Origin of the sequence: Bradyrhizobium sp. CCGB12, assembly GCF_024199845.1 — a bacterium.
Taxonomy (GTDB): domain Bacteria; phylum Pseudomonadota; class Alphaproteobacteria; order Rhizobiales; family Xanthobacteraceae; genus Bradyrhizobium.
Genome location: NZ_JANADO010000001.1, coordinates 3,168,075 through 3,223,589, shown reverse-complemented (window position 1 = coordinate 3,223,589; position 55,515 = coordinate 3,168,075). Strand labels below are relative to the sequence as shown.

At 64.7% G+C, this 55,515-nt stretch carries 59 protein-coding genes (2 of these 59 running past the window's edge); 28 read left to right on the top strand and 31 right to left on the bottom strand.

Annotated features, from left to right (window positions below; translation table 11 throughout):
- Positions 1-657, bottom strand: the beginning of a protein-coding gene (locus tag NLM27_RS15530) for a replicative DNA helicase (protein WP_254144132.1). Its footprint begins 855 nt before the window's first position; only the first 657 of its 1,512 coding nucleotides appear in the window; the start codon lies at positions 655-657; its stop codon lies beyond the left edge, outside the window.
- Positions 658-1,419: 762 nt separating this feature from the next.
- Positions 1,420-2,670 carry a cyclopropane-fatty-acyl-phospholipid synthase family protein gene (locus NLM27_RS15525; RefSeq protein ID WP_254144131.1) on the bottom strand — a complete coding sequence of 417 codons (1,251 nt, stop codon included), beginning with the start codon at positions 2,668-2,670 and terminating at the stop codon, positions 1,420-1,422.
- Positions 2,671-2,946: 276 nt separating this feature from the next.
- Between NLM27_RS15525 and NLM27_RS15520 the strand changes: the two genes are divergently transcribed.
- From NLM27_RS15520 to NLM27_RS15510, 3 genes are all read left to right on the top strand, one after another.
- Positions 2,947-3,921, top strand: coding sequence for a hypothetical protein (locus NLM27_RS15520; RefSeq protein ID WP_254144130.1), 975 nt, complete (start codon positions 2,947-2,949; stop codon positions 3,919-3,921).
- 124 nt (positions 3,922-4,045) lie between these two features.
- The gene (locus tag NLM27_RS15515; protein WP_254144129.1) at positions 4,046-4,642 is read left to right on the top strand and encodes a TetR/AcrR family transcriptional regulator; all 597 of its coding nucleotides are present in this window, start codon (positions 4,046-4,048) and stop codon (positions 4,640-4,642) included.
- An 11-nt stretch (positions 4,643-4,653) separates the two neighbouring features.
- Positions 4,654-5,121: a PaaI family thioesterase gene (locus NLM27_RS15510; RefSeq protein WP_254144128.1), complete on the top strand. Its 468-nt coding sequence runs from the start codon at positions 4,654-4,656 to the stop codon at positions 5,119-5,121.
- A gap of 37 nt (positions 5,122-5,158) precedes the next feature.
- Here NLM27_RS15510 and rplI read toward each other — a convergent pair whose 3' ends face one another.
- The 4 genes from rplI to rpsF form a co-directional block, all read right to left on the bottom strand.
- Positions 5,159-5,761, bottom strand: a complete 603-nt coding sequence (gene rplI / locus NLM27_RS15505) for a 50S ribosomal protein L9 (protein ID WP_254144127.1) — start codon at positions 5,759-5,761, stop codon at positions 5,159-5,161.
- Positions 5,762-5,808: 47 nt separating this feature from the next.
- Entirely contained in the window at positions 5,809-6,789 is a 981-nt protein-coding gene (locus NLM27_RS15500; protein ID WP_254144126.1) for a DUF2232 domain-containing protein, read from the bottom strand.
- Between the two features lie 134 nt (positions 6,790-6,923).
- Positions 6,924-7,163, bottom strand: coding sequence for a 30S ribosomal protein S18 (rpsR, locus tag NLM27_RS15495; protein ID WP_007592020.1), 240 nt, complete (start codon positions 7,161-7,163; stop codon positions 6,924-6,926).
- Positions 7,164-7,168: 5 nt separating this feature from the next.
- Complete coding sequence (gene rpsF, locus NLM27_RS15490; RefSeq protein WP_212027631.1) at positions 7,169-7,669, bottom strand: 30S ribosomal protein S6; 501 nt, start codon at positions 7,667-7,669, stop codon at positions 7,169-7,171.
- A 337-nt stretch (positions 7,670-8,006) separates the two neighbouring features.
- Here rpsF and NLM27_RS15485 point away from each other — a divergent pair, with 337 nt between their 5' ends.
- The 9 genes from NLM27_RS15485 to gmk all read left to right on the top strand — a co-directional run bounded on the left by NLM27_RS15485 (position 8,007) and on the right by gmk (position 16,612).
- Entirely contained in the window at positions 8,007-8,714 is a 708-nt protein-coding gene (locus NLM27_RS15485) for a TetR/AcrR family transcriptional regulator C-terminal domain-containing protein (protein WP_254144125.1), read from the top strand.
- A gap of 3 nt (positions 8,715-8,717) precedes the next feature.
- Positions 8,718-9,743, top strand: a complete 1,026-nt coding sequence (locus NLM27_RS15480) for a fatty acid desaturase family protein (RefSeq protein ID WP_254144124.1) — start codon at positions 8,718-8,720, stop codon at positions 9,741-9,743.
- Between the two features lie 172 nt (positions 9,744-9,915).
- Complete coding sequence (fabD, locus tag NLM27_RS15475) at positions 9,916-10,875, top strand: ACP S-malonyltransferase (protein WP_254144123.1); 960 nt, start codon at positions 9,916-9,918, stop codon at positions 10,873-10,875.
- 12 nt (positions 10,876-10,887) lie between these two features.
- Positions 10,888-11,625 (top strand): 3-oxoacyl-[acyl-carrier-protein] reductase, encoded by a 738-nt coding sequence (gene fabG / locus NLM27_RS15470; RefSeq protein WP_254144122.1) that lies wholly within the window; start codon positions 10,888-10,890, stop codon positions 11,623-11,625.
- A gap of 312 nt (positions 11,626-11,937) precedes the next feature.
- Positions 11,938-12,177 (top strand): acyl carrier protein, encoded by a 240-nt coding sequence (locus tag NLM27_RS15465; protein ID WP_008551805.1) that lies wholly within the window; start codon positions 11,938-11,940, stop codon positions 12,175-12,177.
- Positions 12,178-12,284: 107 nt separating this feature from the next.
- The gene (gene fabF, locus NLM27_RS15460; RefSeq protein WP_254144121.1) at positions 12,285-13,550 is read left to right on the top strand and encodes a beta-ketoacyl-ACP synthase II; all 1,266 of its coding nucleotides are present in this window, start codon (positions 12,285-12,287) and stop codon (positions 13,548-13,550) included.
- Between the two features lie 125 nt (positions 13,551-13,675).
- Positions 13,676-14,947, top strand: a complete 1,272-nt coding sequence (mltG, locus tag NLM27_RS15455) for an endolytic transglycosylase MltG (protein ID WP_254144120.1) — start codon at positions 13,676-13,678, stop codon at positions 14,945-14,947.
- Between the two features lie 114 nt (positions 14,948-15,061).
- On the top strand, positions 15,062-15,949 hold the full coding sequence (locus tag NLM27_RS15450; protein ID WP_254144119.1) for a YicC/YloC family endoribonuclease: 888 nt from the start codon (positions 15,062-15,064) through the stop codon (positions 15,947-15,949).
- A 3-nt stretch (positions 15,950-15,952) separates the two neighbouring features.
- Positions 15,953-16,612 (top strand): guanylate kinase, encoded by a 660-nt coding sequence (gene gmk / locus NLM27_RS15445; RefSeq protein WP_254144118.1) that lies wholly within the window; start codon positions 15,953-15,955, stop codon positions 16,610-16,612.
- On the opposite strand, the gene NLM27_RS15440 is transcribed toward gmk, so the two are convergent.
- From NLM27_RS15440 to NLM27_RS15430, 3 genes are all read right to left on the bottom strand, one after another.
- On the bottom strand, positions 16,545-17,807 hold the full coding sequence (locus NLM27_RS15440) for a hypothetical protein (RefSeq protein WP_254144117.1): 1,263 nt from the start codon (positions 17,805-17,807) through the stop codon (positions 16,545-16,547). The genes gmk and NLM27_RS15440 overlap by 68 nt on opposite strands.
- Before the next feature lie 150 nt (positions 17,808-17,957).
- Positions 17,958-18,464, bottom strand: a complete 507-nt coding sequence (locus NLM27_RS15435) for a hypothetical protein (RefSeq protein WP_254144116.1) — start codon at positions 18,462-18,464, stop codon at positions 17,958-17,960.
- Positions 18,465-18,495: 31 nt separating this feature from the next.
- Positions 18,496-19,842, bottom strand: coding sequence for a caspase family protein (locus NLM27_RS15430; protein ID WP_254144115.1), 1,347 nt, complete (start codon positions 19,840-19,842; stop codon positions 18,496-18,498).
- Positions 19,843-20,656: 814 nt separating this feature from the next.
- Here NLM27_RS15430 and NLM27_RS15425 point away from each other — a divergent pair.
- Positions 20,657-21,043 (top strand): VOC family protein, encoded by a 387-nt coding sequence (locus tag NLM27_RS15425; protein WP_254144114.1) that lies wholly within the window; start codon positions 20,657-20,659, stop codon positions 21,041-21,043.
- Between the two features lie 320 nt (positions 21,044-21,363).
- The gene (locus NLM27_RS15420; protein ID WP_254144113.1) at positions 21,364-21,738 is read left to right on the top strand and encodes a VOC family protein; all 375 of its coding nucleotides are present in this window, start codon (positions 21,364-21,366) and stop codon (positions 21,736-21,738) included.
- Between the two features lie 339 nt (positions 21,739-22,077).
- Here NLM27_RS15420 and NLM27_RS15415 read toward each other — a convergent pair whose 3' ends face one another.
- Positions 22,078-22,416: an H-NS family nucleoid-associated regulatory protein gene (locus NLM27_RS15415; protein WP_254144112.1), complete on the bottom strand. Its 339-nt coding sequence runs from the start codon at positions 22,414-22,416 to the stop codon at positions 22,078-22,080.
- Positions 22,417-22,940: 524 nt separating this feature from the next.
- On the opposite strand from NLM27_RS15415, the gene NLM27_RS15410 reads away from it, so the two are divergent.
- Both NLM27_RS15410 and NLM27_RS15405 read left to right on the top strand, forming a co-directional pair.
- Positions 22,941-23,663 (top strand): hypothetical protein, encoded by a 723-nt coding sequence (locus NLM27_RS15410; protein WP_254144111.1) that lies wholly within the window; start codon positions 22,941-22,943, stop codon positions 23,661-23,663.
- Positions 23,664-24,977: 1,314 nt separating this feature from the next.
- The gene (locus NLM27_RS15405) at positions 24,978-25,298 is read left to right on the top strand and encodes a low affinity iron permease family protein (protein WP_254144110.1); all 321 of its coding nucleotides are present in this window, start codon (positions 24,978-24,980) and stop codon (positions 25,296-25,298) included.
- Positions 25,299-25,341: 43 nt separating this feature from the next.
- Here the strand turns inward: NLM27_RS15405 and NLM27_RS15400 are convergent, their stop codons facing one another.
- Together NLM27_RS15400 and NLM27_RS15395 are read right to left on the bottom strand one after the other, a co-directional pair.
- Complete coding sequence (locus NLM27_RS15400; protein WP_254144109.1) at positions 25,342-26,043, bottom strand: Crp/Fnr family transcriptional regulator; 702 nt, start codon at positions 26,041-26,043, stop codon at positions 25,342-25,344.
- Between the two features lie 18 nt (positions 26,044-26,061).
- On the bottom strand, positions 26,062-26,343 hold the full coding sequence (locus NLM27_RS15395; protein ID WP_375142249.1) for a hypothetical protein: 282 nt from the start codon (positions 26,341-26,343) through the stop codon (positions 26,062-26,064).
- A 105-nt stretch (positions 26,344-26,448) separates the two neighbouring features.
- Here NLM27_RS15395 and NLM27_RS15390 point away from each other — a divergent pair, with 105 nt between their 5' ends.
- Both NLM27_RS15390 and NLM27_RS15385 read left to right on the top strand, forming a co-directional pair.
- Positions 26,449-27,180: a Crp/Fnr family transcriptional regulator gene (locus NLM27_RS15390; RefSeq protein WP_254144108.1), complete on the top strand. Its 732-nt coding sequence runs from the start codon at positions 26,449-26,451 to the stop codon at positions 27,178-27,180.
- A gap of 88 nt (positions 27,181-27,268) precedes the next feature.
- Entirely contained in the window at positions 27,269-27,496 is a 228-nt protein-coding gene (locus NLM27_RS15385) for a hypothetical protein (protein ID WP_254144107.1), read from the top strand.
- A 61-nt stretch (positions 27,497-27,557) separates the two neighbouring features.
- Here the strand turns inward: NLM27_RS15385 and NLM27_RS15380 are convergent, their stop codons facing one another.
- From NLM27_RS15380 to lptF, 10 genes are all read right to left on the bottom strand, one after another.
- A complete protein-coding gene (locus tag NLM27_RS15380) occupies positions 27,558-27,731 on the bottom strand; it encodes a hypothetical protein (protein WP_254149063.1) in 174 nt (57 codons plus the stop codon).
- Between the two features lie 20 nt (positions 27,732-27,751).
- On the bottom strand, positions 27,752-27,943 hold the full coding sequence (locus NLM27_RS15375) for a hypothetical protein (protein ID WP_254144106.1): 192 nt from the start codon (positions 27,941-27,943) through the stop codon (positions 27,752-27,754).
- Between the two features lie 213 nt (positions 27,944-28,156).
- The gene (locus tag NLM27_RS15370) at positions 28,157-28,393 is read right to left on the bottom strand and encodes a hypothetical protein (protein ID WP_254144105.1); all 237 of its coding nucleotides are present in this window, start codon (positions 28,391-28,393) and stop codon (positions 28,157-28,159) included.
- Positions 28,394-28,467: 74 nt separating this feature from the next.
- Positions 28,468-29,526 (bottom strand): alcohol dehydrogenase, encoded by a 1,059-nt coding sequence (locus tag NLM27_RS15365; RefSeq protein WP_254144104.1) that lies wholly within the window; start codon positions 29,524-29,526, stop codon positions 28,468-28,470.
- A gap of 98 nt (positions 29,527-29,624) precedes the next feature.
- Positions 29,625-30,482: a 16S rRNA (adenine(1518)-N(6)/adenine(1519)-N(6))-dimethyltransferase RsmA gene (gene rsmA, locus NLM27_RS15360; protein ID WP_254144103.1), complete on the bottom strand. Its 858-nt coding sequence runs from the start codon at positions 30,480-30,482 to the stop codon at positions 29,625-29,627.
- Positions 30,482-31,507, bottom strand: coding sequence for a 4-hydroxythreonine-4-phosphate dehydrogenase PdxA (pdxA, locus tag NLM27_RS15355; protein ID WP_254144102.1), 1,026 nt, complete (start codon positions 31,505-31,507; stop codon positions 30,482-30,484). The genes rsmA and pdxA overlap by 1 nt, the downstream gene beginning before the upstream one ends.
- Entirely contained in the window at positions 31,507-32,442 is a 936-nt protein-coding gene (locus NLM27_RS15350; protein ID WP_254144101.1) for a SurA N-terminal domain-containing protein, read from the bottom strand. The genes pdxA and NLM27_RS15350 overlap by 1 nt, the downstream gene beginning before the upstream one ends.
- Before the next feature lie 68 nt (positions 32,443-32,510).
- Entirely contained in the window at positions 32,511-35,000 is a 2,490-nt protein-coding gene (locus NLM27_RS15345; RefSeq protein ID WP_254144100.1) for an LPS-assembly protein LptD, read from the bottom strand.
- A complete protein-coding gene (lptG, locus tag NLM27_RS15340) occupies positions 35,000-36,097 on the bottom strand; it encodes an LPS export ABC transporter permease LptG (RefSeq protein WP_254144099.1) in 1,098 nt (365 codons plus the stop codon). The genes NLM27_RS15345 and lptG overlap by 1 nt, the downstream gene beginning before the upstream one ends.
- Positions 36,094-37,263 (bottom strand): LPS export ABC transporter permease LptF, encoded by a 1,170-nt coding sequence (gene lptF, locus NLM27_RS15335; RefSeq protein ID WP_254144098.1) that lies wholly within the window; start codon positions 37,261-37,263, stop codon positions 36,094-36,096. Before lptF ends, lptG begins: the two co-directional genes overlap by 4 nt.
- A 338-nt stretch (positions 37,264-37,601) precedes the next feature.
- Between lptF and NLM27_RS15330 the strand changes: the two genes are divergently transcribed.
- From NLM27_RS15330 to NLM27_RS15310, 5 genes are all read left to right on the top strand, one after another.
- The gene (locus tag NLM27_RS15330; protein WP_254144097.1) at positions 37,602-39,101 is read left to right on the top strand and encodes a leucyl aminopeptidase; all 1,500 of its coding nucleotides are present in this window, start codon (positions 37,602-37,604) and stop codon (positions 39,099-39,101) included.
- Between the two features lie 6 nt (positions 39,102-39,107).
- The gene (locus tag NLM27_RS15325; protein ID WP_254144096.1) at positions 39,108-39,560 is read left to right on the top strand and encodes a DNA polymerase III subunit chi; all 453 of its coding nucleotides are present in this window, start codon (positions 39,108-39,110) and stop codon (positions 39,558-39,560) included.
- Positions 39,561-39,726: 166 nt separating this feature from the next.
- A complete protein-coding gene (locus NLM27_RS15320; RefSeq protein WP_254148832.1) occupies positions 39,727-40,221 on the top strand; it encodes a hypothetical protein in 495 nt (164 codons plus the stop codon).
- Between the two features lie 131 nt (positions 40,222-40,352).
- The gene (locus tag NLM27_RS15315) at positions 40,353-40,754 is read left to right on the top strand and encodes a GNAT family N-acetyltransferase (protein ID WP_254144095.1); all 402 of its coding nucleotides are present in this window, start codon (positions 40,353-40,355) and stop codon (positions 40,752-40,754) included.
- Between the two features lie 245 nt (positions 40,755-40,999).
- On the top strand, positions 41,000-41,965 hold the full coding sequence (locus NLM27_RS15310) for a tripartite tricarboxylate transporter substrate-binding protein (protein ID WP_254144094.1): 966 nt from the start codon (positions 41,000-41,002) through the stop codon (positions 41,963-41,965).
- A 155-nt stretch (positions 41,966-42,120) separates the two neighbouring features.
- On the opposite strand, the gene NLM27_RS15305 is transcribed toward NLM27_RS15310, so the two are convergent.
- From NLM27_RS15305 to NLM27_RS15295, 3 genes are all read right to left on the bottom strand, one after another.
- Entirely contained in the window at positions 42,121-43,983 is a 1,863-nt protein-coding gene (locus NLM27_RS15305; protein WP_254144093.1) for an ABC-F family ATP-binding cassette domain-containing protein, read from the bottom strand.
- 67 nt (positions 43,984-44,050) lie between these two features.
- Positions 44,051-44,224, bottom strand: a complete 174-nt coding sequence (locus tag NLM27_RS15300) for a hypothetical protein (RefSeq protein WP_254144092.1) — start codon at positions 44,222-44,224, stop codon at positions 44,051-44,053.
- A gap of 224 nt (positions 44,225-44,448) precedes the next feature.
- Positions 44,449-44,706 (bottom strand): sulfur globule protein precursor, encoded by a 258-nt coding sequence (locus NLM27_RS15295; protein WP_254144091.1) that lies wholly within the window; start codon positions 44,704-44,706, stop codon positions 44,449-44,451.
- A 315-nt stretch (positions 44,707-45,021) separates the two neighbouring features.
- Here NLM27_RS15295 and ndk point away from each other — a divergent pair, with 315 nt between their 5' ends.
- Together ndk and NLM27_RS15285 are read left to right on the top strand one after the other, a co-directional pair.
- Positions 45,022-45,444, top strand: a complete 423-nt coding sequence (gene ndk, locus NLM27_RS15290) for a nucleoside-diphosphate kinase (protein WP_027535388.1) — start codon at positions 45,022-45,024, stop codon at positions 45,442-45,444.
- Between the two features lie 43 nt (positions 45,445-45,487).
- Positions 45,488-46,348 carry a TerC family protein gene (locus NLM27_RS15285; RefSeq protein WP_254144090.1) on the top strand — a complete coding sequence of 287 codons (861 nt, stop codon included), beginning with the start codon at positions 45,488-45,490 and terminating at the stop codon, positions 46,346-46,348.
- 4 nt (positions 46,349-46,352) lie between these two features.
- On the opposite strand, the gene ppx is transcribed toward NLM27_RS15285, so the two are convergent.
- The 4 genes from ppx to NLM27_RS15265 form a co-directional block, all read right to left on the bottom strand.
- Positions 46,353-47,855, bottom strand: a complete 1,503-nt coding sequence (gene ppx, locus NLM27_RS15280; protein WP_254144089.1) for an exopolyphosphatase — start codon at positions 47,853-47,855, stop codon at positions 46,353-46,355.
- Positions 47,856-47,870: 15 nt separating this feature from the next.
- Entirely contained in the window at positions 47,871-50,063 is a 2,193-nt protein-coding gene (locus NLM27_RS15275) for an RNA degradosome polyphosphate kinase (protein WP_254144088.1), read from the bottom strand.
- A gap of 232 nt (positions 50,064-50,295) precedes the next feature.
- Complete coding sequence (locus NLM27_RS15270; RefSeq protein ID WP_254144087.1) at positions 50,296-50,973, bottom strand: DnaA ATPase domain-containing protein; 678 nt, start codon at positions 50,971-50,973, stop codon at positions 50,296-50,298.
- Between the two features lie 92 nt (positions 50,974-51,065).
- Positions 51,066-51,608, bottom strand: a complete 543-nt coding sequence (locus NLM27_RS15265) for a CDP-alcohol phosphatidyltransferase family protein (RefSeq protein WP_254144086.1) — start codon at positions 51,606-51,608, stop codon at positions 51,066-51,068.
- Positions 51,609-51,764: 156 nt separating this feature from the next.
- Here NLM27_RS15265 and purM point away from each other — a divergent pair, with 156 nt between their 5' ends.
- On the top strand, positions 51,765-52,838 hold the full coding sequence (purM, locus tag NLM27_RS15260) for a phosphoribosylformylglycinamidine cyclo-ligase (protein ID WP_254144085.1): 1,074 nt from the start codon (positions 51,765-51,767) through the stop codon (positions 52,836-52,838).
- Between the two features lie 14 nt (positions 52,839-52,852).
- A complete protein-coding gene (purN, locus tag NLM27_RS15255; RefSeq protein WP_254148831.1) occupies positions 52,853-53,506 on the top strand; it encodes a phosphoribosylglycinamide formyltransferase in 654 nt (217 codons plus the stop codon).
- Positions 53,507-53,590: 84 nt separating this feature from the next.
- On the opposite strand, the gene NLM27_RS15250 is transcribed toward purN, so the two are convergent.
- Positions 53,591-53,797 (bottom strand): cold-shock protein, encoded by a 207-nt coding sequence (locus NLM27_RS15250; protein ID WP_007591938.1) that lies wholly within the window; start codon positions 53,795-53,797, stop codon positions 53,591-53,593.
- A 370-nt stretch (positions 53,798-54,167) separates the two neighbouring features.
- Between NLM27_RS15250 and NLM27_RS15245 the strand changes: the two genes are divergently transcribed.
- Entirely contained in the window at positions 54,168-55,301 is a 1,134-nt protein-coding gene (locus NLM27_RS15245; RefSeq protein ID WP_254144084.1) for an autotransporter outer membrane beta-barrel domain-containing protein, read from the top strand.
- A gap of 1 nt (position 55,302) precedes the next feature.
- Here the strand turns inward: NLM27_RS15245 and NLM27_RS15240 are convergent, their stop codons facing one another.
- On the bottom strand, positions 55,303-55,515 hold the 3' end of the coding sequence (locus tag NLM27_RS15240; protein ID WP_254144083.1) for a LysR family transcriptional regulator. 828 nt of this gene lie beyond the right edge of the window; the window shows 213 of its 1,041 coding nt (coding positions 829-1,041); its start codon lies off the right edge, out of view; the stop codon is at positions 55,303-55,305.

Here is a 55,515-nt window from a genome sequence, read left to right as displayed (position 1 = left end):
GGAGTGCTGTAAGCCGCCCATCTTGGTGTCGAGGTCGCGCATGCCCGTGGAGATGCCGGACAGCTTTCCGTCGCGCTGGAACGCCTTGGCCGCGAGATCGACCGCGACCGCCAACGCCTGCGAGAATTTCTGGAAGCCGCCGTCATAGCGGCCGGATTCGGCGAGCTCGTAGAGACGACGCTCGGCATCCTCGATCTGCGCCCGCGGCTGGAAATCGACCGGTGCATCGTAGGCGACGTTGACCATGTCCTCGCCGATGCCGATCAGGTCGCGCCTGAGCGACAGGTCGTAGATGGTACGGCCGTAGTCCTGGGCGTTGATGATGGTGGTCGCTTCGGCCGCGAGTCGCGCCAGATATTGCCCGATGGTCATGCCGCCGACATCGGTATCGGCGGGCAGGAACGTCTTCAGCGTGACGGGCGTCGCGATCTTGCCCATCCGGATCAGGCTGCTGGCGGTCTCGAAGATGGTCTGGTGCAGCGGCTCGAAGAAATGCTTCGCCTCCAGGAAGTCCGAGACGCGATAGAAGGCGTCGTTGTTGACCAGGATCGCGCCCAGAAGGCTCTGTTCCGCCTCGATATTGTGCGGCGCGCTCCGATAGGCGGGAGTTCCGGCTTCGGGCGCGAGTTTGAGGACGTTCGAATCAGTCAGGGCCATGGTCGGACGTGCTTAGCAATTTTCTTGGGCAGATGCGGGGCCGGGATAAAGCGCCGCCTCGGCCCAAAGCGGAAGCAAAAGCTGACCGCTATCAACCGTTCAGTAAAAATGGTGGATGATTGGCAGCCGCGGCACGCGCCGCGCTTGACGGATTTTCGCGGAACCCGACGCGGGCTGGAAGCGGCCGCGACCGTGCCGTGGAAAAATCCTGAACCCCGTGAACCTAATGGATTGGCGCGCAGACGTACCGGAGAGAGAGCGCGAATTGACGCACGCTGGGAGCTTTCGGCTCGGATTCAGACCAGCAGGAGGTAGATCAGCGCAACAAGGGCCGCCCCAACGCCGGTAACGATCAAGGCGTAATCGGTGCGGAGGTCGTCCTGCACGTCGAATGAGGTTTGGGTCTCTTTGCTCATGGCGACGATCTAAGCCAGCTCCGACCAGACTTATGTGAAGCAGATCACATCTTCCCGGATTCTTTCGGGGCAGAGCCGGAACTGGCCGGAGGGCACGGAGTTGTCCCCGTCCGCCGGCAGGGAGACGAGGCAGGCAATGCGGCCAGAACGGCAGCACCAAATGTGGAGAAGTGAGGCAGGCAGCCGGCGCTGGCTAGCAGGCCTCATTGCGGCCATGGAGCACGCCGAGCGACCCGAGGTGCGGCGTCAGCCGGTCGCCCCCGAACTCCTCGTGGAACTGCGGGCGCAACTGGCGCTCACCGCCTCTTTCCGGCTCTCCCAGATTTCGACCCTGCGTCACTAGGACCTACTCACCTGCGAGCTTCAGTCTGGGCTTGGCGCCGCGTTCGAGGGCCCGCAGCCGGGCTTCGTCGCTCATGATGTAGTCGCGCGTCATCGGCACTACGCCCTGATGCCGGGCGAGCTGGATCTGGAAGTTCATCATGTCCTGCTTGCGGAACGTCATCTCGCAGGCCGCCAGATAAAATTCCCACATCAACGCGAAGCGCTCGTCGTAGAGCTGCACGGCCTCCTCTCGCCGCGCCATGAAGCGCTCCCGCCAGGCCTTCAGCGTTTCGGCGTAGTGCAGGCGCAGGATCTCGATGTCGCAGACCAACAGGCCCGCCCGCTCGATCGCCGGCAGCACCTCCGACAGCGCGGGGATGTAGCCGCCGGGGAAGATGTACTTGGCGATCCAGGGATTGGTCGAGTCAGGACCCTGCGAACGGCCGATCGAATGCAGCAGCATGACACCGTCCTCGCTCAGCAGCTCGGCACAGCGCTGGAAGTAGGTGTCGTAGAACCGGGCGCCGACATGCTCGAACATGCCGACCGAGACGATACGGTCGAATGGGCCGGCGATGTCGCGGTAGTCCTCGAGCAGGAATTTGGCCGAGCCCGTCAGACCCTTTTCGGCAGCGCGGGTATTGGCGATCTGCAACTGTTCGGTCGAGAGCGTGATTCCGGTGACGTCGGCGCCGGCGATCTCCGCGAGATAGAGCCCGAGCCCGCCCCAGCCCGAGCCGATGTCGAGTACGCGCAGACCGCTCCTGACGAGCAGCTTAGCGGCGATGTGCCGCTTCTTGGCGAGCTGCGCATCGTCGAGCGTCGTCTCCGGCGTCTCGAAATAGGCGCAGCTATATTGCTTGTCGGCGTCGAGGAAGAGCGAATAGAGCCGGGCATCGAGGTCGTAGTGGTGCGCCACATTGCTGCGGGAGCGCGAGCGCGGATTGAACTGTTTCAGGTGCCGCGTCAGGTAGCGCAGGTGCCACCAGGGTTTTGCCCACTGCGGCAATAGGTCGGGTTGATCGAGCAGGACCGCGAGGGCATCAGCTATGGTGCCGTGCTCGACCACGAACTCGCCGTCCATATAGGCTTCGCCGAGCCCGAGCTCGGGATTGACGAGGACCTTCCGCTCGGCTTCCGCGGTCACGAAGCGCACCGCGACCGGTTCGCCAGAGCCGTCGCCAACGGTGAACTTCACCCCGCTTGCGCCGGTCACCGTCAGCGACCCGCGGCGGATGAATTGAGACAGGAATTTACGCAACAAGCGGTCCATCAGCACCTTCCTCCCGAGCGAACCCGAAGAGATGCGACCAACGGCCTTCATATCTGACGCTCAGGTTCCGCTCCGGTTCCTATGCGTTTGCATCCAAATCTAGGGAGCGGGGTCTGGCCCCGCTAGTGTGCTGTGTTCACAGCCGATATTCGAAAATCGCTTAATCACATCCTTGCGCGTGGAGCCTGCTTCCATTCGCGGCTCAATCGGCTAAAAGGTGACCGCCGCCGCGCCGGGTGCCGACTGCAATCACGGAATTCAATGGAGATGATGGGAATGTCGAGCCGAGCGCTCAGCCTCGCGACGGTATTGCTTCTGATTGGCTTCGGCGCGGTCGATACCGTTCTTGCGCAGGCGACGAACCTCGAGGCCGGCAAGACCCCGTCCCAGCTTTTCACTCAGACCTGCAACGCCTGCCACAAGAGCCCGCGTGGACTTCTGAAGTCCGTGGCGCCGGGTTCGCTGCCGGGCTTCTTGCGCCAACACTACACCACAAGCTCGGACATGGCGGGCGTCCTCGCCTCCTATCTCGTCTCCAATGGTGCCACCGACACCCGCTACCAGGCCAAGGACGGCAAGGACAAGAAGGACGGCGCCAAGGAGAAGGAAGCCAACACCGCTCCGGGCCAGTCGTCTGAACATCAGGGCCGCCGCCAGCGCTCGCAGGAGGCCGCGAAGCCGGAGGGCGAGGGTGCGGCTCCGGCCGCCGAGGGCGCGCGCCAGAAGCGTGCTGCGCGGCCGGCCGAGGAGGGCGCGAAGCCCGAGGGCCAGGCAGCCCCCGAGGGGCGTAAGGCCAAGCGCCGCAGCAAGCCTGGAACCGAGGAAGCACCGAAGGTCGACGCCGGCGCACCGGCAACTGAAGACAAGAAGAGCGAGCCGAAGCCCGAGTCAAAGCCTGAGACCGCCAAACCCGAGACCAAGCCTGACAGCGCCAGGGGCGAGCCCGAGGCCAAGCCCGAAGCCAAGCCTGATAGCGCGAAGGTCGAGCCGCGCGGCAGTGAAGCGCCGGCGTCGCGCCCCGATCCGGTCCCGCAGGTCGCGCCGACTACTCCAAGTGCCGCGAAGCCGGCCGAGCCGGCCGCGCCCAAGCCGGCGGAAGAGGCCGCCCCCAAGCCAGCCGCGCCTGCCGCCAGTTCCGAACCGGCGCCCGCGGCCAAACCGCAGGAATCGGCGCCGGCTGCGACCGCTGCGGCCCCGCCCGCGGCGCCAGCCGAGTCCTCCGGACCGCCCGCGCCGCCGATCTCGCGCTAGACCACCCAAATTTTCTCCAGAGGTAGCGGAGGTCGCGTTCGTCGCGGCCTCCGCATTGTCTTGACGACAAGTAGAGTGTAGCTCTAGAGTTATGCTCTAGACCAATGACTCTAGGAAGGCGTCGATGGCGGCGAGCGTGCGTGACGATCTGTTGGCGGCGGGGCTTGTCGTGTTCGACCGCGTCGGCTTCGAGGCCGCGACGGTGGCGGCGATCCGCGCCCGCGCGCGTGCGTCCAATGGCAGCTTCTTTCATGCCTTCGGCTCAAAGAAGGAGCTCGCCGGCGCGCTGTTCCTGGAGGTGCTCAGGCACTATCACGCCGCGGTGCTGACGGCGCTCGATCCCATGCCCGATGCGGAGCTGGGCATCGATCGCCTGATCCGGGCGCATCTCGACTGGGTCGTCACCAGCCGGCGCGAGGCGCGCTATCTCTTCGAGATCTCCCGCAGCGAATGGGGCGAGGACGTGCGGGATGCCCAGCGCGCGCAGAATGCGCGCCTTGCCGAAGGCATCGAGCGCTGGCGCGCGCCGCTGGTTGCAAGCGGCGAGTTCTTGCCGATGACCCCGGTGATGTTCGTCAGCCAGCTGATCGGTCCGGCGCAGATTTTCTGCCGCGCCTTCCTGTCGGGGCGCGACCGCACTGATCCGCGCATCGAGGCCGACACACTGATCGCCTGCGCCATCCGTGCGCTACGGCCACTCGATCGTATCAACAAGCAATAGGAGGAGATCGCATGCGAGCCGAAGCCGATCCGGAATTCGCAGCCGTTGCCGAGCGCATTCACGCCAATGTCGGCCGGCAGGGTTTCATGAACCTGGTCGGTGCCGAGCTGTCCGAACTGTCGCGCGGCACCTGCACCATCGCCGTGGAGCGCCGGCCGGAGCTGCTTCAGCAGCACGGCTTCTTCCACGGCGGCGTCACCGCCTTCCTGGTCGACAACGCCACGACGATCGCTGCCGCCACCTCGCGCGGCCAGCCGGCGCTGACGGCGGAATACAAGCTCAATTTGTTGTCGCCCGCGGTCGGCGAGAAGCTGATCTGCCGGGCAAAGGTGATCAAGCCCGGCCGCCAGGTCGCGGTGGTGGCGGCCGACGTATTCTGCGTCAGCGACGGCGTCGAGAAGCACACGGCAACGGCACTCGCCTCGATCGCGATGCTGAGCGAGGACGTCGCCGCCAAAACGAAAAGCCCGGCCGCCTGAGGCGACCGGGCTTCGCAGCTCGTGCGAACGTGAGGCTTTACTTCTCGGTCGCTTCCGCAGCCGGCGCCGGCTCGTCGTCGTGCTGGGCTTCCGGATCGAAGAACTCGCCGGCGGCAGCGATGGCCTCGGCGGCCGCGTCGCGGTCCTCGTTGCGGGTCGAGATGTCCTCGCCGCGGTTGATGCGCTCGGCTTCGTCCTGGCTGCGCGCGACCGTGACGGTGATCTCGACCTCGACCTCGGGGTGAACGGCAACGGTGACCGTGTGCTTGCCGATGGTCTTGATCGGCGCGTCGAGCTGCACCTGCGGACGGTCGAGATGGACGCCGTCGGCCTCGAAGGCCATGACGATGTCGCGCACGGTGACCGAGCCGAACAGCTGGCCGGCTTCGGAGGCCTGACGGATCACGATGATGTTCTTGCCCTGGATCTTCTCGGCGACCTTGGATGCCTCGCCCTTGGCCTGGAGGTTGCGCGCTTCGAGGTCGGCCTTCATGCCGTCATACTTGGCACGGTTGTCGGCGGTGGCGCGCAGCGCCTTGCCGCGCTTGAGCAGGAAATTGCGGGCATAGCCGTCGCGAACCTTCACGACTTCGCCCATCTGGCCGAGCTTGTTGACGCGTTCCAGCAAAATGACTTCCATATTCGTTCTCCTTTGAAGTGATCTGAGTTGCAGATTTCGGGTTGGACTTAAGGGGTTGGCAGCGGCGGCGGCTGCCGGCTGCGCAGGAAGCGCTCGCGGAAGCCGAACACGGAATCCGCAAGGCCAAGGATCACCATCGCGATCACGGGCCATCCGAACACAACGACGACGGCGTAGGTCGAGCCGAGCCAGAACGTGCGGCTCTTCAGCGCGAGCGTCAGCGTATGCAGCACGGCGAAGCCGGTCAGCGCATAGGCCATCATCAGCGCCGCCGTGGTGATCTGCGCGACGATGGCGAGCAGCCCGCCGGTGAAACAGAAGGCGAGGGCGATGCAGAGCACCACCAGCGTCATCGGCGGCAGTTCGGCGCTCATCAGATCCGGCCAGGGACGGCGCAGCCGGCCCGACGTCGCAGTCACCTTGGCGCTGAGCCAGAGGTTGAGGGTCAACGTCATCATCGCGACGATGGTGGCGGCGGCCGGTGCGATGCGCACGAGTGCGTCAACGAACTGGCTGGCTTCGCCGGAGGTTTGCGGGTCGGCGGCGCGGAGCAGCCGAATCATGCCTCGCCGCAGCGTGCCGGTGATGGTCTCGGCGTCGGTGCCGAGCGTGAGCAGGGCGGCCATCGTGGTCAGCGTGGCGAAGCCTGCGATCCAGAGCAGGATGCGGCCGACCGGATACCACTCGATCACGGGCTCGGCCGGCGGTTCGGCGGCGGAGGCATCCGGCGCGACACCTCCCACCTGCCTTCCGAGCAGGACGAGATGGCCGAGCCACCAGGCTGGCAACGCGACGGTGACGGCGAAGGCGATGCAGTAGGGCAGGCCGAACAGGGCGCCGAGGCCGACCGCGGCGGCGATGCCGCCCAGGCTCGCGCAAAGCGGTCCCCAGCCGATCGCTGCGACCATCAGCGGCAGCGGTGCGAGATAGAACAGGACGAGCGAGATCAGCGCGCCCGAAATGATCGAGGCGAACATCAGGGCCGACGCAGCGCCGGCGATCAGGGCTATCAGTCCAAAGGCCATCATCAGCTGTCCCGCTCCCTTCGAGCGGTTAGAGGCATCGTTTGCCCCAACCATCGGCGACCGGACGACCCGGAAGCCTTATGAGTTCAAGAAAGCAGCGACCGGCGGCTCGAGGGCCGCCGGTCGGATTGGTCGTATCAGCGAATAACGTAGGGCAACAGGCCCAGGAAGCGCGCGCGCTTGATGGCGCGGGCGAGCTCACGCTGCTTCTTCGCGGACACCGCGGTGATGCGGCTCGGCACGATCTTGCCGCGCTCGGAGACGTAACGCATCAGCAGCTTGGAGTCCTTGTAGTCGATCTTCGGAGCATTGGCGCCCGTGAACGGGCAGCTCTTGCGACGACGGAAAAACGGACGGCGTGCACCAGCTTCAGCCATTGATCTTACTCCCCATCCGTCGTGGTTTCAGCTTCTTCGCGCGGACGGCGCGGGCCGCGGTCACCGCGGAAGCCACCACCGTCACGATCGCCGCCACGGAAACCACCCTCGCGGTCGCCACGGAAGCCGCCGCCTTCGCGGTCGCGGAAGCCGCCGCCACGATCGTCACGCTCGCGGTCGCGATCCGCCTTGCGCATCATCGCGGACGGGCCTTCCTCGAGCTCTTCGACGCGGACGCTGAGATAGCGGATCACGTCTTCGCTGATGCGCTCCTGGCGCTCGATCTCGGCGATCGCCGCAGCGGGCGCGTCGATGTTGAGCAGCACGAAGTGCGCCTTGCGGTTCTTGTTCATGCGATAGGTGAGGGAGCGAACGCCCCAATTCTCGGTCTTGGTGACCTTGCCGCCGAGACCCTCGACGATACCGGTCATCTGCGCAGTCAGCTCCTCGACCTGCTGCGGGCTCGCGTCCTGACGCGCGAGAAAAACATGCTCATAAAGAGCCATGGTGGTCCTTTCCTCATGTTGGCGCATCGCCCGGCGTCAAGCCCTTAAGAGACCTTCGGAAAGGACTCTGGGATTAAGCTCAGAAGGCGGAAACACGGGACGACGGGCCGACTGGCCCTGCCACACCAAAATCACGAATGATTTGTTGAGACCGTCCGTTCAGCTCCCGGCCGGAGTCTGCGGATGCGCGCCTTATACGGATTTTGGCCGGCTTTGCAAGGATTGGAGGTCGAGTTTCGGCTCGGACGGACCTTGGGGCCCGTACATGGCCCGCAAATCTTACCCCGCTTGATTTCTTTGTTTGTATGGCATACAAATAAGTCAACGGGAGGATCCGATGGCAGACAATTCTGCCCATGTGCCGCTCGAAACGGGCGTCAGCGACCCCAAGCACGCGGCACGCGCCACCCGGTCGGCTGGCCGCAAGATGCGCTCGCTGCTGTTGGATGCGGCAAGCCCGCTGTTCCGCGAGCGGGGACTTTCGGGCACGGCAATCACGGACATCGCGGCCGCGGCGGACGCGTTCCCGAGCCAGATCACCTATTACTTCCGCACCAAGGAGGCGCTGTTCGTCGAATGCGCCTGCCGCGATCTCTTGTACCTCGCGCGTGCGACCGAGCAGGCGGCGCTGAAGGCGCGGACGCCGCAGGATTACACGCACGCGCTGGCCGCGACCGTGACCGCGAGCGATTCGATCGCCTTCTTCGCCGAGGCGTTGACGCTGACGCGGCGGCGCCAAGATCTCGCGCCCTTGGTCGAGCGCACCATCGAGCGGCTGCACAGCGAAGGCGCACGCGCCTATGCGGGGCAGGTGGCGCGGCACGGCTGGCGTTCCCTGCGCGCGCCCGATGAAAGCTCGCGGCGGTTCTGGGCCGTCGCCATCGGCGTCATCCTCGAAGGCTACGCCATGGGCCGCTCGCCCGAGGCGCTCTGCGCCGAGATGCTGCGCGTGCTCGGCGAGCAGGCGAAATCCACAGGAGATTCTGCGCGCTTGCGTCTCGTCGACGAGCGCGACGCGTCAACCACTTCGGATGAGGAGGGTTAGGCCATGACTGCGCTTCGCATGCGTGCCCGCGATTTCCTGACCGACGATCAACTGGCCGACGTGCGCCAGCGCGTGACGTGGAAGGGCGTCGCGATGATTGCGCACGCCTGGGGGCTCATCATCGGCGCGATCGCGCTGGTCGCGTGGTGGCCCAATCCGCTCACCTATGTTCTCGCTGTCGCCATCATCGGCTCGCGCCAGCTGGGCCTGTCGATTCTGATGCATGATGGCGCGCACGGCTGCCTGTCCGCGAACGAGAAGACCAATCTGACGCTGAGCCAGTGGTTTTGCGCCTATCCGCTGTTTGCGGAGACCCGCAGCTACCGGCGCTATCACTTGCAGCATCATGCGCGCACCCAGCAGGAAGACGATCCCGATCTCGTGTTGTCGGCGCCGTTTCCGATCACCAGGCTGAGCTATCGCCGCAAGTTCATTCGCGACATCACCGGACAGACCGGCTACCAGCAGCGCAAGTCGCAATTGCTCAACGCGCTCGGGCCAAAGGACTGGTCATGGCGGCAGCGTGCGACGCATTTCTGGGAGCAGCTCGGCCCGCAATGTGCGGTCAATGGGATCATGTTTGCAGCGCTCGCTGCGGCTGGCGTGTGGTGGGCCTATCCGCTGCTCTGGCTGGTGCCGCTGCTGACCTGGATGATGGTCATCACCCGCATCCGCAACATCGCCGAGCATGCCGTCGTCCCTGACAGCAATGACCCCTTGCGCAACACCCGCACCACGCATGCCAGTTTTCTCGAGCGCCTGTTCATCGCGCCGTACTACGTGAACTATCATCTCGAGCATCACCTCTTGTTCTACGTGCCATGCTACAATCTGCCGAAGGTGCATCGCCTGCTGAGCGCCAGCCGGCACGCCGGCCGCATGGAGGTGCAGCCGGGCTACGCCGCGGTGCTGCGGCTCGCCACCGCGAAGCCGAACCAGGACGATCGGCCGGGGCAACTGGTCAACAGCGCTCGCCGCGCACGGGCGGGGGCAGAGGTTGACGCCAACCAGACGGCCGGCGGATTCTAGCAAGCCACATCCCCGGTTGAACGCCGCCGGGTTTCCCATCTTGGCTTGACAGTCCGACCCCGGACAGTGTCTACGGCCCCCTTTGGAGCGTGATCCGGAACCTTGGCCCAAGGCCGCGCGTAATCGGCTGCCGGTCCCCGTGAGGATCACGCCCGACAAGCAGGGAGCGCCGATGACGGCAGCATTCACATTTCCGGGGCAGGGGTCCCAGGCCGCGGGCATGGGCAAGGCTCTGGCCGACGCCTTTCCGGTGGCGCGCGCCGTGTTCGACGAGATCGACGCCGCGCTGGGGGAGAAGTTGACGGCGACCATCTGGGATGGTCCGGCCGAAACCCTTCAGCTCACCGAAAACGCCCAGCCGGCACTGATGGCAGTCTCGATGGCCACCCTGCGCGTGCTTGAGTCCGAGGCTGGTTTTTCCGTGGCGCGGGACGCCGCCTTCGTCGCCGGCCACTCGCTCGGTGAATATTCAGCTTTGGCCGCTTCCGGCAGCCTGACGATCTCCGACACCGCGCGGCTGCTTCGCACCCGCGGTCTCGCAATGCAAAAGGCTGTCCCGGTCGGCGCCGGCGCGATGGCCGCGCTGCTCGGCCTCGATTACGAGGCGGCCATGGCGGTCGCTGGCGAGGCGGCGCAGGGGCAGGTCTGCCAGGCCGCCAACGACAATGGCGGAGGGCAAGTCGTGGTCTCCGGCGACAAGGCCGCGGTCGATCGCGCCGTCGAAATCGCCAAGGGCAAGGGCGCCAAGCGGGCGATGTTGCTGCCGGTGTCCGCGCCGTTCCATTGCAAGCTGATGCAGCCGGCTGCCGACGCCATGGCGGAAGCGCTTGCCAAGGTCACGATCAAGGCGCCGGCGGCGCCGCTGGTGTCGAACGTGCTGGCGAGCGCCATCACCGATCCCGACGAGATCCGCCGCCGCCTGGTCGAGCAGGTCACCGGCACGGTGCGTTGGCGCGAGTCGGTTGCCTATATGGCAGGGCAGGGCGTCACCCGTTTCTTCGAGATCGGCGCCGGCAAGGTGCTGACTGGCCTCGTCAAGCGCATCGCTGACGGCGCCGTCGGTGTTGCGGTCGGTGGTCCTAACGACATTGCCGCTGCCAAGGATGCATTGGCCGCTGCGAAGCAGGCCTGAAGGAGTTTATCGATGTTCGATCTGACTGGCCGAAAGGCGCTCGTCACCGGCGCGACCGGCGGCATCGGCGGCGCGATCGCGCAGGCGCTGCACGCGCAGGGCGCTACCGTCGCGATTTCCGGAACGCGCAAGGAGGTGCTGGATGAGCTTGCCGGCAAGCTCGGCGAGCGCACCCATGTGCTGCCCTGCAATCTCTCCAAGGCCGATGAGGTCGAGGCATTGGTGCCCGCTGCGGAAGCCGCGATGGGCCAGGTCGACATTCTCATCGCCAATGCCGGCATCACCCGGGACAATCTCTTCGTGCAGCTGCGCGACGAGGATTGGGAGGAGGTTATCAACGTCAATCTGACCGCGACCTTCCGCCTGGCTCGCGCCGCGACCAAATTGATGATGCGCAAGCGCTTCGGCCGCATCATCGCCATCACCTCCGTGGTGGGCGTCACCGGTAATCCGGGGCAGGGCAACTACACGGCGTCGAAGGCCGGCCTGATCGGCATGATCAAGACGCTAGGCGCCGAATACGCCAAGCGCGGCGTCACCGCGAACTGCATCGCGCCCGGCTTCATCAAGACGCCGATGACGGATGCGCTCAACGACAAGCAGCGCGAAACGATTCTGACCAAGGTTCCGGCGGCCCGCCTGGGGACACCCGAAGACATTGCGGCGGCCGCGGTCTACCTGAGCTCGAACGAAGCGGCTTACGTCACCGGGCAAACCATCCACGTCAACGGCGGCATGGCCATGATCTGACGTTCATTCCGCACTGCCCACAGAAGCCGGCGCCGGATGCGGCAAACGGCCGTTTCCGGTGCGAAATGAGGCTTGTAGTCAAGGCAATTGAAGTATGATAACCGGACCTTCAACGGATGGGCAAAGAACGCCATTGCAGGTTTTTGAAACCCTGTATATTGGCGATGGGGAGCCTTGGCCGTCGTTCGCCGGGCCTTGCATCGGTTAGGATGGGGCCAAATCAAAGTTCGTAAGCGAAGGCAGTCAAACGACCACGACGGCTCGTATCGTCCCGGGGGGTCGGGTCTACAGGGAACAACACGAGGTTAAGCAATGAGTGACATTGGCGAGCGGGTTAAGAAGATCGTGGTCGAACACCTTGGTGTTGAACCCGAGAAGGTTGTCGACAACGCGAGCTTCATCGACGACCTCGGCGCCGACAGTCTGGACACCGTCGAGCTGGTGATGGCGTTCGAAGAGGAATTCGGTTGCGAGATTCCGGACGACGCCGCGGAAACGATTCTCACCGTCGGCGACGCCACGAAGTTTCTCGAGAAGAACGCGAAGAGCTAAGGCTCTTCATTTCGCGGGGACAACATTGAAACCGGACGGGCCGCTTCCCAGCGGTCAGCCGGTTTCTTGTTATTGGCCGTGAGGCTTTCGATACGGAGTTTTCGGATATGAGGCGGGTTGTCGTCACGGGTCTTGGCATGGTGTCGCCACTCGGCTGCGGCGTCGAACCGACCTGGAAACGCATCCTCAACGGCGAAAGCGGTGCGCGACTGATCGAGAGCTTCGATGTCTCCGATCTTCAGACCAAATACGCATGCACCGTCGTGCGCGGGGACGGCACCAACGACACCTTCAATCCCGACAAGTGGATGGAGCCGAAGGACCAGCGCAAGGTTGACGACTTCATCATCTTCGGCATGGCCGCAGCCGGCCAGGCGCTCGACGATGCCAACTGGCATCCCGAGACCGAGGAGGACAAGTGCGCGACCGGAACCATGATCGGATCCGGCATCGGCGGCCTCAACGGTATCGCCGACACCGCGATCCTGTTGAAGGAGCGCGGGCCGCGCCGGGTATCCCCGTTTTTCATTCCGGGCCGTCTGATCAATCTCGCCTCCGGCTATGTCTCGATCGCGCACGGGCTGAAGGGACCGAACCATTCGGTGGTCACGGCCTGCTCGACCGGCGCGCATGCGGTCGGCGATGCCGCCCGCCTGATCGCGCTCGGCGATGCCGATGTCATGGTGGCCGGCGGCGCGGAATCGCCGATCAGCCGCATCGGCATTGCCGGCTTCAATGCCGCGCGGGCGCTGTCGACCGGTTTCAACGAGACGCCCGAGAAGGCCTCGCGGCCCTATGACAAGGACCGTGACGGCTTCGTGATGGGCGAGGGCGCCGGCGTCCTGGTGCTTGAGGAGCTCGAGCACGCCAGGCGCCGTGGTGCGAAGATCTACGCCGAGGTGATCGGCTACGGCCTTTCAGGCGATGCCTACCACATCACCTCGCCGTCGCCCGACGGCGATGGCGGCTTCCGCAGCATGTCGGCAGCGCTCAAACGCGCCGGCCTGACGGCAGCCGATCTCGACTACATCAATGCGCACGGCACCTCGACACCGCTCGGCGACGAGATCGAGCTCGGAGCGGTGGAGCGTCTGCTCGGTAATGCCGCCTCAAAGGTTGCGATGTCCTCGACCAAGTCGTCGACCGGTCATCTCCTCGGCGCGGCCGGCGCGATCGAAGCGATCTTCGCCATTCTCGCGATTCGCGATAATGTCGTGCCGCCGACCATCAACCTCGACAATCCGTCGGTCGAGACCGCGATCGATCTCGTGCCGCACACGGCGAAGAAGCGTGAGGTCAACGTCGCATTGTCGAACTCTTTCGGTTTTGGCGGCACCAATGCCTCGGTGATCGTCCGGCGTTTGGCCAGTTAATTTAACTTTGAGACGAATCCACCGTTTTGCCGTATTCGGCGATAGTCATAGAAGTGGGCGCGTGCATTTGGCTCGGCAAGTGATTGTCAGGCCGCGATTGAACCGGCAGGATTCAGGTTGCTTCGATGAGTGAAAGGCCGCCCATTTCGCCCCGGAGTCCGCGGGCTGCGCTGGAGCCCGAGCAGGTCCCGCCGCCGCCGAAGCGATCGGACCGCGCGCGCAATCCTTTCGTGGTGGTCGGCAACGCCATCATCACGCTGCTGCTGATCGCCATGCTCGGCGCCGGCGGCGTCTATTATTACGGCCGGCAGGTGTTAGAAGCACCCGGGCCGCTGAGGGAAGACAAGATCGTCAACATCCCGCAGCGCGCGGGCAAGCGCGATATCGCCGAGACACTCAACCGGGAAGGCGTCACCGACATCAATCCCTGGGTGTTCATTGCCAGCGTCGCCGCGTTGAAGGCGAGTTCGGATCTCAAGCCCGGTGAATATTCGTTCCAGAAGAACGCGTCCTTGCGCGACGTCATCGCCACCATCGTCGAGGGCAAGGTGGTGCAGCACGCCGTCACGATCCCGGAAGGCCTGACCTCCGAGCAGATCGTGGCGCGGCTGTCCGACAACGACATCTTCACCGGCAGCGTGCGTGAGCTGCCGCGCGAAGGCACGCTGTTACCGGAGACCTACAAGTTCCCGCGCGGCACCACGCGCGAGCAGGTGATCCAGCGCATGCAGCAGGCGCACAAGCGCGTGCTGGCCGAGATCTGGGAGCGCCGCAACCAGGACATTCCGGTGAAGACGCCGGAGCAGCTGGTGACGCTGGCGTCCATCGTCGAGAAGGAAACCGGCAAGCCGGACGAGCGCAGCCGTGTCGCCGCCGTGTTCACCAATCGCCTGAAGCAGCGGATCAAGCTGCAGTCCGATCCGACCATCATCTACGGCCTCGTCGGCGGCAAGGGTACGCTGGGCCGCCCGATCAAGCGCAGCGAGATCACGCAGCCCTCGCCCTACAACACCTATGTGATCGAGGGCCTGCCGCCGGGCCCGATCTCCAATCCGGGCCGCGCCTCGCTGGAAGCTGCCGCCAACCCGGCGCGCACCCGCGATCTCTATTTCGTCGCCGACGGCACCGGCGGGCATGCCTTCACCGAGACCTACGACGCGCACCAGAAGAATGTCGCGAAACTCCGCGCGATGGAGAAGCAGATCCAGAACGACACGGTCGAGCCGGCCGAGGACGCGCAGCCGCCGGCCGCTGCTGCTCCGGCCGCCACCGACCCGCCGACGGCGACCACGCCGGCGCGGCCCAATCAGCAGAAAAAGCAGCCGTCGCGGCCTGCCAATCCCGCACCGGCCCGGCAGGGCGCGGTGCAGCCGTCGCCGCCGGTGGTCCAGCGCTAGGCTGGCGCAGACCTGCCCGCGGACATTGCGGATTCCACTTTCCGGCAAAATAGTCTTAAGATTCGCGTGGCTTGATGGCCTCGCGAATCCCCTGCTCCTGGAGAATCTCAACCGATGGCGCTGTCGTCCATGACCGGCTTTGCCCGAAGCCACGGCGCAAGCGGGCCGTACACGTTCGAATGGGAGTTGAAGTCGGTCAATGCCAAGGGCTTTGACCTCAGGGTGCGGTTGCCGCAGGGGTTCGACGAGGTCGAGGCCCACGCCAAGAAACGCGCCGGCGAGCTGCTGTCGCGCGGTACCGTCTACGCCAATCTCAACGTCAAGCGCGCCAACGCCGCCGCCACCGTCCGCGTCAACGAGGACGTGCTCAACGCCGTCCTGAAGGCCGCCGCCGTGATTTCCGGCAAGATCGACGCTGTCGCGCCGAGCATCGACGGCCTGCTCGCCATCAAGGGCGTCGTCGAGGTCGCCGAGCCCGAGGGCGACGAGGAGGAGGACCAGGCCGCGCGCACGGCCGCAGCGGAGGCCTTCGACCGGGCGCTCGCCGATCTCGTCGCGATGCGCAAGCGCGAGGGCACCTCGCTCGGGCAGATCCTGACCCAGCGCGTCGACGAGATCGAGCAGCTGGCGAACAAGGCGGAAGGATCGCCCGGCCGCAAGCCCGAGGCGATCAAGGCGAAGCTGGCCGAGCAGATCGCGGCGCTGCTCGACACCTCCGACCGTTTCGATGCCGATCGCCTGATGCAGGAGGCGATCCTGATCGCGACCAAGGCCGACATCCGCGAGGAGCTCGACCGCATTGCCTCGCACGTCGCGCAGGCGCGCGAGCTGATCGGCAAGGGCGGCCCGATCGGCCGCAAGCTCGATTTCCTGGCGCAGGAGTTTCACCGCGAGGTCAACACCTGCTGCTCGAAGTCGAACGACATCGAGCTCACCAATACGGGGCTCGCCATGAAGAACGTGGTCGAGCAATTCCGCGAGCAGGTCCAGAATCTGGAGTGATCGATGACGACGGGCGGTCACGGAACTGACGGTGTCGAGCGGCGCGGACTGATGTTCGTGCTGTCCTCGCCCTCGGGCGCGGGCAAGACGACGCTGTCGCGTCTCCTGATCGAGCGAATGCCCGGCTTGAAAATGTCGGTCTCGGCGACCACGCGCGCGATGCGGCCGGGCGAGGTCAACGGCAAGGATTATTCGTTCGTCGACAAGGCGACGTTCGAGGCGATGGTGAAGGCGGGCGAGCTGCTGGAATGGGCGACGGTGTTCGACAACAGCTACGGCACGCCGCGCGGGCCGGTCGAGGCGGCCCTGTCAGCCGGGCAGGACGTGCTGTTCGACATCGACTGGCAGGGCACGCAGCAGCTGCGCGAGAAGGCGCGCGCCGACGTCGTCAGCGTCTTCATCCTGCCGCCCTCGGCCGACGATCTCGAGAAGCGCCTGCACTCGCGCGCGCAGGATTCCGACGACGTGATCCGCAAGCGCATGAGCCGGGCCAGCCACGAGATGAGCCACTGGGCCGAGTACGACTACATCGTGATCAATCACGACGTCGACGAGGCCTTCGCCGAGGTGCAGTCGATCCTGAAGGCCGAGCGGCTCAAGCGCGAGCGGCGGATCGGCCTCGTAGGCTTCGTTCGAAGTTTGCAAGGTCAGCTTCAAGGTTAGCCCGCGACAGCCGCGGCCCTTCCTTGGCCAGCCGTTCCAGCATCGTCGTGACCACGTCGACGTCGACCGCATCCTGGTCGTGACCTGCCGGCGCGTCATTGCGCTCCTCGCCGATCTCCTTCGCGACGAGCTGGGGCGTAGCAGCCTGGATCTCGAATTCCCGGTCGAACATCTTGATCTCGACCTCGTCGCTTCTGATCTCGTCGTGTTCTGGGGCAGGGACCGCGGCGCGCTGTTTGCGCGCGTCGATCAGATCGAGCTCGCGGCCGATCGCGGCAAGTTTGGTCACCTGTCTTGACGCTTGCGGACGTGCGGCATCGAAGTCGATGGGGCGCGGCGGCTGCGCGTCGGTCAACCCTGCAGCGAGCCAGGGGGCGTGGCTTGCGTCCTGATCCTGCGTCGCATGATTGTCCCAATAGGCGTGCCGGTCGGTCAACTTGACGCGGCGGGCGCGCGCGCCGGCGAAACGATAGATGAGGCTGCCGAGGAGGCCGGCGAGCGCGAGCGCGCCGCCAATCACGAGCAGCAGTGTCGGGAGCGAGCCGGTCGGCTTGTCGGTGCTGCTGTCTGCTGCGCCGAGGGGCGCCGGGGCAGGGGACTTTGCCGGCTTCGCGCTCGGCGGCGGCGCGGCCGCGACGGGCGCCTGCGCCGGCTGCGGTGCAGCCGCGACGGGAACTTGCGCCGGTTGCGGTGCGGGCGCAGGGGACGCAGTGGTCGGATCAGGCCAGCGCGTGGCGACGGCAGGCTGAGGCGCGGTGTCGGTGGCCGGCGGCTGTTGCGCGACCGTCGGCGCGCTAGCTGCGGCCGGCACGGGCGCGGTCACGTTCGCAGTGCCCGGCGCGGCACCGGTCTGCTGCTTAACGTACTCGGCGCGCGCGTTCTGCACCGTCTGCGGTGCCGGTGAAGCGGTATCTGTATCTTGCGCAACCTTTGCGTCGGGCGCCGTCCGCGCGCTCCGGGTGGCCTTGCTGCCTTCGGCGCGCAGATACCAGCATTTCTGCTTGGTCGAGCGCTCCAGACGATAGTACCAGTGCTGCCCATCCGGGGCGACGCCCCTCGGCGAGGCGAGGCAGTCGGCGGCCGTATCGACTGTGCTCGTCGCCGTAGGCGCGTTCTGCGACATGGCGGCCAGTGGCGCGCCGGCAATGATGCTGCCGACAAGCGCGGATATGAACTTTGCGGTGCGGTTGCCCATCCTGGTCTCCCGGTTACGCGACGCAACTCTTTACTGGCCCCTTGTCATCAAAGACTTGGGTGGCAATGAGCCGCAAATCCGGAGAGGATGTGGCTTGAATCGGGCCTGCGGAGCGTTCGTTCCGCAGCGAAATCGGGCATTTCTCTGACGTTATTGCTTGGCGGAGGTCCAGGTTCCGCCGCAGCCGTCGGAGCGGCGCCAGGTCCCGGACCCGCTGCGGCCGGAGAGGCGGCCCGCGCTGGTGAAGGTTACGCCCTCGCCCTGGCCGCGCGTGCTGACCGAGCCGCTCGAGCTGACGGTTCCGCTGACGCCTTGGCCGATGATCCTGCCCGAGGAGACCACGACTGCGCCGCTCGTCGAGCCGCCGCAGCCGACGCTCGTGACGTGCCAGGCTCCGTCAAAGCCTCCACCGCCGCCACCCCCGCCGCTTCGTCGCGATGACGCGCGCGGTTCTTCGGCCGGCTTGCTTCGGCGCGCGGACGGGGCGGGCTCGGCCGAGCGCTCTGAAGCACCATCCTGGCGCGAGCCGGACAGCGACTTCTCGTCGTTGCCGATCGTGCCGCCGGCGCTGCCGGACTGCGCGAAGGCAGACATTGATCCGAGGGCGACGGTGAGGAGAAAGGAGAGGGCAGTCGTACGATTGACAGAAGGGGGCATGAGCAAACAATCCAGAAATGAAAAAATGCGATCAGCGGCCCGAGCCGTCGGCGCAGACGGACCCGATAATGCGGCAAGCTTTGCCAGCCTTGCCGCAATCGTCAAGCGCGGCGTCTTTCGCGCGCTGCACGCTCTCGCGCTGGACCAGCGACCAGGACTTGTCGGAAATGGCGAACGCGCCGCACCGGTTGCCGTAAAACGAGAGCTCGATCGGGCATTTGGCGCCGCCGCAATTGCCGCGCGCGTCCGCCACCGCCGCGCGCCGCGAGGCGTGGTTCCACGAGATCCCCCATTTGCTGTCATCGGGCCCATAGACGATCGAGCCCCAGGGCCTGAGATCCTCCATCTTGCGCATCCGCAGCAGCAGGCCTTCGGTCGCCTCGCCGGTCGGCGCGATGGCGATCCGCTGCTGGAGTTTCGTGATGGCGCGCGTCAGGCCATCGGGCGTATCGGGGTCGAAATTGAGCTCGTACAGCCGCTCGCTGAGTTCGCTGAGCAACGCGGCATCACGCAGCGGCACGCGATCTGGATCGGCGCGCAGGCGTTCCGCCGCCAGCGGATCGGGCTGCAGCGCCGCCACCTGCGGCGGGGCGGTTTGCGTCGGCGGCACGAAATAGAAGGTGCCATCGATCGGCGAGGAGGAGACCCAGGGCTGCTGCGCGCCCGCGGTGGCGCGCTTCACGGCGAGGCCGACCTGGTTGAAGGTCTGGAACACGTCGAGGCCCGCGGTCCGGATCGTCGCGGCGAGCGCCTTCGTGTAGGGGCTGTGGCCGTCGCTGCCGTCCTGGGCAACGTTGCCAGGCTGCGTCGCGTAGGAGATCAGCGTGCCCTCGGGCGCACGCATTTGAGCAAGGCCGCCGTCGGATGATCGCAAGCCGCGTGAGCCGAACGGGTTGTTGCGGCAGGCATCGAGGATCACGAGGTTGAGGCGCGTGCCGGAGCCCTGCATCTGGCGCAGCACGAGATTGACATCGGTCATCTGGAAGTCGACGTCGGCCTCGCGCGTCGGATTGGCGCCGACAGGCACGAGATAGTTTGAGCCCGAGACCTGCACGCCGTGACCGGCGTAGTAGAACAGCGCAACGTCGGCGCCCTGGACCTGCCGGCCAAAATTCTGCACCGCGACGTCCATCGCGCCCTTGTCGAGATCGAGCTGGGCGCGGCCGCCGACCAGCGCGAAGCCGAGCGCGGAGAGCGTCTGCGCCATCAGGCTGGCATCCTTCGAGGGATTGTCGAGCGGCGTGATGTTCTTGTAGGCGGAGTTGCCGACCACGAGCGCGATGCGCTTCTCGGCCGATGCCGGGTGCGCTACGGCGGCGAGCGTTGCCGCAACCAGCGCCGCCAGCCCGACAACGCGATTGAAAATCCTCGCGCGCATCAAAAATTCCTCAAGGCAATGGCACCAAGCTAACATCCCGGGGCGCGCGCGAAAAGCGGTTCGACAGTCGGTATGATCACGGGCCGGCGCGCACCGAAATGGCAGGGCATGGCTGCGCGCTCCCGCGGCGCGTTTCGCCCCGATCCGCGCCGACGCGTCCACCGCCACCCGGCCCGCATCTCGTGACGGTCGCGAACGCCCCTTTGGCAGGGCCGGGATGCCGCGATATATGCCATAAATCCGAAATTCGGAAAAGTAAAATATCTTCGCGCCGCGGGCTTGACGGGGTGTGTTGCCCGACGCCTCACGGGGTGTCCTAAATTGCCATGAGCGGTGTCCCAAGTTCGCTATTGAACCAAAAGCGACATGGGCTAGTCTACCTGCACATGAAAGAGATGCTGGCCCATCTAGAACTGCTCCGCGTGGAAATCGCTGACTACGAGCGCCTTCAAGAGGCAGCAACGAGCCAGCTCAAGCGCGACGTTTGCGCGCGGACGCTCTCTCGTTACAGGGCCATCGCAGCAGAGTTGGAGCAAGCGATAGCGCGGCTGCCACCCGCTCTCGGATCCGTCGTTCCCAGCAAGAACCGATATGAAGAAAAGTAAGGCCGTCCAGTTGGCGTCTCCTCCATTTGTCGTGTCGAGCAATTCCACTTGCAGCGAGAAATGGCGAAACCCGTTACTGGCGTCCACCTGGTTGCCCAGAGCGGACTAGATTATTTCAGTCGGGTTCTTCGCCTTATGACCAGTCGATTCCGGGGAACTTACCGGCCTTCTGACTCACAAAGGAGAGACAGGTGCTAGGGAACGCGAGGGTGGCAACAAGGCTTCCGGCGAAGGACCTAGATCGGGCGCGCGCGTTCTATTCGGAAAAGCTTGGCCTGGAGCCGGTCGAGCAGCGTGACGGAGGGCTCCGCTACGTCTGTGGAACTGGCGAGTTTGCGATATTTGTTTCATCCGGGGTGCAACTCGGTACGTCCACGCAGATGGGCTGGGAAGTTGAGGATATCGAGGCGACCGTGCGTGAGCTTCGCGCCCGAGGCGTCGCGTTCGAAGACTACGACCTGCCCGGCCTGAAGACCGTTAACGGCATTGCGGAAATTGAGGGGAATTATCCGAGCAAAGGTATTGGCGAACGTGGCGCGTGGTTCCGCGACAGCGAAGGTAACCTGCTTGGAATCGGGCAGCCCATTCGAACCTAAGAAGCTGCCGGGTCGCTGGGGCAGGCCACACGTCCGGATTTGGCCGGAAGCCGCCCATCTGCGAAGAAATGGCTGAGTCAACTCGTTCGGAGAAGCGGACGAGAGTTCGCACTTCCGAGTCTGACCAATAGCCGACTTTGAGCGTCTCTAACTAGCTAGGGCGCGGACTCATGACGCCCGGCCAGCCAGCCGGATAGATGCGAGTTGGACGAAGGCAAGGATCTGGCTGTCCCAACCGCAATTCCCACCCTAAAGGTGACAAATTCTCAGACATTGAGAACAGCGGGCGAAAATTGTTTGCATGACGTCGGAGTGTACGAATGAGCCCTTCGGGAGCTTTGATCGCGATCCTGCCGTGTAATGACCTTGATGCGTCGGAGCGGTTCTACAATCGGTTGGGCTTTGCGCGTCCGGACAGCGACAGGCCTGCTCCAGGAGAGCCCGACACCTATCGCATGCTGTCGAACGGGAAGGGTGGATATCTACATCTGACGGACGCGGTCGAGGGATGGCTAACGCCGGGCAGAAACCCATTCGGGCTTTATCTTTACCTCGAGAGTGTTGATGCTGCGGCGCGCGAATTTCAGCAATCACCCGAAGACAAGCCGTGGGGGATGTACGAATTTGCGATCTCTGACCCAGATGAAACGTTGGTCCGTGTCGGTTGGCCAACCGCTCTCCGCGCCGGAGCCTAATAATTCATGTGCAACAGGCCCATCGTAACATTTTGCGCTACCGCACGAACTTGGGCGCTATAGGAGCAAAGCGGATGAGTCACCGGTCAAATGATGTTGCCGGGTTATAGGTACACGGCCTGGCGTTCAGCAATATCCGGACGAAGTCGCAGTCCCAATCAGCGCAACCCGTAAGGAGGGTTGAGCCCTTGCGAATCCCATCACTCCTATTTTGATGAAGCCGTGGGTATCGCCTCGCTTACCCTCGTGCTCTTTCACTCGATCGAGAAGCCGAGCGAACGACAGATAAGACAGGATGTGCGTTGGCCTGTCTTCCCAACGCGCTCGCGACCGCGTCGCTCAACTTGTCTGCCGCTTTTGAACCGAAGCCTGCTCGATCAGGAAATCGTCCAACTTCCGACCGCCTCGAAGCTGCGGCCGCAACCACCGCGGCAGCCTGCCGCGACCGGACCATGTCTCCGCCGGGTTCTTCGGATTGCGATATTTGGGACGAACGGGCGGGTAGGGGCGGCGCTTGCGATCGAACCGTGGGACCTCGTCGGCCGATCCGATCATGTGGAGCCGTTCCTCCAATCGTGCTTTTTGCACCAAGATTTTCTGAGTCAGGCTGGCGGTGACCTGCTGATGAATGATCCAGAGCTCGTCAAGGGAGAGCGAGTGGAGATGCTCGGTGTTCATGGCTCGATCCTCTTGGGCGAAAGCCCAGGCAGACAAGTCAGTTATGAATGAGCAGACAAGCCGACACTTAAATGTTACCCGCGCTATCCACATTTAAATGTGTTAGGTGGAAGGGAGAAAGGCACGACAGCGGTATTACAGAGGTAATATCGTGGCGGGAGCATTTAATCTGGTATGGGGGTAGCGCTTGCCGCATACCCGGGGCATGACACCCCCATAAGCTTCCCCCGGACCAGCTCCGCTTTCGGATCGCCATTGTCAGCAGACGAGTGCAGTGTTTCCGCTGCCACGGCGATCAATCGGGCGGTCGCAGGCTGCGGCCGGGAGCCACGCCCGGCCGAGGGCAGACGGTTCGGTTGGTTGGGTGTGTTACCACGCTTTGCAACCCAGAAATGCCGGGCGGGCCTATTAAATGATGGCCTGGAGCATATTTAATCCATCGCGCCGCCAGATTTAAGCCGCATGGTGGCCAATGTCGTCGCGAAGGCTCGTGTCGGGTGGGGGCGCAACACCGGGAGTCTTCGATGTCCGGTTATTTGCGAATTTACTCGGCCAGTTTGGTCCTTGTTGGAGGTCTTTCGACGACACCTGCGTTCTCCAACACGTTTACTGACTTCTTCAGTATTGCTCCTCGCGAGCCCGCTGCGACGGCTCCGGCGCAGCCGGAATGCTTGGCGCGGCCCGGCAACGCGCCCGGCGCCGGCCAGCGCTGGATGTATCGGCTGGACGGCCACCGCAGATGCTGGTTCTTGGCCGAGGGCGCCGCGACGGTGCGAAAACCGATTCCTAGTCGCCCCGCCAACCGTGCCGCCAGGCCCGACGAGAACGAGACCGCGCGGCAAAGGCGGAGCCCGGTGATCGATGCGCGCGCGGAGTTATCACGCTCTGCACCGGCCGAGGGGGCTCCGCCGACACCGCCGGCGCGTGAACTCAAGGTAGCTGATGCCGCTTCCGAACTCGGTACGGGCCCCGTCCTGACGTCGGCGGCCCGCATTGCTGAGCTTCACAGTCGCCGGGCCATGCCCGAACATTCCGTGCCTAGCCAGGTTGATGTTGAGCAGCTTCTCGCGGCCGCCGATGCGGGGCCTTCGCCCGATCCGCCGGCTATGGTGATCGGCGTGCAGATTGCGGACGAGGCGCGGAGCTGGACTTCAATGTGGTTAGGCGTGCTGCTGATGACGCTGGGGATCCTCTCCGTATTAAGCTCGAGCCGCACGCTTCGGCTCGCGGTGAGATTACACCACTGAGGTCGCGCGATTCATGACGCGCCGCCACGCGATCGATGAGTTCTAGCGCGCAGTGCAGCTGAATTGTCACACGCACAATGGTTTCGCGCGCCTGCACTTAGTTTGCCCACTGCCTTAGACTGACATTCGATTACGATGACAGTCCCCCTTTTGGATGGGACTGCGATCATGCGGTTCAGAGTTTTCGTGGTGGACAGCAGCCGGCGAGTTATCTGCGCCGCAAAGCTTGACTGCATTGACGAGCAGGCGGCGCGACGTCGAGCTGAGCAAATGATTGTCGAGCACGACGTGGAGCTTTGGGACGGTGATCGGCTCGTTGCTGTATTTCGAGGCGCAACGTCGAACGGAAATCGGTGCGACGGCTCTGTCCTGAACAGACGGCCGGTCTCGCCTCCCGGTTAGTTCACGGCTCTTGCTCTGCTGCCCGGTTTGGCGCGGCGTCTTCTGCCGATCGCTCTCGCTTCCAAGTGTCGGAGCTTGCTTCGAAGCATCTTCACTTCTCTGAGCTCCGCTACAAGCGCTTGGAGCCGTTCACTCAGAACAGCACAGGAATACGTCTCACGAAGACTGGACACGGCCCGCCTCAAAATATGACTTGAACTAAGACGTCGAAGGAGAAAGAACGAAAAAATCGCTGGGCCGACGCTCAGTCAGCCAAAGCCGTAGCCGCCAGATGCTCCCAGTACTCTGCCTCAGCGAGCAATTTCCAACTTCTCTCAGGTTGGCGCGCGGCAGCCTGTCGACAAAGCAGCGCCATTGCTCGAAAGCGGCGGGCAACTTCCATTTCCAACCTCCCATCGTTTTCCCCAACATATTTTTTAATCTTGTGATGGAGTCATCATGATTATCAATCATAATGAAATTTATCATTTAATGGCGGTCGATTCGGTTCCTTCGAGAAGCTGATCGGAACTGCTTTCGGTTTAAATTTCACATTCGTTTCGAATGCTATTTGCCAGGATCTCCTTGCGCGTTAAAGCGCGTCTCCGCTCTAACGCGCGTGTCGAAGAGGTGCGGAGCAGCAACACGATTATGCGAAGCTCCTGGGCAAGCATCGCAATGTCGGAATCCGAACGGACTGGACGTGGGGACTCTACTCTAATTCTTCCGTTGCCGAGAACCGAAGCATATTGACGATCAGCCCGGCGCAAATGCCGGGCTCATTCGTCACGGTTATCTCCCCGCTCAGCGCTGGGGCCGGCGGACCGCTGCTCAAATCGTGGCGGAGGCAGGCATCGCGATCGTGAGGCGATCGGCATCGCGTGCTCGTGGCTCCGCCGTTGGAACACCGGCGCATTGCGCGAGTTGCCGCGCATGGCCTCTGCCGCACCGAAGAGCTGGCTTACCGACATCGGCGTCGCCACCTCGCGGCCGGCGGCGTTTGCGGTGTTCGTAGCCTATGGCATGGCCTGGGTCACGTTCGGCAACGGGCTCGAATGGCATTCCTTCGCGACGCTGGCGACATGGGGGATGACGCTGGTGATCCAGCGGGCCGAGCATCGCGACACCCAGGCGATCCACGCCAAGCTCGACGCGTTGCTCAAGGCCGCCGGCCGCGACCATCTGATGAAGGTCGATGACGAGGATGCCGAGGAAGTCGAGTCCCACCGGGAGGAGATTCGGCGGAGCGGGTAGCGCCTCAAGGGCCTCACCCGAAGCGTGCATTGATCCGCCTGGCTCAGGTCAGATAGTCAGGCGCAAAATCGGCAAGCTGCTGCAGCTCTTCGCGCCGCCGCAGCTCGATCTCGCTGCCCTCCCATGCAATCAATCCGCGGTGCCTCAGTTCCTGGATCGTACGATTGATATGAACGATCGACAGTCCGCAGGCGTCGGCGACGTGGCGCTGCGTCATCGGCATCTGGAAGCAACCGTCGGTGAGGAGGCCGACGATCTCCAGCCTCGCGGCGAGCTCGCAGATCAGATGCGCCACTTTGGGCAACGCGGCCTGGGCGCCGAGGCGGGCGATCCATTGCCGCGAAATCGCCGCGTCGATCAGCGTCTCGCGCCAGAACGCGCGAGTGAGATGGATGGAGCTGTCGAGAAGCTGCCGAAGCTGGCTGTGCGCGACGTAGCCGACGACGCTTGGCCCGAGGCTGACAAGATCCGCATCCATGGGCGAGATCAGCAGCGAGTGCAGGCACGGCATGTCGCCGGGCACGTGGAAGGCGAGGATCTGGCTGCGATCTCCGACGATGCGGGCTTGGTAGAGGAAGCCGCTGACGACGAAGACGCAGCGCGTGACGGCCTCGCCCTGGCGCAGCACGATCTCGCCGTCCGCAACCTGGCGCAGCGTGGAGGGCAAGCCGGCGATCTGCCGGCGTTCGTCCTCGGAAAGACCTTCGATCGCCTGGAGACGCGCGATGAACTTCGGATGCGGCATGAGACCCGGTGCGCGCCTTCAGCGATCTTGCGGCATTTCGACGAAGCGACGCGAGAGCCTTGCGATGGTCCTGTCGGAGACGGGCCGGGCACGGAACTCGCGGATGGCGCGGGCCAGTTCCTGATCCGACATCGGATGCACCGGCTCCCGCAGCGTCCCGTTCAGGAGGGCGTCGCTGATGCAGTCCAGGTGCTCGCTTGGCTCTGATGCGAACTGGCGGCGGATGCGCTCGAGGATCGTCGTATGGCTCATGAGACGGGTGGGCTGGCTCCGCTGGCGGTAACGGGGTGCGACAGTCATGGTCGCAGATCGGTTAGCAACCTGTGCTTCCGATGCGAGTTCTAGGTTGCTGAACGCGCGTCAGATGTATCATTTGATAGAACCGGTGCGATTTTTGGCGGCCGCATGGATAAAGCCCACGACGTGCTGATCCGGAACCTGTGGGAGCACACCGCACTGGCTGAGGAGGATATCGCCGAAATCCGGGCGCTCACCTTCGTGGTGCGCGATTTCGAGCCGAACGAGGACTTCATCCGCCAGGGCGACCGCCCCGAGGTCTCGGCGCTGGTCGTGTCCGGGTTGATCGCCCGCTATCATCTGCTCGGCAACGGGCGGCGGCAATATCTGGCGTTTCATCTCACCGGCGATCTGCCGGACGCGCAGGGCCTGTTCATCGACCAGATGGATCATGGGCTGAGTGCGCTGGGGCCGGCTTCGGTCGCTTTCATCCCGCATCGCGAATTGCTCGCCGCGTTCCAGCGGCGACCGACATTCGGAATGGCTGTCTGGCGCGAAACGCTGCTCGATGCCGCGATCTTTCGCGAAGCCATCACCAACAACAGCGCCCGGCCGATGCAGGTGCGCATGGCTCATCTGTTCTGCGAGCTGTTCTACCGCGCGCGTGTCGCGCAACTCGTCCGCGGCAGTCGCTGCCGCTTCCCGATCAGCCTGGCGCAGCTCGGCGAGACGCTGGGTATGGCGATCGCGACCGTGAACCGGACACTCGCTGACCTCAGGCTGAGCGGGACCATGGATCTTCGCGAGGGCGAGCTGATCGTGCTGAAATGGCGCGAATTGCAGCGGATCGGCGATTTCAATCCAACCTATCTGCAGCTGAAGCGTCGAGCCTTGAAGTAAGCGGCGATGCGCGCCAGTCCGAGATCGAGCCCTCGAGAGGGAACAACTCCGTCCCGGGGACGTCATTCATGGGACGAGGGAGGTGCCCATGAAAGCGCTCATCGCAGCGATCGCGTTTGCGGTCATGACCGGATCCGTCATCGCCCAGAATACCGGGCCCTTGCCGCAGAGCGGCATGGAGAAGCCGGAGAACACGCACGGCGCCACGGAGAAAGGGAAGATGGACACCACCGGCATGAATGCAAATCAGGCAAACCAGCCCGGCACGAAGGATGTGTCTAAAGGCGAGAACCGGACCAATGACAAGAAAAAATGAGGCCGCCGGCGGCGCGGCCAGCGCCATCTTTGGCGCCGGCCTGGCTCCTGTCTGACTGGTCTCAATTGCGCGCGCAGCAATCGACCAGCGCGCGCCAGATGCGTTCGACCTGCAATGTCCGTTGACGGTCGAAGACGGCATCATCCTCCACACCAGGCGACGTCGCGATTTTCGTGTCACGTGGCTCGATCCAGCGCTCGGAGATCGGATCGTACCATTGGCCGAGGGTCATCACGTCAGTCACTCCTTCGTCGTCTATCCCATGCGTCTGTTGCTGGTGTTCTGGGTGAGATTGCCGTGTGCGGCCTGCTCACGGATGTTCTGCTTCTCGTCGTCGCGATGGCCCTTGGTGGTATCGACCGGAACCGACGGCGTGCTGCCGGCGCCCTTGGGGCTGCGGTTCTGCTCGGGAACGGGTTGCGCTGTCGTCGTCAGCGGCTTCGTCATGTACATCGGCTCCATCGTTGCCTACGAGAGATCAAGCGATGAGCGTTCTCGACGTTCCAGATTCGGCGCCATCACGTTCGAGGCACGACTGAAACTTTGTTCTGGGCCGGAGAACCACGGGAATCCGGCCTCTGCGGCTGCGGCCTGTCTGTGCGGAAGTGAACACATCGCCGCAATCGACCGGAATCGCGCGTGCCGGGCGATCGCCGAAGGCTATCCAATGCGTGCTTCACGTTCCGCGGAGCCGTTGCCCTTCGCCACATGCGTGCGGTAGGCGTCGATCGCCTTGTTGGCGAGCATCAGCTGCCGGCGCTCCCCGCGCCGAAGCTGCGCCTCGATGGCGTCGAGAATGACGTTGGCGCTCTCGTCCGGAGGACCGAGCTCGCCGCTCTTCTCCAGGAAGCTCCAGGCGATGAAGAATGCGCTTTCGACGGTGCAACGGATCGACATGCGCTGCCAACGCGGCGCGGCCGCAGGCGTTCCGTGTGGCGGGCACGACTTGCGTCGGGCCCGCCGCGCGTCACTCAGTTCTTCAGCACGATGCGGCCGACGACCTTGCCGGCCCGCAGCTCGTCGATCCATTTTTGCACGTCGCCCATCGGCTCCTCGCGCATCGGCGTCGGCTTGATCTTGCCGGCGCGCGCCAGCGCCATCAGCTCGTGGGCTTCCGCGAGCGTGCCGACCATGAAGCCCTCGATGGTCATGCGCTTGTAGACCCATTGCACCATCGGCAGCGTGAACTGGCCGCCCATCAGGCCGGAGACCACGATCTTGCCGCCGCGCGCGGCGACCGCGACGGCAAAGGCCATCGACTTCTCGTTGCCGGCGAAATCGACGATCTCGTCGAAGCCGCCCTCGGTCTCCTTGAGGATGCGCTTGATGACGTCGGGCTCGGCCGGATCGTAGGCGCCAGCGGCCCCGTTCTTCAGCGCGGTGTCGCGCGCGGCCGGTGAGAGGTCGGCGACCGTGATCGGCTGCTTGAACATCGCCTGCGCGAACGACAGGCCCATCATGCCGACGCCGCCGAGGCCGATCAGCAGGAGGTTGCGCTGGCGCGGCCGGTCGACCAGGCGCTTGAGCGCGCCGTAGGCGGTCACGCCCGAGCACATCAAGGTCGCGGCCTGGTTGACAGGCAGGGGATCGTAGTCGAGCAAATATTTTGCATCGGGCACCAGCACGTGGGTGGCGAAGCCACCGTCGATGGAGACGCCGAGGAAGCGCTGCTTGACGCAGAGGTTCTCGTCGCCGTTCTGGCAGTCGCGGCACTGGCCGCAGCCGATCCACGGAAACACCGCCTTCTTCGCGCCGACGAGTCCGGCGGCGACGTCCGCGCCGACCTCCTCGACGACGCCGGCGATCTCGTGGCCGAGCGTGAAGGGCAGCGTCATGCCGCGCGTGGTGTCGAGCTTCCTGCCGCCGCCGAGATCGGCGTAGCCGTCCTGGATGTGCAGGTCGGAATGGCAGAGGCCGCAGCGCTCGATGCGCACCAGAACTTCGCGGCCTTGCGGCTTGGGCGTGTCGACGATGGTCTCGCACAAGGGCGCGTCGAACTTGACCAGGGATTGCCTGCGCATCAGCGCCATATTCTTTCCTCCGAAATTATCTCTAAAGCGCTACACAGCGCTTCAGCTCATTGTTTGAGCATGATCTCCCTCGGAAAACCGCTGCGCACTTTTCCGGATCATGCTTCTTCGCTTCGTATATTGGCCAATTCACAGGCCATGGCAACAAAGCCCGCAATCGGAATCGTCTCGGCGCGCCGCGTTGCATCCACGCCGGCAGCTTGCGCGAGCCGCGCGGGATCCGTGCCCAGCGATTTCAGGCTTTGCCGCAGCATCTTGCGGCGCTGGCCGAAGGCCGCGGCGGCGACCTGTTCGAGCATCCGGCGATCACAGGCGAGTGGATTTGCGCGCGGCTTAAGGCGCACGACGGAGGAGGTGACCTTCGGCGGCGGGACGAAGGCGGACGGCGAGATGTCGAACAGGATCTTGGTCTCGCAGCGCCAGTTGGCGAGCACGCCGAGACGGCCGTAAGCCTCCTCGTCCTCGCATGCGACGATGCGCTCGCCGACCTCGCGCTGGAACATCAAGACCATCATCTCGTACCAGGGCGGCCAGGGCTCGACGGTGAGCCAGTTGATCAGGAGCTGGGTCGCGATGTTGTAGGGCAGGTTGGCGACGATCTTGGCGCGTTCGCCTGCGAGCCGCGGGCGTGGATCAAAGGACATGGCATCGCCATGCACGATCTCGAGGCGGCCGGGATAGCGCGCGGCGATATCCTGCAGGGCCGGGATCGCACGTTCATCATGCTCGATGGCGATGACGCGCCTCGCGCCGAGCGCAAGCAAAGCGCGCGTCAACCCGCCTGGGCCGGGGCCGATCTCGACGATGGTGGCCTCCTCGAGCGGCGCGGCCGCGCGCGCGATGCGCGCGGTCAAGTTGAGATCGAGCAGGAAGTTCTGTCCCAGCGATTTGCGGGCCGACAGCGCATGCTGGCGGATGACCTCGCGCAGCGGCGGGAGGTCGTCGATCGCGCTCATCAGAGTTTCGCTGCCGCCATGCGGCTTGCGAGCCTGAGCGCCGCGATCAGGCTCGCCGGATTGGCCTTGCCCGTGCCGGCGATGTCGAAGGCGGTGCCGTGATCGGGCGAGGTGCGGATGAAGGGCAGGCCGAGCGTGACGTTGACCGCGTCGTCGAAGGCGACCGTCTTGATCGGGATCAGCGCCTGGTCGTGATACATGCAGACCGCGCAGTCGTAAGTAGTGCGTGCGGCTTCATGGAACATGGTGTCGGCGGGCAACGGGCCCCTGGCTTCGATGCCGCCGCTGCGCAGCACCTTGAGCGCGGGCGCAATCACCGTCTGCTCCTCGTGGCCGAGCGAGCCGTCCTCGCCGGCGTGTGGATTGAGGCCGGAGACCGCGATGCGTGGTCTGGCGATGCCGAAGCGGGATTTGAGTTCGGTCGCGACGATGCGAACGGTCGAGACGATCAGCTCGCTCGTGAGCTGGGCCAGTGCCTCGCGCAGCGAGACGTGGATGGTCACGGGCACCACGGCGAGCCGCGGCGACCACAGCATCATCACCGGCTGCGGCACGCGGCCGTCCGTTGCGGCGAGCTCGGCGAGGTATTCGGTGTGGCCGGGGTGGCGGAAGCCTGCGCGGTAGAGCACGCTCTTGGCGATCGGATTGGTGACGACGGCGCCGGCGCGCCCCTCGCGGACATCAGTGACCGCCTGGCGGATCGAGGCAAGCGCGGCCGGCGCACTCGATGCGTCGGGCTTGCCGGGCTCGGCCGTGGCGCGCTCGCCGGTGGCAACCACGGGCAGGGCCTCGGTGAAGGCGGCCTCGGCCTCGCCGGCGCTGACCGCGGCGATCCCGATGTCGGCGCCGAGCGCCTTGGCGCGCCGGGCGATCAGCGCTTCGTCGCCGAGCAGGTAGAAGGCGGGCAGGTTCAGTTCGCGGCGTCTGAGCCAGGTCGCGATGGTGATGTCGGGGCCGATGCCGGCGGGCTCTCCCAGGGTCAGGGCGAGAGGTTTTGCCGGGCGCTCTGAGGAAGGCTCGGGCATCAGCGGTTGCGATATTCGATCATCGCCGCCTTGCGGAGCTCTTCGAGATAGGCCTTCTGGGTCTTCTCGTACTTCTCCTGATACATCTTCTCGCGGACCTCGCGCTTCTTCGGCGTGTCGATCATGGTCGGCTTGCGCGAGCACAGCACCACCATCTCGATGCCGTTCTTGGTCATCTCGGGCGCGGTCAGGTGGCCGATCGGCGTGTCGTCGAGCACCTTGCGCAGCGCCTCGGGCAGTTCCGCGGTGGTCTTGGTGACGCTTTCGCGGATGGTGGCATTCGGTGTCGAGCGGAACAGCGAGTTGGCTTCCTCGCAGCTTCCGATGCGTGAGCGATAGCTCTCGGCTTCCTTCTTGCGTGTTTCCAGGAACGACGCGGACGAGCCGCGCGGCACGATCAGCACGATCGGTTGCATCTTGTATTCGGTGCCTTCGACCTGAAGCTTCTCACCGCTCTGGGCCTGCACGGCCTGCGCAACGTCGCGCTCGCCGACCTGGAGGCGCTCCTTGTAGCGGCCGCGCACGAGGCTGGTCCAGACCATCTCGGACTTCATGCGGCCCTTCAGCGTCTCGGGGCGGACGCCCTTGATTTCGAGCATCTTGGTGAGCTGATCCGGCGTGATGCGCATGCGCTGCGCCATGCCTTCGTAGGACTGGTTGATGTCGGAGACGCCGGGATCGACCCCGTACTTCTTGCCTTCCTTTATCTTCACCTTTTCGTCGATCAGCTCGTTGATGACCTGCTCCCGGCTCGGCGCCTTCTGCGTCGTCAGCTGGTCGAGCTTGGAGCGCTGCTCGATGTCGAAATCGGTGATGGGATCGCCATTGACCATGACCACGATGTTCTGCGCGCGCGACGGCGAGGGCAGGCCGGTCAGGATCAGCCCGGCGCTGAGGGCGAGGAGGAGGCGCAAGACAGGCAATGGCGTCGTCATGATGGTCGCTCGCATGTCAACCGCGTCGAGCCTGAGATCGGGCAAACGCGGCCGGCAATTCAAACCGCTCACTGGAGGCCGGCGTAACCGCTGCTCGTCGACGAGGTCGCGAGCGTGCGCAGGCCGATTTGGAACATGAACGCATGGCTCAGCACGGGCGGTGTGGTGCCCGCCGAATAGCTATACGAAGTTACATAGTTCGCCGCCAGCACGAAGCAATCATCGACATAGCCGGCACCGACCACATACTGGTTGATCTTGTTGGCCTCGAGATCCCAGCGTGCCGAGCCCGACACCACCCAGTTGGCCGCGACCTTGAGCGAGCCCGAGGTCAGGATGCCCTCGCGGCGGGCGAGATAGCCGAGTTCCGGCTGCGGGGCATAATTGCCGTACAGCAGGGCGACCGACCAGCGATCGAAGTTGGCGCGACCTTCCGCCTCGAAGCGCTGGATGTTCCAGGTCTGCTCGTCCATGCGGGAGCGAACGCTGAACGTATAGGTGCGGTTCGGCGAGTAGCTGGCGCTCGCGACATAATCGGAACGCGGCTTGTCGAGGCCGGAATCGAGGCCGGTATTGATGCTGTCCTGGACCGCGAAGGAGTTCAGGCCGAACAACTGGTAGGACTGTCCGAACAGCGCCTTGACGGCGCCGCCCCTGTCGAACTGCGTGGTGGACTGCACGCCGACATTGGCGCGGCCGCCGCCCTCGACACGGTCGTAGCCGGAGAACTTGTCGACGCTGAACAGGTTCGAGGCGTCGAACACCATGCTCTGGGCGTCCTCGTTCGGAAGCTTGCCGGCATAGGTCTCGTTCGGCCGGATGATGATCTGCGCGATCGGCTCGACGGTGGTCGAGCCCCAGGGCTGAACGTTGATGAACGGATAGCGGTACTCCAGGCCCACGGTCGGCATCAGGCGGAACGCCTGAGTGTCGCCGACGGGCAGGTAGTTCGACACGCCCGGCTGGTTGGAGACCGAGGAATTGATCGCGTCGGCGCGGAGGCTGGCGAACGGCGTCCAGATCTGGCCGAGCGGATCGGTGAAGGACTTGCGCCACTGCGCTTCCGCGGTGAGGCGGGTGTAGGTGCCGGGGAAGCCGCGCAGCAGGCACTGCGAGGGCGTGCGGGCCAGCGGATCGGCCGACGCCGTCGTGCACAGGCTGCTGGTGTTGGCCACCGTCGTGATCGGATCGAACACCGCCTGGTCGCGCGACAGGTTCAAGAAATTGGTCTTGTAGCTGAACTCGCCGCCGAAGACGGGATAGTTGAGCACGTTCGAGTAGTCGACCACCGGATAGACGATCGGCACCTGGCTCTGGTTACCCGAATAGCTCAGCCAGTACATCGTGCGCGCGTCGAAGAAGCTGCGATTGCCGACGCCGGTCAGATAGAGCTGCGACAGCGCTTCCGTCGGCAGCAGCAGGAATGAGCCGAGCGGATCGCGGTACTGATAGAGGCGGTAGTCCGAGAAGAAATAGTAGTCGGACATCAGGACGCCGTCCCAACCCCAGACCCATTTGTCGTTCAGCGCGAACTGACCTTTGGTGTCGACGGCGCCGCGGAACTGGCGGTCCCCGGGCTGCCCGGCAAACGCGCCGGGATCGAGCTGGTAGATGCCATAAGCGCGGATCTGGTAGGCGCCGTCGATGAGGCGCTGCCGGAATTCGCCCTGCAGCATCACGCCTTGCCGCGACATGAAGCGGGGGGTGAACGTTGCATCCATGTCGGGCGCGATCGCCCAATAGTAGGGGACTTCGGCGCCAAAGCCGGTGTTCGTCGTGCCCGGGAAATAGCCGGGCATCAGGAAGCCCGACTTGCGCTTCACGGTCGGGTCGGGCGTCGAGAAATAGGGCATGTAGGCGAGCGGCACGCCGAAGAATTCGATTTGTGCCGTCTCGAAATACAGCATCTTCTCCTGCTGGTCGTGGATGATGCGGGCACCCTTGACCTGCCACAGCGGCGGCTTCTTCGGATCGTCCTTACACGGCGCGCAGGCCGTGTAGACGCCGTTCTCGAACACCGTGTAATTGCCGCTGGAGCGGTCGGCGCGGCTCGCGGCCATGCGGGTCTGGTCGGCCGTGTCCACGCGCAGCGAATCGACGAAACCGTCGCGGTAATCGTCGGAGAGATCCATGATCTCGGCATAGGTGATCTTGCCGTCGGCATCCGTCATGCGGATGTTGCCTTCGGCATGGAGCCGCTTGGTCTTCTGGTCGTAGATGACCCTGTCGGCCTCGACGCTGGTGCCGTTGTAGAACAGCTGGACGTTACCGACCGCGGAGACGCGCGAGTTGTTGTAGTCGTAGTCGACCTCGGTCGCCTGCACCAGCATCTGGTTGTCGTGAGGCACGGCGGCCGGCTTCGGACGCGGCGGCAGCGGATTGTAGGTGAAGCTCTGGGCGGAGGCCGGCACCACGGCGGCAACGTCCATCAGCCCGCCGAGCGAGGCGGCGGTGACGACGGCGAGCAGCAACCTGCGGACGGACAAACCGCACCCGTTCGCGCGCACCGATGTGCGCCGCGTCGAACGAGACACGAGCCCTCGGTGGACGGCAGTCACTATCCGTCCTCCTGATAGAGCAAGGCCAAAAAGCCGGTGAGGCCGCCCACCACAACGGGCAACCACGCCGCAGCGATCGGATGCATCAACTCAGCCTTGCTCAAGTCCTCAGTTACTTTCGACAGAACGTAGAGCAGAAAGCCTGCGCCTACGCCACTCAAAACCATCTTCTGCACGCCGCCCATCCGGAAGAAGCGCAACGACACGGAAGCCGCCAACATCACCATGGCTGCCAGCAAAAACGGCTGCGCCAGAAGCTTCTGATACTGGAGTCGGTATCCTGCTGTCGCGAAGCCCGAGCTTTCGGAGGAGCGGATGTAGCTCGGTAGTTGCCAAAAGGACACAGTCTCCGGTGTGGAAAAGCTGTTGCGAACCTGCGCCTCGGTCAGCGTCGTCGGAATCTCGAGGCGGGCCTGGTCGAGCGGCGGCGAGTCCAGCGAGAAACGGCGGACGCCCTTGAACAGCCAATGGCCGGCCTCCAGCGTCGCCTCGCGCGCCTCGATGCGTTCCTTGAAGTGCTGCTCTGTGTCAAACCGGAACAGCGTGAGACCGGTGAGGCGGATGCCCTGCTGCTCGCTGCGCGCCGCGTTGATGATGGTCTGGCCGTCGCTGGTCACCTGATTGAGCCAGAAGCCGGAAGCATCCTGAATGCCGCCGCCGGGTGCCGAGCCGAACAGCTCCGCCTCCATGCGCTTGGAGAGTTCGCGCAGATTGGCCGACATCGGATTGTAGGCGACGGTGGCGATCACCCCGATCAGCAGCGCGCTGCCGAGTGCCGGCGAGATGAACTGCCAGGCGGAGATGCCGGCGGCGCGCGCGACCACCAGCTCGAGCCGGCGGGAGAGGGCGAGATAGCAGGTCATGGCGCCGATCAGCATGCAGAACGGCGTCAGCTTCTCCAAAAGCTGCGGTACCCGGAACAGCGAGGTCTCGGCCACCATGATGGCCGAGGCGGATGCCAGCCCCGAGGTCTTGCGCACCATCTCGATGTAGTCGACCAGCACCAGCAGCAGGAAGATGCTGGCGAACACGCCGAGCGCCGCGACCACGAAGCGGCCGGCGAAATAGCGCCCGAGTGTGTTGGTGAGCATGCTCATGCGATGGCCGGCCGTCCGAACAGCCGCGCGATCCGCGCGTTCGATCTGTTGATGGCCTCCATGAGGCGGGGCGGCGGCTCGACCACGATGCCGCCGATGATCATCCATAGCCCGACGCCGATAGCGCCCAGGACCATCGCGTATTGGAACAGCACCGCGCCCGGCGACTTCACCGCCATCACCGAGCAGGCGAAGCCGGCCATGCGCAGGCCGAACACGGCGATCACCGAACCGCCGATCGAGAAGTTGCGGCTCTGGCGGGTGGTGCGCGGCGCCCCCAGGAACGCGAAGGTCAGCACCGCAAAAGCGAAGGGATAGATCGGCGCCAGGAGGCTGTCGTGCAGGGCCGAGCGGAACTGGCCGGGAATCTGTTTGTAGACGGGGTCGTCCTCGGACGGCGAGAACAGCTCCCACAGATAGCGCTCGCGGATGCCGAGGGTGACGTCGCGACCCTGGCCAGAGAATTTCGACATGTCGAAGCCGTAGCGGCCGAACGCCACCAGCGCCGGATCGCGCTTGCCCGCCTCGAAGCGCTGGAGATTGCCCGTCTCCAGCACCAGGAATGATCCGGTCTCGTTCTTCACGACCTCGCCGTGCTCGGCGACGATCGAGACGCGCTCGTTCGGATCGCGGCGGTCGTCGATGAAGATGCCGGCGAGGATGCCGCCGGGCTGGCGCTCGCGGATCCGGATCGTCAGGTTCTTGTCGAGCTGGGCGAAGCGGCCGGGCTGGAGGATGTTGGTGAGCACGTCGGCGGTGATCTCGGCGTCCCACTGCTTGATCCGCCGCATGCCGTCGGGGGCGAGATAGGCCGCGATGAAGGCGACCAGCAGCGCCACCACGCAGGTGGCGTAGAAGAACGGATAGAACAGCCGGAACGGCGAGAAGCCCGCCGCATTCATCACGATGATCTCGGAATCGGTCGCCAGCTTGTTCAGCGTGTGCGAGATCGCGATCATCAGCGCGATCGGCGAGATGATCAGGACGAGGGCCGGGATCACGAGGCTGGTGATGCCGAGGAAGGTGAGGATGGTCTGACCCTGGCTCGTCATCAGGTCGATGCCGCGCAACGCCTGCGTAATCCAGATCACGCCGGTGAGGCTGACCAGGACCAGCGCAAACGACGCCAGCGTCGTGCGGAAGATATACCTATCGATCGACCCCATGCGCTACCGCACGAATCCCCACCAAGACCCCAATGCCGGCCCGGACCTTGCTGCCCGCCCCAATCCCGAAACGGGATCCCCAAGGGACGGCCAGCCATCTGTTCCGGCGGCTTACTCTCTCTAGCATCCCTTTGATCCGTCAACAAAATGGCTGCCCCGTGGCACCCTCAATATATGGTTAATATTTCCCTCATTGTGGCCTGGCGGCCACGGGGGTGCTTGGCATCTGGCGGGGCGCTGGCCCATAGTGCGGAAGGCGCAGTGAATCGCCGTTCAGCTCCGGCCCGTGGCCGGGATTGCCCAATGGCGAAAAGCCCCATGTTTTGGAGGAGTTACCCATGTCCGATGCCATCAAGGTCGGCTTTGTCCCGTTATCTGCCGCACCCCGTGGCATCCTGGTCGTGTTCTGTGACGACGGCCTGAAGCTCGGCCCGGCGACGGCCAAGGCGCTCGGTGGCGCCGCTGATCTGGTGAAGCGGGCGGCTTCCGCGGCCGCCTTCAAGGGCAAGAGCGGGGCCGCGCTGGACATCCTGGCGCCGGAGGGGATGAAGGCCACCCGTCTGCTCGTGATCGGCGCGGGCAAGGCCGCCAGCCTGAAGGCGAACGATTTTCTCAAATTCGGCGGCGTGGCGGCGAGCAAGCTTCCGGCCGGGACCGCCGCCATGACCATCATGGCGGAGCTGCCCGATGGCGCCATGACGAGCGAGCAGGCGGTCGCGGTCGCCTCGGGCCTGCGGCTGCGCGCCTATAAGTTCGACCGCTACAAGACCAGGAAGAAGGACGGCGAGGAGGGCGGCTCGCGGGCCGATGTCTCGCTTGCGGTCGGCGATGCCGCTGCTGCGAAGAAGGCGTTCGCCGCGGCCGGTCACGTCGTCGACGGCGTGATCATCGCGCGCGATCTCGTCAACGAGCCGCCGAACGTGCTTTTCCCCGAGGAGTTCGCCCGCCGCGCAGGCCAGCTCCGCAAGCTCGGCGTCAAGGTCGAGGTGCTCGACGTCAAGGCGATGCAGAAGCTCGGTATGGGCGCGCTGCTCGGCGTCGGCCAGGGTTCGGTGCGGCCGAGCCGCACCGTGATCATGCGCTGGGACGGCGGCAAGAAGGGCGAGGCGCCGGTTGCCTTCGTCGGCAAGGGCGTCTGCTTCGACACCGGCGGCATTTCGATCAAGCCGGCCGGCAGCATGGAGGACATGAAGGGCGACATGGGGGGAGCTGCCTGCGTCGTCGGCCTGATGCATGCGCTCGCTGCGCGCAAAGCCAAGGCCAACGTGGTCGGCGCCATCGGCCTCGTCGAGAACATGCCCGACGGCAATGCGCAGCGGCCGGGCGACATCGTCACCTCGATGTCGGGCCAGACCATCGAAATCATCAACACCGACGCAGAAGGCCGTCTCGTGCTCGCCGACGTGCTTTGGTACGTCGCCAAGAAGTCCAAGCCGAAACTCATGGTGGATTTGGCGACGCTGACCGGCGCCATCATGGTCGCGCTCGGCACCGAGCATGCCGGCATGTTCTCCAACAATGACGAGCTCGCGGAACGGCTGCTTGCGGCCGGCATCGAGAGCGGGGAGAAGGTCTGGCGCATGCCGCTCGGCCCCGAATACGACAAGCTGATCGATTCCCAGTTCGCCGACATGAAGAACACTGGCGGCCGTCACGGCGGCTCGATCACCGCGGCGCAATTCCTCCAGCGCTTCGTCGACGGCACGCCCTGGGCACATCTCGACATCGCCGGCACCGCCATGGGTGCGCCGAAGACCGACATCAACCAGAGCTGGGGAAGCGGCTACGGCGTCCGCCTGTTGGATCGCCTGGTGGCAGATCACTACGAGCGCAAATGAGCCAAGATGACTGAGGTGCTGTTCTACCATCTGCAAAACATGACGGTGGAGAACGTGTTGCCGCCGCTTCTCGAGAAATCGCTCGAGCGCGGCTGGCGCGTGGTGGTGCAGTCGACGTCGGAGGAGCGCGCCGATGCGCTGGACGCGCATTTGTGGACCTATCGCGACGATTCCTTCCTGCCGCACGCGACATGGCGCGTGAACGATGCCGCCGACCAACCGATCGTGCTGGCGATCGCGGAGGACAATCCGAACGGCGCCAATGTCCGCTTCCTGATCGACAGCGCCACGCTGCCGCAGGACGGGCAGGGCTACGAGCGCATGGTGTTGCTGTTCAACGGTGACGATCCGGACGCGCTCGCGCTCGCCCGCAGCGCCTGGACGGATTGCAAGGCGCGGGGATTTGATGTCACCTATTGGCAGGCCGACGAACGGGGCCGGTGGCAGAAGCGGAATTAGGGGGCGTTCGCAATTAATGATAATTTGCACTTTTCGGGCGATGCTGACTTTGGTCACCTTCGTGCCGCAAAGTGATGTTGGGACAAACGCTTAGGGTGGGTCCTTCACGCGGGGAATTTGGTTTATCGTGCGACATCAAAAGCTTCCCAGCTCGCTCATGGTTGCGTTGGCTGCCGCAGCACCGTTGCTCGCGGGCTGTTCGGGCGCGAGCGATCTGTTGTCGAGGGATGCCGAATGGTTCCAGAAACCCGGCCGTCTCTTCATCAAGAACATCTCGATCGAATCGCCGCCGCTGACCCCCGACAAGCCTGTCGGAGCCGAGGATCTTGTCAGCGCCGACGGCGCCTGTGCCGGAATGGCGCCGCCGCCGGGACCGGCCGACGCCAATGCATCGACGACGGCACCGGCGTCCACGGGCGGCACGGTCGCACTCGGCCACACCGAATGCGACGTGGTGCGCGGCATCGGCGCGCCATCGAGTGTCAATCTTTCCAATGATGCGGCCGGCCGGCGTGTTGCCGTGGTGACCTGGACGACCGGCCCGCGTGCCGGCACCTACACCTTCACCTCCGGTCGCCTGTCCGCGATCGAGGGCAATCCGGACCCGCAGCCGGTGCCGAGGGCGACGAAGCCGAAGCCGAAGAAGAAATCGGCGGCCTGATCGAAAGCTTGTGGGCCGTTCTGTCGCGCATCGCCAGCGTGCCGCGTAGCGTCGGTGGCGGGTTCGACCTGACGGGCTAGCTCATGAACCTTACTTTCGCGCCTACGACGCAGTCGGACGCTGATCTTCTCGTGACCATTCGCATCGCTGCGATGCGCGAGAGCCTGGAGCGTGTCGGGCGCTTTGATCCGCAGCGTGCGCGGGATCGTTTTTTGGCGACCTTTGACCCGGCGCTGTGCCGCTTCATCGAAGCCGATGGTGTCCGCGTGGGTTTTGTCCTGGTTCGCCCCGGGCAGGATCACTGGCACCTCGACCATTTGTACATCGTGCCCGAACATCAGGGACAGGGAGTCGGAGCCGCAGTCCTTCGACGGATCTGTGCCGATGCCGATGCGCAGCGCATTCCAATCCGGCTTGGCGCATTGCGTGGCAGCGAGGCCAACCGCTTCTATCAGCGTCACGGCTTCGAGCAGACGGACGAAGCGGAGTGGGACGTCTACTACGTGCGTCAACCTGGTCTCACGGGACAATAGCTACCCAACAGCTTCGTCATGCTGGAAGCGGTCATCCCGAAGATGCGCGCTCCTGTCTTCGGCGTGGCGTCGTCCCGTCCTCTCGGGACGGAGCAATGTCAGGCCTGACGACCGTTCCAGGCATCCACCCGCGTCGGCGGCGCGATCAGATCGTGATCGCGACACTTTTGCTGAAGCAGCTTTCCTGATGGCCGCGCGGCCCAGAATGCGCTCATATGGCGCTACAAGAAAATTTGGAGGAAAGCATGCGGTTCATCGCGATCATCTCGGCTCTGCTTCTGCCGCTCGGCGCGGCCGTCGCGCAGGATTACCCGACGAGAACCATCACCGTGCTGGTGCCATACGCCGCCGGCGGACCGACCGACACCATCGCGCGGTTGACCGCGGCGGGTATGGCGAAATCCCTGGGACAGCAGGTCATCGTCGAGAACGCGACCGGCGCCGGCGGCACGATCGGCACGACCCGCGCCGCGCGTGCCCAGCCGGACGGCTACACGCTGCTGGTCCATCATGTCGGCATCTCGACCGCGGCCACGCTGTACCGCAACCTCAGCTATGACACGAAGACGGCCTTTGCGCCGATCGGGCTCGTGACCAACGCGCCGATGACCATCATCGCGCGTCCGGACTTCCCGGCCAACACGCTGAGGGAATTGGTCGCTTACGCCCAGCAGCAGGGCGACAAGCTGACCTACGCCAATGCCGGCCTTGGAGCGGCATCGCATCTCTGCGGCATGCTGTTCATGACGGCGATCCAGAAGCAGCTCACCACGGTGCCCTACAAGGGCAACGGTCCGATCATGAACGATCTGCTCGGCAAGCAGATCGATCTCACCTGCGACCAGGCGACGAACACCACGGGGCCGATCACGGCCAAGCAGGTCAAGGCTTATGCGATCACCACCAAGGAGCGGCTGAAGAGCCTGCCCGATCTGCCGACCGCCGACGAGGCCGGCCTCAAGGGTTTCGAACTCGGCGTCTGGCACGGCATCTATGCCCCCAAGGGTACGCCGCCTGCGGTCGTGCAGAAGCTGACGGCGGCGCTCCAGACCGCGCTCAAGGATCCGACGCTGATCGCCCGGTTCAACGACATCAACACCGAGCCGGTCCCACAGGACAAGGCGACGCCCGAGGCGCTCGGTGCGATGCTGGCGAGTGAAATCGACCGCTGGGCGCCGATCATCAAGGCCGCCGGCCAGTACGCGGACTGAGTCATTCCGGCGCGCAATCGCCGCGCGGGGTGTTGCTGGCTAAGCGGATAAAGACAAGCTGGTTCAATAACTCAGTGCCTGGTATCGAAATACCGGTACTGCGCATGGGGTTGTTTTTCCGAATTTGATGGACCCGGCCTCGCGACGAGGCGGCGTTACCCCGCCGCCTCGTCGAACTGCGTGCTCGCCTCGAGCCACTGTTCCTCGGCGCGCGCCAGCGCATCGGCGGCGTTCGCGCGCGCTTTCGACAGCTGCGCGGCCTGCTTGGGGTCGCGGGTGAAGATGTCGGGCAGGGCGAGCGCAGTATCGATCTTGGTGATGATCTCGCTGACGCGGGCGATCTCGGCTTCGGCTTCCGCGATGCGCTTCTTCAGCGAGCCGCGATTGTCCGATCTTACGCGCTGCGGCTTCTCGCTTGCGGCGCTGCGCTCGCGCGGAGCTGGGTCGGCGTTGCGCGCGGACAGCACCAGGCGGCGGTACTCGTCGAGGTCGCCGTCGTAATTGGTCACGGTGCGGTCGGCGACGATCCAGAGCCGGTCGGCGCAGGCTTCGATCAGGTAGCGGTCGTGCGAGACCATGATCACCGCGCCGGGGAATTCGTTGATGGCCTCCGCAAGCGCGGCGCGGCTGTCGATGTCGAGATGGTTGGTCGGCTCGTCCAGGATGATCATGTTGGGGCCGAAGAAGGTGGCAAGGCCAAGCAGGAGCCGCGCCTTCTCGCCGCCCGACAGCCTGCCGGCCTTGGTGTCGGCCGCCTTGCCGGAAAAGCCGATCGCGCCAGCACGCGCGCGCACTTTTGCTTCGGGCGCATCGCCCATCAGCTTGCGGACGTGGTCGTAGGCGGAGGCGTCCTCGTTGAGCTCGTCGAGCTGATGTTGGGCGAAATAGGCGATCGACAGCTTGTCCGCGCGCGTCACCCGGCCGGAGAACGGCGCGAGGCGTCCGGCGAGCAGTTTGACCAGCGTCGACTTGCCGTTGCCGTTGGCGCCGAGAAGCGCGATGCGGTCGTCATCGTCGATGCGCAAGGTGACGCGACTGAGCACCGGGCTGGCCGGGTCGTAGCCGACCGAGACGTTGTCCGCCGCGATGATCGGCGGCGACAGGATCTTCTCCGGCGCCGGAAAGCTGATCTCGCGCACGTCCTCGGTGACCAGCGCCGTGATCGGCTTCAGCCGCTCCAGCATCTTCACGCGAGATTGTGCCTGCCGCGCCTTGGAGGCCTTGGCCTTGAAGCGGTCGACGAAGGCTTGCAGCCGCGCGCGCTCGGCTTCCTGGCGCTTGACCTGCTTGGCGTCGAGCAGCTCGCGCGCGGCGCGCTGCTCCTCGAACGAGGAGTAGGTGCCCTTGTAGAGCGTGAGCTTGCCGCGCTCCAGATGCAGGATCTGGTCGACCGAGCTTTCCAGGAGGTCGCGGTCGTGGCTGATCACGATCACCGTGCGCGGATAATGCGCGAGATGGTCCTCCAGCCACAGCGTGCCTTCGAGGTCGAGATAGTTGGTGGGCTCGTCGAGCAGCAGAAGGTCGGGGGCCGCGAACAGCGTCGCGGCCAGTGCGACGCGCATGCGCCAGCCGCCGGAAAATTCGGCGCAGGGGCGGAGCTGATCGGTGGCGGAAAAGCCGAGGCCGGAGAGGATCGCGGCCGCACGGCTCGGCGCCGAATGTGCGTCGATGTCGACGAGGCGGGTCTGGATCTCGGCGATCCGATGCGGATCGGTCGCGCGCTCGGCCTCGGCGAGCAGCGCGTCACGTTCGAGATCGGCCTTGAGCACGACGGAAATCAGACTTTCGGGGCCGTTCGGAGCTTCCTGCGCCAGGCTGCCGACGCGCCAGCGCGGCGGCAGGGTGACCGAGCCGTGCTCGGCCGCCAGCTCGGCACGGATCACCTTGAACAGGGTGGACTTGCCGGTGCCGTTGCGCCCGACCAGGCCGACGCGCGATCCGGGCGTGATCTGCACGGAACTCTGGTCAATCAGAAGGCGTCCGGCGAGGCGGACGGAGAGGTCGGTGATAGCAAGCATGCGGCCTTGTCACCGCAAGGCGCGCCGAACGCAACCCGTTTTTCCGCGTCTTCCAGTCAGCTTCCGGTCAGTGTGATTCGCGGTCGCGCTGCTTCAGCTCGTTGAGCAGCTGCTCAAGGTGCGTCGGGAGCCGGGGATCGGGGCGCAGGCTCTGCTGAAGCCTTTCGCCCACGGCGTCGCAAATCGAACGACTGGTGCGCCGGTCAATCTGTTCGCTGTCATTGGCAAAAGGGCCAGCCATCGCGGGGTTCCGTGTTCTCAAAGCAAGGACACCATATCAAGTCATTGGCCCCCAAAATGGTTTCGCCACTCGCGGAGATTGCTCGGCATTCTAGTAAAAATTGTATGAAGTCGCGCCATATCCATCCACAGACAAAGCCCCGGCGGGGGGATCGCCGGGGCTTCTCCTGGAAGGTACCTGGGGGGGTAGGTACCTGGAGGTACTTGAAAAAGGTGCTGCCGGGCTCAGTAGCAGCGGTTGATCATCCGCCAGCGGGGTCCCCAGGGGGTCGGGACCAGCCGGCGCACATAGCAGCCGCCATAACCGTAGGAGACGACGGGGCCGCGAGCATAAAAGCGCGGTCCGCCCCAGCCGTGATAGCCGCCATGCCAGCCGCCACCATGCCAGCCACCGCCATGCCAGTGGGCAGAGGCGGAGGTCGGTGCCAGCGCGGCACCCAGCGCAACCGCGGCGACAGCGGCAAGCGAAAGTTTCCTCAACATGGTGATCTCCTCAAAAACTGCTGGCGCGGCGCTATCGCGTCGATGGAAAGGCCGCCGAAACGGTCTGCCTCGTGATCAGGGCTTGGGTTTCGATAGGCCAGACCTTACGCCGGCGAAGCTGAACCGAACCCTGACGGAGGTTTCAGATTGGGTTCATCTGGGTGAAATTGTTGTAATCCATGTTGGAATCCTGGCGGACAGCCGCCTGCGGCGCAGCGCCTGTGAGGCCGCTCCGGCGGTCGCTTGCCGTCCGGCGAAGGCGCCGATATAAGCCCCGCAACTCCGAACCACCGCTTTCTCCTCAAGGATAAGACTATGGCCATCGAACGCACTTTCTCGATCATCAAGCCCGATGCGACCGCGCGTAACCTGACCGGTGCGGTCAACGCCGTGATCGAGAAGGCGGGCCTGCGTATCGTCGCGCAGAAGCGCATCCGCATGACCAAGGAACAGGCCGAGACCTTCTATGCCGTCCACAAGGCGCGGCCGTTCTTCGGTGAGCTCGTCGAGTTCATGACCTCGGGCCCGGTCGTGGTCCAGGTGCTGGAAGCCGAGGGCGCCATCGCCAAATACCGCGACGCCATGGGCGCGACCGATCCGTCCAAGGCGGCCGACGGCACTATCCGCAAGCTCTACGCAAAGTCGATCGGCGAGAACTCCGCGCACGGTTCCGATGCGCCGGAGACCGCCGCGATCGAGATCGCGCAGTTCTTCTCGGGCAACGAGATCGTCGGCTGATCATCGGCTGATAAGTTAAAACGACGGGGCGAAAGGACTTATTGTGAGCTGGCTCTGGCAGATCTTCGATCCCGCTACGATCGGGGCATTCTTCACCCAGTTTCGCAACGAGATGGCCGAGCCGACCTTCTGGATCGCGGTCGGCAAGATCATCTGGATCAACATCCTGCTCTCCGGCGACAATGCGCTGGTGATCGCACTCGCTTGCCGCGGCCTCAGCCCGCGGCATCGGCTGTGGGGCATGATCTTCGGTGCCGGCGCTGCGGTGATGCTGCGGATCATCTTCACCGGCATCGTCGCGACCCTGATGGAGCTGCCGTATCTCAAGCTGGTCGGCGGTCTCGCGCTGATCGTGATCGCGGCAAAGCTCCTGGTGCCCGAAAACGAGGACGAGGACGACGTCGAGTCCGCCTCGCATCTGTGGCAGGCCATCCAGATCGTGGTGGTCGCCGACATCGTCATGAGTCTGGACAACGTCATTGCGGTGGCCGCCGCCGCCAATGGCAGCGTGCCGCTATTGATCCTCGGCCTTGCCATCAGCGTGCCGCTGATCGTCGCCGGTGCCGCGCTGATCATGGCGCTGCTTGCAAAGCTGCCGGTGCTGGTCTGGGCGGGTGCGGCGCTGCTCGGCTGGATCTCGGGCGAAGTGATCGCGACCGATCCTGGCATCGCGCCGAAGCTGCACACGCTGTTCGATGGTCCTCTCGGCGCCTCGCTGGACAACATGCTCGGCGCTCTTCGCATCCCGCCGCAATTCGCCCATGGCGGCGGAGGTGGCGAATATCTCTGCGCGCTTCTCGGCGTCGTCGTCGTGCTGGTCGTCGGCACCATCTGGCGCCGACGCAGCCTGAGTGCAGCCGCGCTGGCATCCTCCGAGCGCCATGCCAAGGCGTCGGCGGAGTAACTTCCTACCGCCTGACGATCGAGCCCGCGCGACCGACGAGGCGCGCGAGCGCGCGGAAGCGGCTGCCGACGCGGTCGGCGACGAGATCAACGAGGCGGTGCTCGAACACCAGCATCAATTTGCGGCCCACGCTGCGGAAATGCGTCGCGGGCAGCACACCCGGGCGCGCCGCCGAAATCAGGTGCGCGACGCGGAATGCCGCGCCCAGGAGGCGGGCGCGTTCAAGCTGTGCCGGCGTCAGCAGGCCCTGCATGGTGGCCGGCGGCTGGTTTTCCTCGCTGAGCCCCGCATAGCGGTAGAACACCGACAGGCCGACAAAGGCGCGCTCGGTGTGGGTGATCGCGCCGAAATTGCCGTTGACGACGAGGCTCAGCGTCTGCTCGCCGCGGTGATCGGGGTGCACGCGCCAGCCGATGTCGGAGAGCAGGCACGCGGTGTGACGCAGGCGGCGATCCTCTTCGGTCTCGCGCAGCCTCACCACGCGGGCGAGGCGGTCGGTCCAGGCGATCAGCTCGCGGGCGTGCTTCGCCGAACGCGACAGCAGCTGATTAAGTTCTTCTGCGGCGCAGATCAGCCCGTCCTTGTTGCGTTCGGCCTCCGGCAACTTCTCATGCAACAGGCCCTCGCGCACGCCGAAGGTGGAGAACACAATGGTCTTCGGCTGCGCCACGCGAATGATGTGCTCGAGCACCAGCGCCGCATAGGTGAGGAGCGGGCGGCGCGCATCGGCGACGATCTCGATGTCGGCAAGCATGTCCGCGGCCGCGAGCCGGCGGAGACGACGCGAAAAGTCGAGCGCTTCGGCCGCCGGAATCGAATAGCCGTGCATCACCTGGAGCGGATAGCCGCTCTGGATGATGTGGATGCGCGCGAGCGCGCGCCAGGTGCCGCCGACGGCGTAGAAGGCGCGGCCGCGGCCCGCGGCGAGCTGCGGCACCTCGTCGATCGCCTCGCGGACGATGCGGTCGGCGCGCTTGAGCGATTTGTGTGCGAGATCCTGGAGCGCGAGCCCGCCGAGCGGCAGCGTCACGCCGCTGCGCACGCTGTTCCTGCGGACGTCGATCAGTTCGAGCGAACCGCCGCCGAGATCGCCGACGATGCCGTCAGGATGATGGATGCCGGAGATCACGCCGAGCGCCGACAGCCGCGCTTCGCGCTGGCCCGACAGGATCTCGATCTTCACCGCGCAGATGCGTTCAGCCTTGGCGATGAAATCGGCGCCGTTGGAGGCGTCGCGGCAGGCGGCGGTCGCAATCGCGAACACGCGCCCGACCTGCATCACGCGGCATAGGGCGCGGAACCGTTTCAGCGAAGTCAGCGCCTTGTCGACGGCGTCGGGCGCGAGCAGGCCCGTGCTCTGCACCTCGCGCCCGAGGCCGCACAGCGTCTTTTCGTTGAAGATCGGAATGAGGCTGCGTGCCAGCGCCTCGTAGACGACGAGACGAACCGAGTTGGAACCGATGTCGATGACCGCGACGCTGGCGCCGCGCTTGCGCGGCCGCTTCACGTCGCGATTCCGGAATCAGGATTGGTGACGTTCATTACGGCGCGTGAGACGGCGCGGCGAGGATTCCTTGAGCGACTTTCCACGGCCAGAGAGACTCGGATTTGTCATGAAGTAGTTGTGCACGTTGAAAGGCTCCTCGCCCTTCGCGGTCTTCATACGCGTTGAGGACCCGTCCGGCAACAATTGCCAGCTCTGCTCATTGTCCTTGAGATTCGCGACCATGATCTGTTCGAGAACCTGCTGATGCACCGTGGGATTTTGCAGCGGACACAGCACCTCGACGCGGCGGTCGAGGTTGCGCGGCATCATGTCGGCTGAGGAGATATACACAGCCGCTTTCGCGCTCGGCAGGCCCTGGCCCATGCCAAAGCAGTAGATTCGACCGTGTTCCAGGAAGCGTCCGATGATCGACTTGACGCGGATGTTCTCCGACAGGCCTGGAATTCCGGGCCTGAGGCAGCAGATGCCGCGGACCACGAGCTCGACCTGGACGCCGGCCTGCGAGGCCTCGTAGAGCGCGTCGATGATATCAGGGTCGACCAGCGCATTCATTTTCATCCAAACCGCGCCGGGCCGGCCGTGCCTTGCGTGCGCGGTCTCGCCCTGGATGTGCTCGATGATGCGCTTGCGCAAGGTCAATGGCGACACGGCCATCTTTTCCAGATCGCTAGGCGCGGCATAGCCGGTGATGAAATTGAACACGCGGGCGGCGTCGCGGCCGATGGTCGGGTCCGAGGTGAAGTAGGAGAGGTCGGTGTAGATGCGCGCGGTCACCGGATGATAGTTGCCGGTGCCGGTGTGGACGTAAGTCGTGAGGTTGCCGCCTTCGCGGCGCACCACCATCGAGAGCTTTGCGTGCGTCTTCAGCTCGAGGAAGCCGTAGACGACCTGCACGCCGGCGCGCTCGAGATCGCGCGCCCAGCGGATGTTGGCTTCCTCGTCGAAGCGCGCCTTCAATTCGATCAATGCGGTGACAGACTTGCCGGCCTCAGCGGCTTCCGCAAGCGCGCGCACGATCGGCGAGTTGTTGGAGGTGCGGTAGAGCGTCTGCTTGATCGCGACGACATCAGGGTCGCGCGTGGCCTGCTGGAGGAACTGCACCACCACGTCGAAGGATTCGTAGGGATGATGGACGACAAGGTCCTTCTGCCGGATCGCGGCAAAAATGTCGCCGCCATGCTCGCGCACGCGCTCGGGATGGCGCGGCACGTAAGGCGTGAATTCGAGGTCGGGACGGTCGAGGCGGGTGAGCTGCGAGAGCTCGTTCATGGCGAGCACGCCGTCGACCAGGAACACTTCGTCGTCGGCGGCCGACAGCGCGTGCTGCACGAAGCTGCGCAGCTCCTCCGGCATCTTGGCGTCGATCTCGAGACGGATCACCGACCCGCGGCGGCGGCGCTTCAGCGCCGTCTCGAACAGGCGGACGAGGTCTTCGGCCTCTTCCTCGATTTCGAGCTCGGAGTCGCGGATGATCCGGAAGGCGCCCTGGCCGTGCAGATTGTAGCCGGGGAATAGGCGGTTGATGAACAGGGCGGTTGCCTGCTCCAGCGAGATCAGCCGGACGACCTTGCCTTCGGCCGGCAGGCGGATGAAGCGGTCGATCTTGCCGGGCATGCGGATCAGCGCGTTCATCTGCTTGCCGTCGGCGGCGCGCGTGAGCTGGAGCGCGATGGTGAAGCCGAGGCTCGGAATGAACGGGAAGGGGTGGGCCGGATCGATGGCGAGCGGCGTCAGCAGCGGGAACACGTTGTGGAGGAAGTAGTCCTCGATCCAGGTCCGTTCCGTCTTGGTGACGTCCCTGCCGTCGACCAGCACGATGCCGACATCGGCCAGCGTACCGCGCAGGTCGCGCCAGATCGCCTGCTGGTCGGAGGCAAGCTCGGAGACGGTGCGGTTGATCAGCGCGAGCTGTTCGGACGGCGTCAGGCCGTCGGGGCTGCGTTCGGCAATGCCCTCGCGCACCTGGGCCTTGATGCCGGCGACGCGGACCATGAAGAATTCGTCGAGGTTATTCGCTGAAATCGACAGGAATCGCACCCGCTCCAGCATGGGGTGGCTGGGATTGACCGATTCCTCCAGGACGCGGCGGTTAAAATGCAGCCAGGAGAGCTCACGGTTGATGAACCGCTCGGGGCTCGTAGCGATCGCCGGCAGGCCCTCGGGTTCCGGGCCTTTCTCTTTAATTTCAACGGCTTGCGCAGAGTCCATGAGAAGTCGATCCATCCAGTTCACCCCGATTTGCGACTTACGCGCAAAACCGGCGGGAGCATGTGTTAGTCCGATGACGTTTCGATGACGCAGCCGATAGAGTAACTCGCCAGCGGCCCAAAAGCATGGTTCCCCCGCCATCGGGCTGTAACGCTACAGGCGCAATCATTTCGATGACATTGACGTTCCGCTGCCGCGCCGCGTCAAGCGGCCTTGGCGACCCGCAGGCCGCTCAGGCGTCGCGAAGCAGCTCGGCGGCCAGTGCCCGGGTGACGGGGCGGCCGAGCCGCAGGGCCTCGCTGTCGAGCAACTCCACGGCCTGCCGGGCGGCCGCCGAGGATCGCTCGAGGCGGGTGGCGAGGTAGCTGACCACGCTCTCGTCCACATTGAGCTGGCGGTCGGCGCAGAATTTGACGATCAGGCCGCGGAAGAGCTGGTCGTCGGGGGGCAGCAGCGAGACCACGGGCACCGCCCGCAGCCGCGAGCGCAGGTCGCGAAGCTCGATCACGAGCGATGCCGGCACCTCGCGCCCGGTGAAGAGGACGTGGGCGCCATCCTCGCGGGCGAGGTTCATCAGGTGGAAGAGGGCGCGTTCGTCAAAATCCTTCGCCCTGAGATCCTCGACCACCAGCGCACCGGTAGCGAGCGCACCGGGAACATCAGCGGCGGTCAGCGCACCGGCCGTGGTCGAGCGCGCGCCTGATACCTCGGCCCAGATCGCGGCGAGATGGCTCTTGCCGCTTCCTTCGGGGCCGGCCAGCCACATGATGCGGTGCGGCCATTCCGGCCAGCTGTCGATCAGGCCGAGACCGGCCGCGTTGGCGGGGCCCTCCAGGAAATTGTCCCGGCTGAGGCTTTCCGCGTGTGGGAGCGAGAACGCCAATTGTCGGGGATGAACGCGGCCTGCCACGCTTGCCTTGCTCCGTGCCGGCGCGCCGGCCTGGTTTGAAAAGAGTCGACTTCATCGAGCGGGAGTTGGCCTTTTGCGGGGCCGCATCCCATTCATTTGGCCTCGATCGTGCTCATGTGCCGCAGCCACCCGACGAGATAGAGCGACACGGAGGAGAGCGTGAAGATGGTGACGAGGCCCATCATGATCATATCATAGGGCTGCGGCTTGAAGCCGAAGGCGAGGGACGCCAGCACCAGCGCCGCATACGATACCTGGGCTGCGGTGTTGAGCTTCGACACCTTCGACGGCTTCATCTCGACCGGCTTGTCGAACAGCCAGGATACAATCACGGCGGCGACGATCATGATGTCGCGCGAGACCACCAGGATCACGATCCAGCGCGGGATGTCGCCCCAGATGCCGAGTGCCAGGTAGATCGAGACGAGCAGCGCCTTGTCGGCGAGCGGATCGAGCAGGGCGCCGAGCTCGCTCGTCATGTTGAAGCGCTTGGCCAGGAAGCCGTCGACGGCGTCGCTGATGCCGGCGATCAGGAAGACGGCGAACGCCACCTCCATTTGGCTCGACACGATGGCCCAGACGATGATCGGGACCAGCATGATGCGGCCCAGGGTAATGATATTCGGAATACTCACGCAGCGCTTCCCGGCACCGATCTGACCGCAAATTCGGCCCGTCCCAGGGCTGAACCGGTTGATATGTCTACATAGTATAGGGCGGAGCGCCATGCGAGCCATTGCGCGTCCCCGGAATTCGACGTAACCAGCCGCAAAACCCACTGGAAATCGGGCATGACCGACCGCAAAAACGGCCTCACCTACGCCGATTCAGGCGTCGATATCGACGCGGGCAACCGCCTGGTCGACCTAATCAAGCCGATGGTCCGCGCCACCGCACGGCCCGGCGCCGATGCCGAGATCGGCGGCTTCGGCGGCTTGTTCGACCTCAAGGCGGCCGGTTTCAAGGACCCGGTCCTGGTCGCGGCGACCGACGGCGTCGGCACCAAGGTCAAGATCGCGATCGAGACCGGCCTGCATGGCGGGATCGGCATTGACCTCGTCGCCATGAGCGTCAACGACCTGGTGGTGCAGGGCGCTGAGCCGCTGTTCTTCCTGGATTATTTTGCCTGCGGCAAGCTCGACCCGGAGGCCACGGCTGCTATTGTCGCGGGCGTTGCGGAAGGCTGCCGCGAATCCGGCTGCGCCCTGATCGGCGGCGAGACCGCCGAGATGCCCGGCCTGTACAAGGACGGCGACTACGACCTCGGCGGTTTCGCCGTCGGCGCCGCCGAGCGCGGTACGCTGCTGCCGCGCAAGGACATCGCCGCAGGCGATGCCGTGATCGGGCTCGCCTCCTCGGGCGTGCATTCCAACGGTTTTTCGCTGGTGCGCAAGATCGTGGAACAATCCGGTCTCGGCTTCGAGGCGCAGGCGCCGTTCGCGCCCGTGATGACGCTGGGCGGCGCGTTGCTGACGCCGACGCGGCTCTACGTCAAATCCTGCCTGCGCGCGATCCGCGAGACTGGCGCGGTGAAGGGGCTCGCCCACATCACCGGCGGCGGTTTTACGGACAACATTCCGCGCGTGCTGCCGAAGAACCTCGGCGTCGGAATCGACCTCGCACGCCTGCCGGTGCTGCCGGTGTTCAAATGGCTGGCGGCGCAGGCCGGCATCGCGGAGCTCGAAATGCTGCGCACGTTCAATTGCGGCATCGGCATGATCGCGATCGTCGAGCCTGACAAGGTCGACAAGGTGGTCGAAGTCTTCACCGACGCCGGCGAGACGGTGGCGCAGCTCGGCACCGTGATCCCGGCCGAGGGCGAGCACCGCGTCGTCTATAACGGCCATCTCGACATGGCGCTGTGATGTCTGGCGCTGTGATGAAGCGCCGCGTCGCCATCCTGATTTCCGGCCGCGGCTCCAACATGTCCGCGCTGATCAGGGCCGCCGCTGCTGCGGATTTTCCGGCGGAGATTTCGCTGGTCGTCTCGAACAAGGCCGATGCGCTCGGACTCGAACGGGCCAGGGCGAGCGGCGTGACGACTGAGGTGATCGAGAGCAAGCCGTTCGGCAAGGACCGCGCCGGCTTCGAGAAGGTGCTGCAGGCCGCGCTCGACCGGCACGGCATCGAGCTGATTTGTCTGGGCGGCTTCATGCGCCTGTTCACGGCCGAATTCACCAGGGCCTGGCACGGGCGGATGCTCAACATCCATCCCTCGCTCCTGCCGTCCTTCCCTGGCCTCGACCCGCACGGCCAAGCCTTGCGCGCCGGCGTCAAGCTGTCCGGGGCGACGGTTCACTTCGTCATCCCCGAGACCGATGCCGGGCCGATTGTGATGCAGGGCGCAATGCCTGTCAGCGATCACGACACGGCGGACACGCTGTCGGAGCGCATCCTCGAAGTCGAGCACCGCATCTATCCCGAGGCGCTGCGTCTGCTCGCGACCGGTAAGGTCCGGATCGAGGGCGACGTCTGCAAGACAGCGGGAAGCTCTGCTTCGGAGAATTTCCTAATTGCGCCGGTGGTGAGCTGACCCGCCGCTGCTTGGTCGCCCCAAACGAAATCCCCCGGCAGAGCCGGGGGCAACGTCATGATCTCTCGCGTATCCTGAGAGAAATCAGGAGACCTTGAGGTTCTCCGCGGATGCTTTGCCGCGGTTCTCCACGAGGTCGTATTCAACCACCTGGTTCTCGTTGAGGGTGGAGAGTCCGGCGCGCTCGACGGCGGAGATGTGGACGAACACGTCCTTATCGCTGCCGTTCGGCTTGATGAACCCATAGCCCTTGGTCGGGTTGAACCATTTAACCGTGCCCTTTTGTGGCATCGTTCGTCTCCTCCGCTAGATACAAAAAAGACGCGGCCGCTTTTCGCGTGCCACGCCACAAACGGGCTTCCGGAAGTCTGTTCGAGTCTCATCGTCGCGAAACGCACAGCCGAGCGGCCAATTCCGATTGTGTCGAATATTGCAACATGAAAATCGCGCATAAGCAAGCAGAGGGCGAATTTCAAGATCGCATCGCGAGCGCCCGCGTGCAATTTTCGACCTGTGGCCGCGGAACCACAATCGTGGGCAATAGGCTCGGCCACGGCGCGCCAAGCGTTGACCCTCCGTGGCAGTTCGGCACAAATCGCCGCATGCGCCGCAAGTCCTGTTGCATTTTTGCGCGCCGCCACTTTGCTTCGGGATTCATGTCATGTGCTGCACGTCGCAGCTCTCCGGGACACGGCAGGTGATTGGAGGGGACCGGGTTCGTCGGATGACGGCCAAGGTCGCGAGTATTGTCGTGTTTGGCTTGATGGCGACGGCCACTCCCGGTTTCGCTCAGATCGGCCCGGCGCCGCCACCGCCTCCAACACCGTCTGCGATCTCGACCAATTATGATCAGTCGTCCGGCAACGCCGCACTCAATCTCGGCTCGAATTTTCTGGAGCGCCTTGGCAACCAGGCATCTGGCGGCGTCAACCGGGTGTTCCGCACCAATCCCGACGGGGGCGGAGCATCGGCGGCCACCGAAGATCCGCGCTATCGCACCTGGTTTGAAGGCTACGGCATTTCGGTGCGGACCGATCCGCAGGGCGACTTCGTCGGCGACAAGCGCAAGACGTTTGGCGGCGTCGCCGGTTTTGGCGCGCGAGTTGCGCCTGGTGTCAATCTCGGCTTCTCGGTCGACCAGAGCCACACCGACATCGACGTGCCGCTGGCGCTGCAGTCGGCGACGCTCGACCTGACCCAGGTCGGGTTTAACGGCTCGGTCGACAAGGGGCCGTGGACTTGGGCCTTTGCGGTAGTGCACGGTTTCGGCAAGGTCCGCTCCAGCCGCGATACTGGCTTTGGCCTTGCGACCGCAGGCTATCGCGCAGCCGTCGACGGCGCGCTGACCGAGATCAGCTATTACTGGACCAAGGACCAGATGCGCATCGTGCCCAAGGCCGCCCTCGAATATGTGCGCGCCACCAGCGCCGCGTTCCAGGAGACCGGAGGGCTCGATCCGTTGAACGTGGGATCGACAGCGCTGTCACGCGCGCGCGTGATGATCGGAGCCGAGATCGGCCGCTACTTCGTCATCGACCAGAAAATCCTGGACCTGTCCGCCTACGGCAAGTTCGTCGACAATTTCCACCAGGATCTCGGATCGATCCAGGTCAGCCTGGGAACCCAGAGCATCGTCGTGCCCGGCATCGGCGAGAGCCGCTACGGCATGGACGCCGGCGCCTCGGCCTCGCTCAGCCTCACCAGCGTCGCACGGCTCTACGTCAATTACGACGGCAAGTTCCGCAACCAGCTCACCTCGCACCAGGGCACACTCGGCTTCGAATACAGGTGGTGACTCACGCCGGCGTTGCCGCGACATACCCCGTCAGCCCAAAGCCCTCGCGTACGGCCGTCATCATCGGCACCAGCGCGTCCGGATGGATGAACTCGTCGCGGAAGCAGGGATAGGTCCTGGGATCGAAGATCTTCTTCAGCCAGTCGACCACGATCTTGTGCCGCTCGGAGGTGCGGAACTCCTTGTGGTAGGTCAGCCAGAGATCGGCGTGGTG

Bases quoted from the DNA above. Each gene is read 5' to 3' on its own strand.
- NLM27_RS15245 (WP_254144084.1), top strand. From the start codon at position 54,168: ATGTGCTGCACGTCGCAGCTCTCCGGGACACGGCAGGTGATTGGAGGG.
- NLM27_RS15520 (WP_254144130.1), top strand. From the start codon at position 2,947: ATGTCGAGCCGAGCGCTCAGCCTCGCGACGGTATTGCTTCTGATTGGC.
- NLM27_RS15350 (WP_254144101.1), bottom strand. From the start codon at position 32,442: ATGACGACGCCATTGCCTGTCTTGCGCCTCCTCCTCGCCCTCAGCGCC.
- lptF (WP_254144098.1), bottom strand. From the start codon at position 37,263: ATGGGGTCGATCGATAGGTATATCTTCCGCACGACGCTGGCGTCGTTT.
- NLM27_RS15515 (WP_254144129.1), top strand. From the start codon at position 4,046: ATGGCGGCGAGCGTGCGTGACGATCTGTTGGCGGCGGGGCTTGTCGTG.
- fabG (WP_254144122.1), top strand. From the start codon at position 10,888: ATGTTCGATCTGACTGGCCGAAAGGCGCTCGTCACCGGCGCGACCGGC.
- NLM27_RS15330 (WP_254144097.1), top strand. From the start codon at position 37,602: ATGTCCGATGCCATCAAGGTCGGCTTTGTCCCGTTATCTGCCGCACCC.
- rsmA (WP_254144103.1), bottom strand. From the start codon at position 30,482: ATGAGCGCGATCGACGACCTCCCGCCGCTGCGCGAGGTCATCCGCCAG.
- NLM27_RS15435 (WP_254144116.1), bottom strand. From the start codon at position 18,464: ATGCCCCCTTCTGTCAATCGTACGACTGCCCTCTCCTTTCTCCTCACC.
- NLM27_RS15250 (WP_007591938.1), bottom strand. From the start codon at position 53,797: ATGCCACAAAAGGGCACGGTTAAATGGTTCAACCCGACCAAGGGCTAT.
- NLM27_RS15405 (WP_254144110.1), top strand. From the start codon at position 24,978: ATGGCCTCTGCCGCACCGAAGAGCTGGCTTACCGACATCGGCGTCGCC.
- NLM27_RS15310 (WP_254144094.1), top strand. From the start codon at position 41,000: ATGCGGTTCATCGCGATCATCTCGGCTCTGCTTCTGCCGCTCGGCGCG.
- lptG (WP_254144099.1), bottom strand. From the start codon at position 36,097: ATGAGCATGCTCACCAACACACTCGGGCGCTATTTCGCCGGCCGCTTC.
- mltG (WP_254144120.1), top strand. From the start codon at position 13,676: ATGAGTGAAAGGCCGCCCATTTCGCCCCGGAGTCCGCGGGCTGCGCTG.
- NLM27_RS15480 (WP_254144124.1), top strand. From the start codon at position 8,718: ATGACTGCGCTTCGCATGCGTGCCCGCGATTTCCTGACCGACGATCAA.
- NLM27_RS15450 (WP_254144119.1), top strand. From the start codon at position 15,062: ATGGCGCTGTCGTCCATGACCGGCTTTGCCCGAAGCCACGGCGCAAGC.
- NLM27_RS15440 (WP_254144117.1), bottom strand. From the start codon at position 17,807: ATGGGCAACCGCACCGCAAAGTTCATATCCGCGCTTGTCGGCAGCATC.
- NLM27_RS15420 (WP_254144113.1), top strand. From the start codon at position 21,364: ATGAGCCCTTCGGGAGCTTTGATCGCGATCCTGCCGTGTAATGACCTT.
- NLM27_RS15430 (WP_254144115.1), bottom strand. From the start codon at position 19,842: ATGCGCGCGAGGATTTTCAATCGCGTTGTCGGGCTGGCGGCGCTGGTT.
- NLM27_RS15415 (WP_254144112.1), bottom strand. From the start codon at position 22,416: ATGAACACCGAGCATCTCCACTCGCTCTCCCTTGACGAGCTCTGGATC.
- NLM27_RS15375 (WP_254144106.1), bottom strand. From the start codon at position 27,943: ATGACGAAGCCGCTGACGACGACAGCGCAACCCGTTCCCGAGCAGAAC.
- NLM27_RS15325 (WP_254144096.1), top strand. From the start codon at position 39,108: ATGACTGAGGTGCTGTTCTACCATCTGCAAAACATGACGGTGGAGAAC.
- NLM27_RS15410 (WP_254144111.1), top strand. From the start codon at position 22,941: ATGTCCGGTTATTTGCGAATTTACTCGGCCAGTTTGGTCCTTGTTGGA.
- rpsR (WP_007592020.1), bottom strand. From the start codon at position 7,163: ATGGCTGAAGCTGGTGCACGCCGTCCGTTTTTCCGTCGTCGCAAGAGC.
- fabF (WP_254144121.1), top strand. From the start codon at position 12,285: ATGAGGCGGGTTGTCGTCACGGGTCTTGGCATGGTGTCGCCACTCGGC.
- pdxA (WP_254144102.1), bottom strand. From the start codon at position 31,507: ATGCCCGAGCCTTCCTCAGAGCGCCCGGCAAAACCTCTCGCCCTGACC.
- NLM27_RS15295 (WP_254144091.1), bottom strand. From the start codon at position 44,706: ATGTTGAGGAAACTTTCGCTTGCCGCTGTCGCCGCGGTTGCGCTGGGT.
- rpsF (WP_212027631.1), bottom strand. From the start codon at position 7,669: ATGGCTCTTTATGAGCATGTTTTTCTCGCGCGTCAGGACGCGAGCCCG.
- NLM27_RS15370 (WP_254144105.1), bottom strand. From the start codon at position 28,393: ATGTCGATCCGTTGCACCGTCGAAAGCGCATTCTTCATCGCCTGGAGC.
- NLM27_RS15365 (WP_254144104.1), bottom strand. From the start codon at position 29,526: ATGGCGCTGATGCGCAGGCAATCCCTGGTCAAGTTCGACGCGCCCTTG.
- ndk (WP_027535388.1), top strand. From the start codon at position 45,022: ATGGCCATCGAACGCACTTTCTCGATCATCAAGCCCGATGCGACCGCG.
- rplI (WP_254144127.1), bottom strand. From the start codon at position 5,761: ATGGAAGTCATTTTGCTGGAACGCGTCAACAAGCTCGGCCAGATGGGC.
- NLM27_RS15395 (WP_375142249.1), bottom strand. From the start codon at position 26,343: ATGACTGTCGCACCCCGTTACCGCCAGCGGAGCCAGCCCACCCGTCTC.
- NLM27_RS15300 (WP_254144092.1), bottom strand. From the start codon at position 44,224: ATGGCTGGCCCTTTTGCCAATGACAGCGAACAGATTGACCGGCGCACC.
- NLM27_RS15385 (WP_254144107.1), top strand. From the start codon at position 27,269: ATGAAAGCGCTCATCGCAGCGATCGCGTTTGCGGTCATGACCGGATCC.
- NLM27_RS15525 (WP_254144131.1), bottom strand. From the start codon at position 2,670: ATGGACCGCTTGTTGCGTAAATTCCTGTCTCAATTCATCCGCCGCGGG.
- gmk (WP_254144118.1), top strand. From the start codon at position 15,953: ATGACGACGGGCGGTCACGGAACTGACGGTGTCGAGCGGCGCGGACTG.
- fabD (WP_254144123.1), top strand. From the start codon at position 9,916: ATGACGGCAGCATTCACATTTCCGGGGCAGGGGTCCCAGGCCGCGGGC.
- NLM27_RS15510 (WP_254144128.1), top strand. From the start codon at position 4,654: ATGCGAGCCGAAGCCGATCCGGAATTCGCAGCCGTTGCCGAGCGCATT.
- NLM27_RS15305 (WP_254144093.1), bottom strand. From the start codon at position 43,983: ATGCTTGCTATCACCGACCTCTCCGTCCGCCTCGCCGGACGCCTTCTG.
- NLM27_RS15390 (WP_254144108.1), top strand. From the start codon at position 26,449: ATGGATAAAGCCCACGACGTGCTGATCCGGAACCTGTGGGAGCACACC.
- NLM27_RS15400 (WP_254144109.1), bottom strand. From the start codon at position 26,043: ATGCCGCATCCGAAGTTCATCGCGCGTCTCCAGGCGATCGAAGGTCTT.
- NLM27_RS15485 (WP_254144125.1), top strand. From the start codon at position 8,007: ATGGCAGACAATTCTGCCCATGTGCCGCTCGAAACGGGCGTCAGCGAC.
- purM (WP_254144085.1), top strand. From the start codon at position 51,765: ATGACCGACCGCAAAAACGGCCTCACCTACGCCGATTCAGGCGTCGAT.
- NLM27_RS15465 (WP_008551805.1), top strand. From the start codon at position 11,938: ATGAGTGACATTGGCGAGCGGGTTAAGAAGATCGTGGTCGAACACCTT.
- NLM27_RS15275 (WP_254144088.1), bottom strand. From the start codon at position 50,063: ATGGACTCTGCGCAAGCCGTTGAAATTAAAGAGAAAGGCCCGGAACCC.
- purN (WP_254148831.1), top strand. From the start codon at position 52,853: ATGAAGCGCCGCGTCGCCATCCTGATTTCCGGCCGCGGCTCCAACATG.
- NLM27_RS15500 (WP_254144126.1), bottom strand. From the start codon at position 6,789: ATGATGGCCTTTGGACTGATAGCCCTGATCGCCGGCGCTGCGTCGGCC.